This is a genomic window from Enterobacter sp. BNK-29, assembly GCF_048684785.1.
GTDB classification, from domain to species: domain Bacteria; phylum Pseudomonadota; class Gammaproteobacteria; order Enterobacterales; family Enterobacteriaceae; genus Enterobacter; species Enterobacter cloacae_M.
Genome location: NZ_JBLQTU010000001.1, coordinates 746918 through 804588 on the forward strand (window position 1 = coordinate 746918; position 57671 = coordinate 804588).

The following is a 57671-nucleotide window of genomic DNA, read 5'->3' on the forward strand; positions in this document are numbered from 1 at the left end:
GCGAAAGAGGTTGACGTCAGCGAGGGTGACGCGCGCTGCGGCGTGCGCTGCGCCACCCGCGATCATCTGCCGATGGCGGGAAATGTGCCGGACTATGATGCGACGCTTGAGGCCTATCAGGATCTTGCTGAACGCAAGGAAACGGCGGCGGCCTCGCCGGTGTATCCGGAGCTGTTTATGCTGGGCGGGCTGGGTTCTCGTGGGCTGTGTTCTGCGCCGCTGCTGGCAGAAGTTTTAGCTGCGCAAATGAGCGGCGAGCCGATTCCGCTGGACAGGGTTACGCTTGCGGGGCTGAATCCGAATCGATTATGGGTACGGAAACTGCTGAAGGGGAAGAAGGTTAAGTAGGGTGCGGTCTGGTGCCCTCATCCCGTCCCTCTCCCACAGGGAGAGGGAGGTGAAACACTTACTTCGCTTTCGCCTGCTGGAACAAAGTGTCCCACATGCCTAACACCAGAGACTGATCGCGCGGCGAGAGCTCTCCGGCCTGAATGGCTTTCTCCAGACTGCGGGCCACTTCGGCGTGAACGGCGTCGGCAGAGTGATCGTCCCCCGCTTCCAGCTCGGCTACCGCGAGCGTCAGGTGACCACGCAGATAACCGCTGGCGAACAGCTCATCATCACTGGCGTGTTCCACCATGTCATCAATTAACGCCAGAATGCGTGATTCAAATTCTGCGATCATCTTCTTTCCTCTGTTAAAGATCTTCCGGCCAAGGGAAGCATTCCGCCGTGATAACCGGCGTGTGGTAATAATTCTGTAAGGCCTCGATCAGGCGTGCCGGACGTTCGGGGATGCCTTTCTCAAGATATTCCATCACCTGCGCGTGAACGCGGCGCTGGAAGACGATACGGTCTGGCTCGAAGTCGCCTTCGAGGTTGTCACAGCTGACGTTGAACGGGAAACCCGCCGCAACGCAGAATAGCCATTCCAGCGCCTGCGGCTTCACTTCCACATCTTCAAACTGGCCCTGAGTGGCGGCATCACGTCCGTCCGGGCAGTACCAGTAACCGAAGTCCACCAGCTCGCGCCGCGCTTTACCCGCAATGCACCAGTGCGAAATCTCGTGCAAGCCGCTGGCATAAAAGCCGTGGGCAAAGACGATGCGGTTATACGGAACCTCTGCATCAGCAGGAAGATAGATCGGTTCGTCGTCGCCTTTAATCAGACGGGTATTAAAATCGTCAGCAAAACAGCCGTCGAAAATCTCAATCAGCTGTTCGTATTTATGCGTACTGTTCATTAGTGCATCCCCAACCAGGTGAGGATCTCCTGTCCATGGCTGTCATAAAGAAGTTTGGCGCTCATTACGGCCGAGACGATGACGATCATCGGGCGAATAAGTTTTTGTCCTTTGCTTAACACCAGACGCGAGCCCGCGCGCGCGCCCAGGAACTGCCCTGCCATCATCACAAATCCGGTTGCCCAGATAACCTTGCCGCCAATGATAAACAGCAGCAGGCCGCCGACGTTTGAGGTCGCGTTGAGCACTTTGGCATGGGCGGTGGATTTGGCGAGGTTAAACCCGGCCAGCGTCACGAACGCCAGCGCATAAAATGAACCCGCACCCGGCCCGAAGAAACCGTCGTAAAAACCCACGCTGCCCCCGGCAACCAGGGCAAACGGCAGGCCGTACAGGCGACGCTGGCGGTCTTCTTCACCGAGCTTTGGCATCAGCAGGAAGTAAAGCCCGATGCAGATGACCAGAATCGGCAGGATCTGGCGCAAAATATCGGACTGCACGTGCTGAACCAGCAGCGCGCCCGACGTGGAGCCGATAAAGGTCATCAGGATATTGAGCTTCTGATCGGCCAGGCTCACCACCTTACGGCGGATAAAATAGAGCGACGCCGAGAGCGAGCCACCGCAGGCCTGAAGCTTATTGGTGGCAAGCGCCTGCGCCGGGCTCATGCCCGCCGCCAGCAGCGCGGGCACGGTTAACAACCCGCCGCCGCCCGCGAGCGCGTCGATAAAACCGGCCAGCATGGCCACAAAGAACAGCACCACCAGCAGCAGCGGTGACACCATAAACAGATCGACGAAATTATCCATTAAAGTACATGCTCATCCAGTAGCGCCTGGCAGGAAGGCGGCAACGGAGGCGGTGTCTTCTTCTCAGGCTTAGAGGTTCCAGGTTTTGCCGGCTCAAACCAGCTTTGCAGTTCCGCACCGCAGCCATCGCCTGGCGGAGGTAGCGGCTGATCTTCACATTCCAGGCTATTCGCCGGGCAGCGCAGACGAACGTGCATGTGCGCACGATGCTGGAACCACGGGCGCACTTTGCGCAGCCAGTCGCGATCGGTTCCGGCATCCAGGCAAAGCTGCTGCTTGATGGCCGGGTTAACGAAAATCCGCGTGACGTCATTATCTTCTGCCGCCAGCTTGATCATGCTGGATACGTCCCGCGTCCAGAGTGATGGCACAACGCGCTTACCGTCGCTCGCCACCAGATCCAGCGCCTGCGGTTTCAGCAGTTGGGCGGAGGTCCAGCGGGCTTTCGGCAGCTGCAGAAAGATATCAACATCCAGTCCGGTCTGGTGGCTGGCGTGCCCACCGTTAAAACGCCCGCCGGCAGGCATTCCCATATCGCCAATCAGCATCGTGCCCAGCCCCAGGTTATGCACCTGATTGCCCAGACGCTGGATGAACAGCACCAGATCCGGGTGGCCGAAATAACGTCGCTGATCGGTGCGCATCACCTGATAGTTATCAGACTGGAGAGGAAGCTCCTGGGCACCGACGATACAGCCGTTGGAAAAGGCGCCAATGGACTGCGCGCTCCCCGCCACCGGGTGGGTGATTTTTTGCCATGGCGTCGCGGCCAGACTGGCTCCACTGGCAAGCAGCGCCAGCAGAGCAATTGCGGTTTTTTTCATGTTTACCAGCGTGGAATGGTGGTCGTCACATCCGCATTCTGCGCGCGCTGGCGCAGGAAGTGATCCATCAGCACGATCGCAAGCATCGCTTCTGCGATCGGCACCGCGCGGATCCCCACGCACGGATCGTGACGTCCTTTGGTGATCATCTCAACTTCTTCGCCATCGCGGTTAATCGTGTGGCCCGGCACGGTAATGCTGGAAGTTGGCTTCAGCGCGATGTTGGCAACAATCTGCTGCCCGCTGCTGATACCGCCCAGGATGCCGCCCGCATGGTTGCTCTGGAAGCCTGCCTTCGTGATTTCGTCGCGGTTCTGACTGCCGCGAAGCTGAACCACGTCAAAGCCGTCGCCAATCTCTACGCCCTTCACCGCGTTGATGCTCATCAGCGCGTGGGCAATGTCGGCGTCGAGACGGTCAAATACCGGCTCGCCCCAGCCAGCCGGGACGCCGTCTGCCACCACGGTCACTTTCGCGCCAATGGAGTCGCCCTCTTTTTTCAGGCCACGCATCAGTTCATCCAGCGCCTCAAGCTTGTCGGCATCGGCGCAGAAGAACGGGTTTTGTTCAACCTGATCCCAATCCTTGATCGCCAGCGGAATGTCGCCCATCTGGGTCAGACAGCCGCGGATAACGATGCCAAATTTCTGCTGCAGGTATTTCTTAGCAATCGCCCCTGCCGCCACGCGCATCGCGGTTTCACGCGCGGAAGAACGTCCGCCGCCGCGATAGTCGCGGAAGCCGTACTTTTGTTCGTAGGTGTAGTCGGCGTGGCCCGGACGGAAGACGTCTTTGATGGCGCCGTAGTCCTGGGAGCGCTGATCGGTGTTTTCGATCAGCAAACCGATGCTGGTCCCGGTGGTGCGGCCTTCAAAGACGCCGGAGAGAATTTTGACCTGGTCCGGCTCGCGACGCTGCGTGGTGTAGCGAGAGGTGCCCGGGCGACGACGGTCGAGGTCGTGCTGTAAATCGGCTTCGGTCAGTTCGATGCCTGGCGGTACGCCATCAACGATACAGCCCAGCGCCAGCCCGTGTGACTCGCCAAAGGTGGTCACGCGGAATAACTGTCCAATACTGTTTCCTGCCATCACGGCTCCGATGTTGTTGTTTGTGTTTGAGCGTTGTGAAACGGGCCGAAGCCCGCTGGATTAATCTTTATAGATGCTGAAGTGTTCGCGCGCGTCGAGCAGCTGCGCTTTGGTCAGCATAAAGACGCCGTCACCGCCGTTGTCGAACTCAAGCCAGGTGAACGGCACATCCGGGTACTGCTCTATCAGATGTACCATGCTGTTGCCCACTTCACAAATCAGAACGCCGTCGTCGGTCAGATAATCCGGCGCGCAGGCCAGAATGCGGCGGGTCAGCTTCAGGCCGTCAGAGCCTGACGCCAGACCCAGCTCCGGCTCGTGACGGTATTCGTTCGGCAGATCGGACATGTCTTCCGCATCAACGTACGGCGGGTTGGTGACGATCAGATCGTACTGCAGCGTCGGCAGATCGCGGAACAGGTCGGAGCGAATTGGCGTAACGTGATGGATGAGCCCATGCTCTTCGATGTTGTGCTCGGTCACGGCCAGCGCGTCGGTGGAGATATCGACGGCGTCCACTTCCGCTTCCGGGAAGGCGTAAGCGCAGGCAATCGCGATGCAGCCGCTGCCGGTACACATATCCAGAATGTGCTGCGGCTGATGGCCGATCAGACCTTCAAAGTGGTTGTTGATCAGCTCGCCAATCGGCGAGCGCGGCACCAGCACGCGTTCATCGACATAGAACTCGTGGCCGCAGAACCAGGCTTTGTTGGTCAGGTAGGCGACCGGAATGCGCTCGTTCACGCGGCGGATCACGCGCTCAACGATGCGGTGTTTTTCGCTGGAGGTCAGGCGCGCGGTGCGCATGTCTTCCGGAATATCCAGCGGCAGGTAGAGAGACGGCAGCACCAGCTGCACGGCTTCATCCCACGGGTTATCGGTACCGTGACCGTACCAGATATTGGCGGCGCTGAAGCGGCTAACCGACCAGCGCAACATGTCCTGTATGGTATGCAGCTCGTTTACTGCTTCATCGACAAATATTTTATCCACTCTTTCCTCCAGGGCATGCTCGCATAATTTTCGGCGGCTAGTTTGCCATGAAGACGGCGATAAATCAGCAATGACGCGTCGCGCTTGAGGTTAAAAAATGCGTTTAGTCGGGTACACTGTCGGAAATACGAGATGAGAATGACGAATGAAAAAGAAAACATCGCTCAGCGAGGAGGATCAGGCGCTCTTCCGTCAGCTGATGACCGGGACGCGTAAAATCACGCAGGACACCATCGTCCATCGCCCGCTGCGTAAAAAAATCAGCGAAGTACCGGTCAAACGCCTGCTGCAGGAGCAGGCGGATAACAGCCACTATTTTTCAGATGAATTTCAGCCGCTGCTCAACACGCAAGGGGCTGTGAAGTACGTACGCGAAGACGTCAGTCATTTTGAGCTGAAAAAATTACGCCGCGGAGATTATTCGCCGGAGCTGTTTCTCGATCTGCACGGTTTAACGCAGATGCAGGCGAAACAGGAGCTGGGGGCGTTGATCGCCGCCTGTCGCCGTGAACATGTTTTTTGCGCCTGCGTGATGCATGGCCACGGTAAACATATCCTCAAGCAACAGACGCCGCTGTGGCTGGCTCAGCACCCACACGTAATGGCTTTTCATCAGGCACCGAAAGAGTACGGCGGAGATGCCGCATTGCTGGTGTTGATTGAAGTGGAAGAGTGGCAGCCGCCAGAGTTGCCCTGACAGAATGGCGGGAAGCACATTGCACCCGCCATATCGCACGTCACGTCAGATCGCTTTTGCCATCTTCAGGTTGCACGGACTCATTTGCCAGTTGAAGACACCTTTGCCCGTTTCGTCGAGAGAAACATTGGCAATGGCGGATGTCGTGAACATCGGCGGGGTTTCGCCCGGGCACAGCTCAGATACCAGATAGCCAACCAGTGGCAGGTGGGAAATGACCAGCGCGGAGGCGACACCTTCATTGCACAGCGCCTGAAGATAAGCGCTGACAAGGCCTACATCGCCACACGGGGTGAGTTCAGGGAGAACATCCACACTGGTCGGCAGGTTCATACACTCCCCTACCACATCCAGCGTCTGTTCTGCACGCAGGAACGGACTCACCAGAACGCGTTCGATGTCCACTTTTTGACCGTTAAGCCAGTTCGCCATCAGACGAGATTCGTCGCAGCCACAGACGGTCAAAGGACGTACTGAGTCACTGGCGGCATCGAGTGCCGCGTCGCCGTGACGCATGATAAAAACTTGCATATTGCACCGCTTTTGTTAACCAGAATCACCGGCGTTAACTACCCGCGATAAATGCTAAGAGGTAGAAAACCCGATGGCCGGGCATTGTGCCTGATCCATTCGGTGAATGAAACGCTGTTTTTTACCTCAATGGCGTAAGTATAGTCAATCTCTGTTTACAAAATCGCCAGAACAGGTCCATTCACTTCAGGATTTACCCTTCTTTGACCTCAGCTTACGAGGACAGTTTCCCTTGCAGGCCAAAATGTCTGGCCGCGTTCCGCCATCTGCAATAATTCGTCACACGGTGTAAAACGCGGACCATATTGCGAAGCCAGACGTTGCAGGATAGCAACCACTTCACCCGCGCCGAGCGTATCCATGTAACGGAACGGGCCGCCAAGGAACGGCGGGAAACCAATGCCAAATACCGCGCCGATGTCGCCATCGCGAGCACTCTTGATCACCTGCTCATCAAAGCAGCGCGCCGCTTCATTAAGCATCATCATCACGCAGCGCTCAGCGCACTGAACGGCGGACAGTTTTCCCTGACCTGTGGTCGAAATGAGTCCATATACCGAAGGGTCGACCTGTTTCCTGCTTTTACGCCCTTTCGCGCCGTAAAGATAGAAACCGCGTTCATTTTTTCTGCCTTTGCGATCGTCCTTCAAAATCGCAGAAACAATGTTTGCAGGTGGGCTAAAACGATCGCCATATGCGGCTTCAAGCACTGGTATAATTTTAGTGCCGGTGTCTATTCCCACCTCATCCAAAAGTTGGATTGGGCCAACGGGGAAACCAAACTTTACCAGCGCCTCGTCGACGTGCTCAATCTTCTCCCCTTCCGTCAGCAACCGCATTGCTTCATTAATGTAGGGAGCCAGAATGCGGTTGACGTAGAAGCCAGCTTTGTCCGCTACCACAATCGGGGTTTTGCCCTGTTTTTTCGCCAGCTTCACCACGGTGGCAATAGTTTGCGGACTAGTAGTCGCGTGTGGAATAACTTCCACCAGCGGCATTTTTTCGACCGGGCTAAAGAAGTGCAGCCCAATCACCTGCTCAGGACGCGCGGCTTTCGCCGCGATATCGCCAATCGGCAATGACGACGTATTGGAGGCAAAAATGGTATGCGGGGCGCAATGTTGCTCAACGTCTGCCACCATCTGCTGCTTAAGCGCCAGATCTTCAAACACGGCTTCAATCACCAGATCGCGGTGAGCAAAACCGCTGTAATCCGTCGTACCGGAGATCATCGCCAGGGTTTTATCACGCTCGCTAGCCTTGATATGGCGACGCTTGACCTTTTGATCAAGGTTCTGCCAGCTGTACTGCAGCGCGTGGTTGATCCCCTTAGGATTAATGTCTTTGATTCGTACAGGCAATTTGCCTTTGCTGGCGGTAACAAAAGAGATTCCGCCGCCCATGAGCCCCCCACCCAGTACGCCAATGGCACGCAGCGGCGCAGGCTGCGCCTCGCTGCCCGGATCTTTTTTCACGTCCGTGCTGGCGAAGAAGATGCTGCGCAGCGCCTGTGACTGCGGCGTCATCGCCAGTTCGCCAAAGGCTTTGGCCTCCGCGGCATAGCCGCTGCTGCTGCCCTGCGATAGCCCGGTTTCGATCACTTCGAGGATCCGCTTTGCCGCCGGGTAATTGCCTTTGGTTTTTTGTTCGGTCTTTTTGCCCACCATGTTGAACAGGAGCGTTCTTCCCAGCGGGCCAGCCAGCACGCGCTCGCGTACCGGCAGAGGACGTTTTGCCTGACGCCCTTTCAGCGCAAGCTCAACGGCGGCCTCCAGCAAAATGGACTGCGGCACGACGTCATCGACCAGACCGGCTTTCAGCGCCTGACGGGCACGCAGCTGTTTACCGGTTAAGATCATCTCCAGTGCCGTGCTAACGCCCACCAGGCGCGGCAGCCGTTGCGTTCCGCCGGAGCCAGGCAGCAGGCCCAGCTGCACTTCCGGCAGACCCAGAATCGTTTTCGCATCGTCGGTGCAAATCCGGCTGTGACAGGCCAGCGCCAGCTCAAGCCCACCGCCCAGACAGGCGCCGTGGATCGCGGCAATAACCGGGATCGGCAGGCCGTTGATCTCCGCCATCACCTGCTGGCCCTGACGCGCCAGCTCTTCGGCTTCCAGAGCGCTTTGCGCCCGGGCGATCATGTTGATATCCGCGCCGGCGATAAAGTTATCCGGCTTGGCAGAGATAAACACCAGACCACGAATCGCTTTGTTGTCGCGGATCTGCTTTAGCATCGCGCGCACCTGAACACCAAATTCGGCCTTCAGGGTATTCATCTTTTCATCAGGCACATCAATAGTGATAACGGCCACGTTATCGAGGCGAACCCTCAGATTAAATGCAGATGGCATATCCATTATTCAGCCTCCAGAACCATTGCTGCGCCAAGGCCACCCGCCGCACAGGCGGTAACGAGGCCAAACCCGCCGCCGCGGCGACGGAGTTCATGTAATGTTTGCGTGATCATCCTCGCCCCTGTGGCGGCAAACGGATGACCGTAGGCGATAGAGCCGCCCAGCACGTTGAATTTACTCTGATCCACTTCGCCCGTGGCATGGGCGCGGCCCAGCACATCGCGCGCGAAACGCTCGCTTGCCAGCAGCTGTACGTTTGCCAGGGTTTGCGCGGCAAACGCTTCGTGCATATCAATCAGGGTTAAATCAGCCAGCGTCAGCCCCGCGCGCTCCAGCGCCAGCGGCGTGGACCACGCCGGACCTAACAGCATGTCCTGCCAGACATCAATGGCGGTGAAGGCATAGCTGCGTAGATAGCCCAGAGGAGTGATGCCCAGCTCCTTCGCGCGGGATTCGGTCATCAGGATCACGGCGGCGGCGCCATCCGTCAGCGGCGTGCTGTTCGCCGCCGTCACCGTGCCGTGTTTGCGGTCAAACGCCGGGCGCAGTTTGGCGTAATCCGCCAGCGTTGAGGTGCCGCGAATATTGTTATCTTCCACAAGCGGTGCACGGTAGGGGGGAATATAGGCGGTCATGACCTCGTCGGTCAGCTTGCCTTCCGACCAGGCTTTTGCCGCAAGCTGATGCGAGCGATGCGCCAGGGCATCCTGCTGTTCACGCGTAATGCCGTACGTTTTTGCCATCTGCTCGGCGGTATCGCCCATCCGCAGGCCGGTGGAGTATTCCGCTACGGCAGGTGGTACAGGCATAAGGTCGCGCAGGCGTAAACGCGAGAAGAGTTTGAGTTTCTGACCCGTCGTGCGGGCCTTATTGGCATCCACCAGGATGCGCGCCAGCTTTTTACTGACCCCGATTGGCAGCACCGAAGAGGAGTCCGCCCCACCCGCAATCCCGGCGCGAATCGTGCCCGCCATCAGGCTTTCAGCAACGTTAGCCACGGCCTGGAAGCTGGTTGCGCAGGCGCGGCTGACGCTGTAGGCATCGGTATGCACGTTCATCCCGGTACCGAGGACGATTTCACGCGCAATATTGGGGGCTTCAGGCATCTGCACGACCTGACCGAATACCAGCTGTTCGATGACCTCAGGCGGAATTTCGCTGCGAGCCAGCATCTCCCCCACTACCATTTTCCCCAGGTCGACGGCCGGTATGCCATGAAACGCCGTTGCCTGACGCGCAAATGGCGTGCGCAATCCACTGACTATGGCAATGCGATCGCCCTGACGGGTAATAAGCGGTAATGCCTGACTCATAACACTCCCCTGTAAAAAATTTTCGCAAACATAAAGTGGTCTGACCTGATAATAGTCTTAACCATTTTTTTACATTCAGCCAATCGGGGAAACGAAAAAGTGCGAGCTAAAACACAGAGAAGAAAAAGAAAATGCCCCTGCATGGCAGAGGCATTTGTGCGGTTTGTTGCCGGGTGCGCAAGGTAAAAGCAAAACGGTAACCCGTAGGTTACCGTTTTTAATGTTTGCACCCTCTCCCGTGAGAGATGGTCGGGGTGAGGGCTTCAGGCCGCAGAAATTAACGCAGGCCCAGCTGGAAAATCAGCGTTTCTGCTTCACAGGCGAAGACAAAGTCGATGTCCAGCTTCACGCCGCCTTCCACTTCGGTAAAGGTAGACTTGATTTCACACGGATCGGATTCAACGTCACGCGCACGCTTGCTCAGCGCGGTCAGGGTCTCTTCCGCTTCGGCACGGTTGGTGAATACACGGCTGTAAGAGGCGGTGCAATCGGTGTTGTCCATGATGGTCCCAACATCCATACAGCAGCAAACCGGGGTTTCATCAGCACTGCATTTACTCATAGCTCAATTTCCTCTGTATTCGCGCTGCGCGCGAGATAAACACGATGCTGCTATTTTACGCCCCGGCGCGGGCGCTCTCCAGCCGTTAATGGCGCAAAAGCGGATAAGTGACCAATATCACACTAAAAAATGATCTAAAACAAAAACCACCCTTTTGGGTGAGTCGTGATGGTCACAATTTTGCCAACCAGATCTCGTTTCACGAAACATGTTTGAAAATATTAATAAACAACCTTGCAACATTCCGGCTGGTCAGACCTATACTCTGGCCACTGGTCTGATTTGTCTGTCATACCTCAGACCCTACACTTCGCGCTCCTGTTACGGTATGTAACAATTATTGAATAAAAATAACTCAATGAGGTTATGGTCATGAGCCAGAAAACCCTGTTCAACAAGACTGCGCTGGCAGTCGCAGTGGCACTCGTCTCCACTTCCGCCTGGTCAGCGGGCTTTCAGTTAAACGAATTTTCTTCCTCTGGCCTTGGCCGTGCGTATTCCGGGGAAGGCGCTATTGCTGATGATGCGGGTAACGCGAGTCGTAACCCCGCGTTGATCATGATGTTCGATCGTCCGACTTTCTCTGCCGGTGCAATTTTTGTCGATCCAGGTGTTGATATCTCGGGCCGTTCTCCGACAGGTGCCGATCTGAAATCGGATAACATTGCCCCAACGGCATGGGTTCCAAACATGCACTTCGTGGCGCCGATTAACGACCAGTTCGGCTGGGGCGCATCCGTGACCTCTAACTACGGTTTAGCAACCGAGTTCAATAACGACTATGCAGCTGGGGCGTTTGGCGGTAAAACCGACCTGGAAACCCTGAACCTGAACCTGAGCGGTGCTTACCGTCTGGATAATCACTGGAGTTTCGGCGTTGGCTTTGACGCTGTGTATGCTAAAGCGAAGATCGAACGTTACGCGGGCGACCTGGGCAAAGTCGTCGCTGGCTCAGGCGCACTTCCACCAGCCCTGGCACAGCGTGTGGCTGGTATCCCAGCAGATACTCAGATCGCTTATCTGAAGGGCGATGAGTGGGGCTTTGGCTGGAACGCCGGTATCCTTTATGAACTCGATAAAAACAACCGTTACGGCTTTACCTACCGTTCAGAAGTAAAAATCGATTTTGATGGAGATTATAAAAGCAGCCTCCCTTCTGCTTATAACCAGATCCTCGGCAACTTCGGTCTTCCAATGGGAACCAATGGCCAAACCACTGGCGGCTCTCTGAGCCTGCACTTACCAGAAATGTGGGAATTGTCAGGTTACAACAAAGTGGCGCCACAGTGGGCAGTTCACTATAGCCTGACCTACACCAGCTGGAGCCAGTTCCAGGAGCTGAAGGCGACCAATAGCAACGGCGACACGCTCTTCTATAAAGATGAGAGCTTCCGTGATGCTTACCGCATCGCGCTGGGGACAACCTACTATATGGATGACAACTGGACATTCCGTACCGGTATTGCCTTCGATGATAGTCCGGTACCAGCAGACAAACGCTCTATCTCGATTCCGGATCAGGACCGCTTCTGGCTGAGCGCTGGTGCGACCTACGCATTCAACAAGGATGCTTCTATTGATGCGGGCATATCTTATATGCACGGTCAAAAAGTTAACTTCAAGGAAGGTCCGTATGAGTTCTCTTCCGAAGGTAAAGCCTGGCTGTACGGCATGAACTTCAACTACGCGTTCTAATCGCGCTGGAATCAAAAAAGGTGAGCATTGCTCACCTTTTTTATTTACTCCGAATCGATATCTTTTAGTTCGTTTTCGATCGCCTTCGCGTTTGGATTCTCTTCCGGCTTCAGCTTGCCGCCGTTGGCAATAAAGTCATGATTCTGGAAGTACGCTTCACGCACCATAATGTATGGGTCAGAAGACTGGCGCAGCAGACCATCAGAGTCGAGCAGTTGCGCGCGGGTTTCAATCCCTTCCACCGTCCATTTACCCACCGACAGCGGCCAGGTCAGCCACGACAGGACCGGATACAGCGTATCCACCATATCGCCGCCATCATCACGGAGGGTGAAACTACCGTAGAACGGTAAATGCACGTACGGACCATACCCTACGCCATAGTGTCCCATCGTGCTGCCGAAACGGTGCGGCTGTTCACGCTGCAGTTTCTGGTTAGCCATACCTGCAACATCAATAAAGCCCCCCATCCCCAGAATGGAGTTCAGGAAGAAGCGGGTAAAGTGGACCATCCCCTGATACGGGTCACCCTGCAGGAAGTAGTTCACCATTACCGCAGGCTCTTCGAGGTTGCTGGTAAAGTTACTTAACCCGTTACGCGCAGGTTGTGGAACATAATCGCGCCATGCTACTGCCACCGGACGAACCACATACGGGTCCAGTACGTTGTAGTTGAAGCTATACATTGAGCGGTTAAATCCTTCGAGAGGATCGGAGCGTCCCGTTTGCTCACCGGAGCTGGCGCAGCCCACAAGCATCGTCGCGCCAAGCGCAAGCGCCGACAGCCGAAGTTTCATAAATATCTCCCTGTTCAGTATGGCTATCGTTGATTGCCATCCGTAACGGAGCCGTTAACGCTCCGTCTGTAAACGTGCAAGCGATTGTAACAGCACGTTTACCGATGTCTATGAGCACAATTACGGGCAGTAATCACCGTGACTCTGATCTCAGCATAGCCTGGCTTTAGGAATTCGTTTCGCTGGCAATTTTATAATGTCTTTGAAAGAGATGTATCACCTTTGTTGTCATTGCAGCCAAATTAAGAGCATCCCCACAGGCATCCCGACAAAAGCCGCTACGCTTAACAGAAAGATCAATCTCCGGGAGCAGATATGAAAGATGTAGGCGAAGAAAAAATTGGCGAGAGCACTGAGGAGCTTGAAATTGAAAGCGAGGAGAAGGCACGCGGCGAGAAGATAGAAATTGATGAAGATCGCCTCCCCTCCCGCGCAATGGCCATCCACGAGCATATACGCCAGGATGGTGAAAAAGAGATGGAGCGCGACGCGATGGCCCTCTTCTGGTCAGCCATCGCTGCCGGGCTATCAATGGGCGCATCTCTGCTTGCGAAAGGGATATTTCATGTGCAGCTGGAAGGCGTGCCCGGTGGATTTTTACTGGAAAACCTCGGCTATACCTTCGGCTTTATTATTGTCATCATGGCCCGCCAGCAGCTGTTTACCGAAAACACGGTGACCGCCGTTCTGCCGGTGATGCAAAACCCCACACTCGGTAATTTCGGCTTATTGATGCGACTCTGGAGCGTGGTCCTGCTGGGTAATATCATTGGCACGGGCATCGCGGCATGGGCGTTTGAGTATATGCCTATCTTTGATGAACCCACCCGGGATGCGTTTGTGAAAATCGGCATGGACGTGATGAAAAACACGCCGGTCGAGATGTTCTCAAACGCCATCATCTCTGGCTGGATTATCGCCACGATGGTCTGGATGTTTCCTTCAGCGGGAAGCGCCAAAATTGTGGTGATCATATTGATGACCTGGCTAATTGCGCTGGCGGACACCACGCATATTGTGGTCGGTACCGTTGAAATCCTCTATCTGGTCTTTAACGGTACGCTTCACTGGAGCGATTTCTTCTGGCCGTTTGCCCTTCCGACGCTGGCGGGAAACATTTGCGGCGGAACGTTTATCTTCGCGCTGTTAAGCCATGCCCAAATTCGTAACGACATGTCGAACAAACGCAAAGCTGAGCTTAAGGCACGGGAAAATGATGATAAATCGACAAAAAAATCGACCTGAATGGTGACTCTTTGAGCAGTCAGGCGGCGATGCGCTTAACGCAAAGTGTAAATAAGGCTATACTCGTGCCGCCTCGTCCCCTTAGTTAAATGGATATAACGAGCCCCTCCTAAGGGCTAGTTGCAGGTTCGATTCCTGCAGGGGACACTTTACTCTCCCGCTTTTTCCAGTACATTCGTTTGTCCACCGCCAGAATTCACTGAGCAGAAGAATCCTGTTTTATTTGAGCGTAACGCGTTGCCAGCTGTTTAAGACGCAACTCCAGTTGAGTCTTTTCTGCTTCAGGAAGCGCATCTCCTGCTGGATGCTGTGACAGGCGCCTGAGTTGTTCTTCAGCCGGTATCGTCTGGTTAAATGACTGTATAGTCGAAAAAACTACCGATTTAAGCTCGCTTACCGTGATGTATTTTCCTTTTTGCTCGTCCAGACTACTCAGCCGATGACTCAGCTGTTGAAGCGTCATCATTCCCTGATGCCAGCTGTTCATTGCGTCGACAGGTAACGCTGCCGCGTTAAATTTTTGCTGCCACTGCATTGTGAGCGGTTTCGCCTCCTCCGGCCATAATGTCTGGAGCTGCTTTAACAGCTGAAGGCTGTAGGAAATATTCCAGTCAGGAGGCAGTTTATCCAGGCGGGCAAGCTGCTGCTGCGTGTCTGTGATAAACGTGGACGGTAAAGTACCTCGCAGTGTTAACGCGTTTTGCTGCACAGGCGTGAGCACTTCGGGTAACGGAGCCAGAGAGGCAAAAGCCTGAGTCGCCAGGGGGTCGGGTCTGGAAAAAGAAACCCATCCCCACGCCACAGCGATACAAACCACCAGCGTGGAACACATCCCGGCAAAAAAGAGCTTCCACTGTCTGACAGGCACGGGGGCTGTCGTGCGATCCTCCCCATTCGGCTGATTTTCCTGATGCACAACATATACCCATTTCACTTCTTCGATCGGTTCGGCTTTCTCCAGAGGCGATTCGCTATCGGGCTTCATGTTCACATTCAAATCGGACGTCTCATTACTGCTTTCCAGCCGTTCAGCATTTGAACGTATCATCGTTCGTAACGTATCGAGCTGGCTAAGGTGTTTAAGCTCAAGGCGCTGGAGCACCACGCTCAGGCTGGTAAGTAACGCTTCAGCACGATAAAGCTCACTAAGATGGCTGCTGTTGAATGGAAGCATACGCATGCGCTGCTGCAGGCGCTGGCTCAGGCCGCTAAGGATTTCCATACGAGCGTGTTGTGTGTTCGGCCATAAGGTTTCCCACTGGCGGCTAATCAGGGCCTCCAGAATCGCCAGCCCTTCATTCAGGCCAGCTAATCCAGACAGGTGAGTACGGGTAAGGGTGTACCAGGCTGATGTCTGCAACTCCACACCGTTCTGTTCAAACATTGAGAGACAGAGTCTTTGGACATATTGCCAGTTCACATCAGGGCGAGCAGGATGTGTAAGCTTACCGAGTTCATCGCGGAGGGCGGCATAATCTGGCAGCGTACGCGGGTCGCCGCCTGTTTTTAACGTTATATGTTTGGTCATTCTGCAGGGCCTGCATATCCGTATCGGTTAATTTCGTCAGTTGGTGTGTAAGGCAGTTTTGCGTGTAAAAACGCAATGACTAATAAAGGAATGAATGTTATTGCTAGGGCAGCAGCGCTAAAATCAGACCGAAAAAAACATCTTCATCAAATAGTTGTCCTGACTGAGGTAATGTATCAGGGGGAGTAAAGATCCAGTCATATACACTCCCCACCCGCATAAACAGGCGTCCTTGAGAAATCGAGCTGTACCCGGAAAAAAAAGTCACCTCGACACAGCCTGCAACTCCCTGTCCATACAGAAATATCGGCATAAACTTAACCGCCCGGTTACCATAACGCAGGACGATACCGGAAATATCAAAAGCCCCCCCCTCCACCAGCAGGTCCGGAACATATACCGCCAGTGGCTCTGCATTCAGTCCGGTATCTGTCAGCCACGCGTCCATTTGATCCTGAAGCTGAGCCATTCGCATGCGAAACGCTGCAATATCAGCCTGACTCTTGCTAGCTGCGGGAACGGGTGCGGGCTGTCTGGCCTGCAGCTTCTTCAGGAACTGTGATTTTACTGACATGGTTTTAACTGACCTTATATACGAGGTGTTGTGTCGAGATACTGCTGTTGCCTGAGATGCCGCAACAGGACCCGTCCTTCGGGCATAAACTCAGTCCCGTAGCGCACCAGGCCAATCCCTTTAAGTTCAGCATCAATGGCATAGCGCAGCTCGCCGGGAATGTTCTGCTCCAGCAGAACAACGTCAATCTTTTTCAGGCGCGGTTCATATTTGAGCAGGACGGCAGACAATGTGCCCATGAGCTCATGAGCCGTTCCGGGCATCCCCTGCAGGATTTTTGTCATATCGGGCAGCCCGTAATCAGGCAGATGCGCCAACGTTCCGGCGCGACAGTTTAGAACGCGCTGCATGTTATCCAGAACCGAAAGGATGACCTGGTTTTCTTCACTGACCTGTTTAAGGTCGAGGCCACCGCTAAAATTTCCGGTTAGCATTTCATACAGCGAAGGCGTGTTATGTCCCTGGGGCATCAGTCGTCCTTAAGCGGTTGCAGCGTCAGATGGTTCTCGCCGGCTTCAAGAATGCGCGGTTTATCGGGATCCAGATCGCTGCGCTTGATAACCTGCTTCCATGTGTCGTTGGTCATGTCCGGATGGCGGAACAGCCCCACTACCGCGACAAACTGCGCCTCTTCTTCCATCGGCATATCAAGGCTCGCATCACCCCCCGGTTTTACCACGATATTACGACTGGCCAGCATGTCGTCTTTCAGAATGCTGGCATCCTCCTGAAGCAATTGCTGATAAACCGTCTTATCAAAGGTTTTGCGGTCTTTGAGCTGGTAAACCCTGACCACGACAGGCTCAGACAGCGAGTTATTTTCGCGAGAGTCTGTGTTCAGAGCTTCGCGCGCGGTGAAATCCAGATGCAGGATTTTAATTTTTTTATAGAACACAGAATTAAACGCCGATTTGGTACCGTCAGTAACGCTCTGCGTCACCCCGCAACCGGTCAGAATAAGCGCCGTGAGAGTCATCATCCAGCGCGCGGTTTTAGTTAAACTTGTACGTGACACGTCGGTTTCCTTGTTGTGGTTTCGCGGGCTCCAGCCCGCTGTAATAGCCCAGTTCTGTCGTAAAGGTTTCAGGAATGTCATCAGGATGGCTATCATCTTCTGCTCCCAGCACGCCGTTCATTCCCAGCCAGAAAGGGTTCTCACCCAGCGGGGGGACGGCCAGCATTCGAACAGACGTCGTCAGGGTTATTCTGGCCTTAAACCGCCAGCCCAGATACACCCGCAGCATCACCAGGAAATCCATGTATAACTGGCCATCCGGTTTCCAGCCTTGCGCCTCCTGTTCGTTGTCCGTCGCAAGAGCAATCAGCAGCTGGCTGCCGGCATCCATCGCTTCGTCACCCAGCGGCGTATTGCCATCAAGCAGAAAATCTTCGTCACCGTAAAAACCCAGCGGCCTGTCGATCTCTACAGGCCGTAGACAATACGGACTCACCTGCACCGTCGTATCGGGGGCCAGCAGGCACACCAGTGCCTGCATCCCTTCCTGAGTTTTGCCCGGTTGTTGCAGAACTCCCAACAGGGCCAGAAAGCGCGACACTGGCGTGGCAATGTGATTTGCCGTGCCCGGTATTCCAAGCCCCACCAGACCCAATAACGACTGCGAAATGCTGTCGGTTCCGCCGGGCTCAAACGTGGCCGGATAGGAGTATTTACGCCAGACGCGGTAAAACTGCGTCAGGATGCGATGACTGAAAATATCCAGAAAGCCCTGCAGCGCCTCATACCCTTCCCGGCGCTGGGTGATGTCATCGAGATACGCCGTTGGTAATGGGGAATCGACCCCGTACATCCCCATAAAGGTCGTACGGATAACCGGCGGCTTGCTGTCATCGTCTTCATCATATTCGACAGCCTTCAGTTCACTGACCGGAAACCCCATTCCAGGGTGCGGTGCAAAGCGTACCGGGTCATCTGCGGGGTGGCTGGTCGATCCCATCAGCGGCCTGCCAGGATTGTTTTTCTCCAGCAGCTGACATAATCGATAGAAGTTAATGCGGTGAAGGTCGGCTTCCAGCCGCGGTGTCAGCCGGGAATGCGGCGGTTGTGCTTCTCTTCCCATTCCAGGCGCTCTCCGGTTGGTTGCAGGATAATAATCAGGCGGTTAAACAGATAGATGTCGGTGTAGAGCGCGAAGAAGCGGCTTAGCATCTCGCCGAACAGACAGATGTCGCCACGCCCGGCAAAGCCGTGGCTGTCAAGCGTCACTTCAATCTGCACGCCGCGCACCAGGTAACCCTGCTCAAATCGCTCAGTTTCACTGTGCTTCACGTCGATGATGGCTTCCAGACGACGGCGGTTCATCTCGCTGTCGGTCCACTCGTACAGCGCGAGGGTACCGCGCAGCACATCGGCGTTATCCATCATCGACAGGAACCCGCTGCCGAGGTGACTCAGCACGCGCCAGTGGAAACGGTCTTGCGCAGGTGGATAACAGGGCAATGTCGGCGCACACAGGTTGCGCACGGCGATATTGGCCGACGTAGTTTTCATCACCGTATCGAGCACGGTACTTTGCAACGCCCGTCGCGGCAGTTGGCCGTTGGTACCGGTGAGCGTCAACGACAAGCTTTCATCTTCAGGAACGGTGTGATTATCAAATGCTTCGCCACCCAGAATAAGCCAGGTATTGTACAGCCCTGACGAACCTCGCCGCACGCGGGTGTGGTAGTAATATTCCGGGGCTTCATGGCGCATCATTCCGCCTTTGTGGCGAAAGCTTGAAAATGGTACGTAGGTATGCTGGCTCGATGACATCACCGAATCCACCGCATATATTTCGGTGTGCCCATCCTGCACGCGCATCGGGCGCAGCATGTATTCGGTCTGCAGAGAGTTAAGCGTCAGCGGGTCAGATTCGAGCGGGAACAGGTTAATCACCGGCACGCAGTTCAGGCGCAGGTGTTTTTCGGTAAAGTTAAAGTCATGCTCCCAGCGTTCTGCCAGCACCACGTCGATTTCAAACCAGGGAAGCTCAGCCGGGAAGTTGACGCTCTCCAGTCCACGCAGGCCAGTGAACATGAATTTTTCGCGAAAGGTGAAGTACTCCAGCAACAGCTGATATCCGCTAAAGCTGCTGTTGCCCTTCGGCCACAGGTCATCATCATCGCCAAATCCCAGCGCGGCGAAGTACCCGTCGAGCGGTCTTCTGTCCATGTCACCCGGCATCCGTAGACACAGGCGAGCAACATTCATGGTGAAGGCTTCGTGCATGGCGCAGGCGAGAGGTGCGTCAGCATTGAAGTAGAACGGGATCTGGCTGAGATCGACACGGCTCCAGTCCGCCAGATGGCTGCAGTTAAAGCGCAGGTTGATGACCGAACGCCCGTCAGGGTCAGTAGACAGGCGAGCGTGTTCCAGCGACAGCGGCTGGAGAGTTATCTCTTTAGTTGTGGTGTACCGACAGCGCGTACCCTTTTCACCAATCGGCCGCGAGTTAATCTCGAAACCTTTGACAATACGCATCTGCTCTTTCATTTCTCGCCAGTCAGGGGTGAACTCCACAACCGACATCGACGGTATGGTGCGCAGGTAATGCGGCCACAATAGACTGACCAGCCCTTCGGTCAGTTCAGGAAGGTCATCATCAAGCTTCTCTCGAAGCCGCCCCATCAGGAAGGCAAAGCCTTCGAACAGGCGCTCGACGTAAGGATCGCGCGCGCCGGCTTTATCGAGATTGAGCATTGCTGCCTGCTCGGGGTGAGTACGGGCAAACTCTTCACCGGCTTCCAGCAGATAGCGCATTTCAGCGTCATAATAACGCAGGGTTAAATCGTCCATAAGAACCTGAGTGTTGTGTGACCATCCGGCTAAGCGTGCCGGTGAAGAGTGAAGGCTTTAAGCTTCGTAGGTGCGTTCCCGATGGGAGGGTATTAACGTCGCCGCGCACGGGCATCCACTTTTACTGTGTAACGTGCCCGCAAACTTCCGACCATTCACTAAGTTTTGTGGAATAGCGCCAATAATTTTATAAGTGCCGGCATGTTTCCCACACGTCACACTGTCCTGTTCGCGTGTAACTGGGATCCCCTCAATCGTGTTAGTTGGATCGCCCTCGAGGATCTTCCCTCCACAGGTGGTTTTATCCCCCTGCACCAGATAGTAACCTTTCGCCATTTGTCATCCTCCTTGCAAAATTCAGTTCACGCTAACCACACAGCACCGCAGCACTGGCAGGATCAAGTACGATAAGACCAGCCAGAAGCAAATCCATCACTGGCTGAAGCCGTGCTTTGTCGGTTTCACTGCGGGTGGCTTTTATACGCAACAGTCTGAGGCGACGCGATTTCACTTCAAACAGCAGTGCCGGTGTCCACTGCGTAAGGGTAATTGATTCCGCCGCACCATCAAGTTCACCCAGCAGATGCAGCGCCAGTTCATTCCTGCCCTTCTGCTCCGCCACGCGGGCCATCAGCAGACGCAGCAGCCATTTGTCTTTCGTGGAGTCCGTACCCGGGCGTGTCTGCAGCCAGTGGAGTGTGGCGTCCAGACCGTCAGTGTCCGCTTTCTCAAGCGCTTCCGTTTCGAGTGGCAGGATATCGTTATCCTCCACGCTCACGGTACTGACCTGCTCATCACGCCAGCCGGACATATCGTCCAGTACGCTCTGGTTTATCCAGTTCAGCGTGACCTCATCGGCAAACGGCGTACCGTCATTAAAGGCCAGCGTTTCAAGCCCGGTGAGGCGTCGCAGCAGCCCTTTCAGGTCGGCGATGATAATGTCGGCCAGCACATCCTGCCCCGACTTCACCAGAGCCTGATGGATATACCACTGCAAATCCAGCCAGAGGTGGTTGGCGCCACGCGAGAAGGTGCTGTCCGCATGTTCCAGTATCTCCAGCCAGCTCTGCTGCAGGTACAACCGTTTGAGCATGGCCCTTTGGTCAGCACGCGGCGGTTCAATGCGCGTTTTCCCCTCGGCATCAGGTGCGGGGATCGCTCTCAGCGTGTCATGACGCAGGCTTTTCATCAGCCGGTGTGCGGAAAGCCATCCATCGGGTTGTTCACGCAAATACCCCGCAAGGGTACGGGCCTGAGTCAACAAATCCTGACCGGACGTGATGCGGCTCAGGGCTGGAGCGTCATGCTCTGTCGTGTGTGCAGAGGTCTGTGACTGAGGGGTGTTACTGGCGTTCTGTGGAACCAAAGCATCCACGCCACCGGCCTTCATCAGGCGGGACTCCAGCGCGCTGTAAAGCGCATTCAGATCCGGACAGGACGCTTCTGGCTCAGCGTCCAGACTGCTGTGGATGAGCAGCAGCGCACCGGTAGTGCGCATAGCATCGTCGCGTACCACTTCAGGCCACAAGGACAGACTATCAAGCAGACGAGAGCCTGCAAGCCACTCCAGCGCCGGTTTACGGCTTCGCTCCCGCTGCGGATAAAGCTGCGCTCCGTAGCGTTGCAGTAATCCCGCCAGCAGTTCAAGCCCTTCGGCAAAGCCAGCTTCTCCGTCCTGATGCAGACGGGCCCAGCAGTAATAGGTCGCAATACGGATATCTTTGGCGGTGGTGGTCAGCAGTTTTTCGGCAAGCGTACAAATCAGCCCGGTATCGATGCCGGAGAGTTTATTGACCTCCTCTCTTATACGCTGGAAATCATCGTCATATCCCGGCTCGTCCCCAGCAGGACGGGTATCGCTGATAGGGGAAAGCCAGGGATGCCAGCGTTCCGTGCGCGCCTGTGCCTGCTGCCGCAGCTCAGTTTCGTCCGCCTGACAAGCGGCAACCAGATTCTGAAGAGTGCTCATTATTCGATTCCATCCATGTCACTGATTTCCGTATTGGCCATCAGAGCCTGTGCCGTGGCCGCGCTGTCAACGCTGAAAATCTGGTCCGGCAGCGTGAAGCCGCGCAGTGCCAGTAATGCCAGCGGCCCGCTGCCCAGCTGTGAACGCAACACCCACTTCAGCGTACTACCATCCGGGGCGGTAAAACTCACCATCCACTGACTGCGGTCAAGCTGCTGCCGTTTGCCCTGATCCAGCCAGCGAATAAAGCCCCAGTTCCCTCGGTAATCCCCGAACAGACGCGCGCCTGCATTGACGGAGGTCCATGTCAGCATCGTTCCTGGTTTGTAAGTGTCTCCCGGCCAGCGGAAGCTTTGCCAGTCGGTCATCTGGTTGAAGTAGTGCAGCTTTTGTCCATCAATTGTTAGCTGCGTCTCCACTACCCGCGGCACAGGACGCGCCTGCAGATCAAAGCTGATGCCCTGACTGCCATCGGTAAACAGAATGTCTGACAACTCGCTCAGCTGGTTAATGGCCCGCAGGAAGGCCGGGTTAAAGCTCAGCCCCTGGCTGTTGACCTTATCCGGTACCCACTGGCTGCCTTCTTTGTGAAGCACTCCATTGAGTTCTGTGGTCAGGAATCGATCTATGCGCCCACTGTCTTTACGGATGAACTCTGCCAGCATCGGCAAAGAGGCGTCACTCTTGCTCGCAGCGAACGGGAAGCGCCCGTCAAAGGCGGTGCGCCAGTTCGCCACCACGGAGCGGCTCCATTTGTCATTCAGGCTCGCCGCCGACGGCTGGAGTACGGTCTCCCAGGCCTGGGTCAGCGGCTGCACAAACATCGTGCTACCAAAACCACTCCACTCTTCACCAAGGCTTGCCGAAATCAGACTGCCATATTGCTGGGTGTCGGTCAGATCCACACTTTTTCCCTGAAATACGGTCTGCGCCAGGGTTTGCATCATCTCCTGCGGATCTGAGGCGCTGGCCACCTGCTGCAGGCGCAGGCGCACGCGGGTGATACGGGTCAGATAGGTCTGCAGGCTCAGTGAGTTGTCAGCCGACATGACGTTGCTGCCCGTGTTTTTGCCGAGAAGCTGAAGCAGCGGACCGAAAGTTTCATCCAGTGGTCCCTGTGGACCTGTCGCAGACTGGTCAATTGCGGGTTTGTCTTTTCCACCTACGAGATCTTTAGCCGATTTGATAATGGAGTCCGAAAGGCCTTCGCTTTGCTGGCCGGTCTGCCCCTGCCAGGCGAGAGTATTCATCAGGGCAATCAGTGGAGACTGGCGGATATCGCTCATTAGCGTCAACTGGTCGGTCACATCGGCAATATTGTTCACAGAATTCCAGCGCAGACTGTTAAGGAAGTTCAGCCAGCTGCCGGCAAAGTCAGTGAAGTAACGCTCTGTCAGGCGTGCTTTGAGCGCTTCCGGCGACATGTCCGCCGATACGGCTTTACGGGAATCGCTCAGCACCCAGTCGATTTCATCCCGTCGAGAATTTGCGGCCTTTTCGATGGCCTGCTGAATCCCCCCTTCCCATGCCTGACGGGTGAACATGCCCGGCACCACTTCATCGGTGGTGAGCAGTCGCCGCGCATCGGTACCGCTGGTCATGTCTTCGAGGGACACATCGGCAAAGTTACGGCGCACCGATTTGAGCATGTTCTCGTACAGCGTGCTTTCTGCATTGCGGCGACCAATCTGCTGCAACAGCACCTGGCGACTCTGGCTGACCAGCTGCGCATCCGGTGTGATTTTCCACTGTGGCTGCTTAGGCAGTTCGGTGATGTAGAAGGCCCACAAATCCGGCGACAGGCTTTGCCACAGACCGGTAGAAATACCCATTCGTGTCGGCTGCACGGTTTTCAGGGTCTGCGCATAAAACGCGCCGTCAACTTTATCCGGACGAGCCATCATCAGCCAGGCTTTAAGCTGGTCATAACCCGGCTTCGCCAGCTGTGCACGCTGGTCGCTGTTGGGTGCTGAGTTTGCCAGCGCGTTGAGCTTCTGCTTAAGCGCCTCATTTGCCGGGTCGCGTATCAGGCGGTTGTTTGCCACGCCGTACCAGGGCAGCATTGCGTTGAGCAACTGCTGATTATGATCAAGCCCAAAGCGCTGATACCACGGAGCACCGTCACGAACATGATGCTGCAGGCGACTCGCGTCATTGTGCAGGGCATGCAGAGCCGTCAGCTGGTAATCCGATACGGAAGGGTGCTCCACCAGGGCATGAGCCTGCTGCGCAACAGAAACTATCTGTGATCGGTTGACGGCAAACGACAGCAGCGTCCCCGCCCCCCAGACACAGATAATGGTCAACAGAGTCCATGCGATGGCCTGCTCCCACGCCATACCGACACGACGGCCACGTACGCGTGTACAATCATCAACGATTCCCTGCCAGGTCACCGGCAGGGTCAGAACATGGCGTTGTGATTCCGGGATATACTGCTCAGCGTCGGCTGTTCCCGCTGGCGTACCGGCAGATTTATTCTCCGGCAGGCTGAACATCAGCCCCCGCAACGGAACGCGCTGCTGAGAAACAGAGAGCCATGGCACCAGTTGCTGAGCCCAGCGGGTGATAGTGCCGTCCTTCAGGTGCTGGCTCAGGCGCAGCAGAAAGTCGTGGCTGTTCTTTTCCGCGACCTGGCTCATACCCCGCGCCCGCAGGGGCGACAGCATCCGCTCCAACTGGCGGATAATATCGTCTTCTTTTGCGCGTGGTGGAAAGCTTGCGCCTACCGCCTGCTCAGGACGCGTATCCTGCGACCATTTACTGCTGCACAGTTGCCACAGCCAGACCGGAGCGGAATAACGCAGCAGTTCGCTGATTTTTTCCAAGCCGCGTAAATCGCTGTCGCTGATTTGTGGGGTCAGATTAAGTGACTGCGGCAATACACGGACAATCCCGTCCAGCGGACGCCCACAGCGCAGTTTACGCAGCGCGATGTATTTTTCTCGGTCAGGCTCCGATGCCAGGCTGCCGCCGTAAATCAGCACGGTGCGGTTGCCTTCAAGCCACTGCTGCTGTTGCAGGCCGGGCACCAGTTGTTCGATTGCCGCCTCATCGCCAGTCATTAATAGCAGACGAGTTTTATGGTGCCAGAAGAAGGTATATCGATGGCGGAGGTGATCGCGAATCTGAAGACTTAAAGCAACAGAAGAGGTAACAGAAGATACAGTTACTTTGGCTAGTTCTTTGACATCGTCACCCTGAGAATTCTTACGCTTTTTATTAAAACTCTGCCTTCCTTCTGCTTTTGCGCCGAAATAAAGAAAGAGTGCAAATGCCAGTATCGCTAAGCTTCCCGCCGCAGAGCCGTAAAACCATTTATACCAGGTGGGAGTATCCTTAATAAGGTTCAATTTTTCGGGGTACCATTTAGTCAGGCAGAAAATCACCCCCCCCACCCCCAGAGCGACCAGCATTAAACACCAGAATCCCAATTCTGGTTTCTTAATCTTTGATAGAATATACCTCATTCTTCGCGCTCCTCATCGGGTACTGTAGGGGATACAACCATATTCCAGAACTTCCCATTCTGCTGTTCGCGACAAATTAATAAATGATGCACCCGCTGTTGCTGCATCGACTGTGTGGCAGCAACAATAGCTAACCAGACTCCGGTCTTTCCCGGATCGCCAAGATAATCGTTAAAATTGTGAGTGCCTGTCTTTTGAGATACGTTTTTGAGGTCAGAATCTGCAATCGCCTTTATAAGAGTGGCGTAATTATCCATCTCATCCTCCACGCCACTTAACCAGAGATGTTGTATTTCACTACTTTTTACTGGCCCCCAGTCCAGCGCCTGCGTAATGGCATAACGCAAGTCCTCATCGGTACCTTCACCAGATTCCGGACGATGAAGAATAGCAAGTGAGGGAAGCGTTTCTTGCGTAAGACGATTGCCAAACAATACTCCACATATCGCTTCTGCAGAATCTCGGGTATTAATGGGCGCATAATGCCAGGACAAAACCAACAAGAGGGCATCACTTCGAATATTGTGATCCAGCCATTCATCAACGGCCTGAGCACCAAAAGAATTAATACGGTTTAAGGTTTGTTGAATACCTGCATTCTGCCATGCCTGCTGCCATAAATTAATGGCTTTTTTCTCAGGTATTGATGACGTGAAATCCAGTAACACCATGACAGGTCTTTCCTTTGGATAAGCAGAAAACGATATTGCAAGCCTTTCGGCAAGGACTGCGAAAAGCATGCTAAGATGCTTTTCTTCTTTAATTTTTATTGGCCTTGGCAACTGGCTTAAGCGAACATTTTCTTCACCACGCCAGGAACGCTGGGGGAAGAGAACATTTTCATCATTCACAAGACTATTACTTCCTGATGCAAATGGAGTTTCACACAGAGAATGCGCGGTACAGCACTCAGCGAATAATATTTGTAACGCCCTCCGTCCCCGGCGCACCTCCTGGATAATGGTTTTCTCTCTTAGCATGTCATGTGAATTCGCCACTAACTGCTGGACCAGATAATTAATAAACCTGACAAAAATCACGCCACCAATAATCACTGTGGGCACAATAACAGAAAACCATACGTTGTTATTCCCGGTGAATAAGCGAGACAGGGTAATACTCAGACCAATCAGAACTACAAGAACCATTAGTGCTCGTACCAACTTTGGCGGTGCAGGTCTGACACTTGGCTCTGGGATATTTTTTAAATCAACAGGCATAGGTTTGATCTTACGGTGGGGGTGATTAATAGCAACCTAAAATGACATGAAAAAGTGACACCACTTTTCAACTAGTATTTCGCAGGCCAATATAAAGTTAAGCTATTGATGAGCGAACTAACCCTGGCTACGATTTATCAAAAATGTGTAGTACCATAATGCGGCTTCCTTGTCGGGTTAGCGGTCCAGTTGAGTATTGAGTTTCAGTCTATTGCCCCCGGTTGGTTTTATCCGCTACGGCTTGATTGTGTCCTGCGGGGCAGTCGTGGATTCTCGCTCCATATCTTCTGGCCATTTTTCTGCCTTACGTGGTCGCCAGAAATCCGGACGGCCTTTAAATCTCGGTTCCGGCAAATCGGATTCGCCTTTCATATAGATGCAAAGATAGCTCCAGATTTGGTTGAGCTGCTCCCGCTCTTCCCACTCTTTTGCCAGCAGAAAACGATCCACTACGTTGTAAGTCCCCGGTTCACAAATCGCTCCGTATAAGTGATATCCTCTGTCACCGCCTACTCCAGAGAACATAATTTCCCCATACACATCTGCCCAGTTGTACACTTTGATGGACACTGGCCAGTTCAGCCAAGGCAGTCGCGAACGGTTGTAATTAAACAGGTAGAGTTTTTGGCGCTTGCGGTTCAACCTAAGCGGTTGATCACGTGGAACAACATAAGACATTTTCAGCACAAATACGACCATTGGAATAAAAGCAGCCAAACCAATAACAACTAATATATAAAAACTCATTAGGAAAAACATTGTGATAAAAAACAAGCGCTATTCCCGATAGTAAAATAGCTATTGGTAGCATCATCCACCACGACACCTCCGTACTGTATCGCGGCACCTCCAGGTAAATATCATTCCGCGTTGTCATGCAACGCAACTGAGGCGGTACAAGCTGAGGCTCGTGGCTTTCAGGCATATCTTCCCGCCAGCAGCTGATCGGCGGATTCAGTCTGGGCTGTGATTCAATATTAAGTAGTGGCATTGTGTCGCGTCCTTAACGAATTAACTGTCCAGTTGAGTGATCAGTTACAGGCTATTATTCAGGCGGGTTTTATCAGTCCAGAATTGCAGAGTTTCAGCTGGAGCTGTGGTTGACTCGCGTTCCATTTCATCAGGCCACTTATCTGCCTTACGTGGTCGCCAGAAATCCGGACGGCCCTTAAATCTCGGCTCCGGTAAATCGGATTCGCCTTTCATATAGATGCACAGATAGCTCCAGATTTGGTTGAGCTGCTCCCGCTCTTCCCACTCTTTTGCCAGCAGAAAACGATCGACTACGTTGTAAGTCCCCGGTTCACAAATCGCTCCGTATAAGTGATATCCTCTGTCACCACCTACTCCGGAAAACATGATTTCGCCGTAAACATCTGCCCAGTTATAAGTCTTGATGGTTACTGGCCAGTTAAACCATGGAAGACGCGACCGGTTGTAATTAAATATATAAAGTTTTTGTCGTTTACGGTTTAGACGAAGAGGCTGATCGCGGGGAGCAACGAAAGACATCTTTAGAGCCAGAAGAACAAATGGTGATAGAGAAATTAAACCGACCAAAGAAAAAATATAAAATTTCATTAATAAACAAACAAAAACAAAAAAAACCGTCACCCCAAACATTAAAAATGCTATTGGTAACATCATCCACCACGACACCTCCGTACTGTATCGCGGCACCTCCAGGTAAATATCATTCCGCGTTGTCATGCAACGCAACTGAGGCGGTACAAGCTGAGGCTCGTGGCTTTCAGGCATATCTTCCCGCCAGCAGCTGATCGGCGGATTCAGTCTTGGCTGTGATTCAATATTAAGTAGTGGCATTGTGTCGCGTCCTTAACGAATTAACTGTCCAGTTGAGTGATCAGTTACAGGCTATTATTCAGGCGGGTTTTATCAGTCCAGGATTGCAGAGTTTCAGTTGGAGCTGTGGTTGACTCGCGTTCCATTTTATCAGGCCATTTATCTGCCTTACGCGGTCGCCAGAAATCCGGACGACCTTTAAATCTCGGCTCCGGCAAGTCGGATTCGCCTTTCATATAGATGCACAGATAGCTCCAGATTTGGTTGAGCTGCTCCCGCTCTTCCCATTCTCTTGCCAACAGAAAACGATCCACAACATTATAAGTACCTGGCTCGCAAATAGCACCATACAAACGATATCCCCTGTCTCCCGGCGTAGGGGAAAAACTGATTTCGCCATAAACATATGCCCAGTTGTACACCCTGATGGAGACTGGCCAGTTAAGCCATGGAAGGCGCGACCGGTTATAGTCGAAGATATATATTTTTTGCCGTTTACGGTTCAGACGAATAGGCTGGTTACGGGGAGCAATAAAATATATTTTAAACTCTAAAAATGCTAAGGAAGAAAATACAACAAGTGACACTAATCCCATAATTCCAAAAGCATAACTTCTGCTTTTGGCCTGTAAAACAAGGGAAAACACCAACGTACCAATATCTAAAACGCACATTAAAACTGCACTAAATAACACCCCCCTCCAGATAATTTCCGTGCCAAAGCGCGGCACTTCCAGATAAATATCATTTCGTATTGATAACCAACGCAGTTGGGGAGGCACTAACTGCGGTTCGTGGTTTTCAGGCATATCTTCCCGCCAGCAACTGATCGGCGGATTCAGTCTTGGCTGTGATTCAATATTAAGTAGTGGCATTGTGTCGCGTCCTTAACGAATTAACTGTCCAGTTGAGTGATCGGTTACAGGCTATTATTCGGGCGGATTTTATCAGTCCAGGATTGCAGAGTTTCAGTTGGAGCTGTGGTTGACTCGCGTTCCATTTCATCAGGCCACTTATCTGCCTTACGCGGTCGCCAGAAATCCGGACGCCCCTTAAATCTCGGCTCCGGCAAGTCGGATTCGCCTTTCATATAGATGCACAGATAGCTCCAGATTTGGTTGAGCTGCTCCCGCTCCTCCCATTCTCTTGCCAACAGAAAACGATCCACAACATTATAAGTACCTGGCTCACAAACCGCACCATACAAACGATATCCCCTGTCTCCTGGTGTAGGGGAAAAACTGATTTCCCCGTAAACATCTTCCCAGTTGTACACCCTGATGGAGACTGGCCAGTTCAGCCATGGAAGGCGCGACCGGTTATAGTCGAAGATATATATTTTTTGCCGTTTACGGTTCAGACGAATAGGCTGGTTACGTGAGGCGGAAAAATATACTTTCATGCCCCAACTCGCTATAACCGAAAGAATCAAGGCAGTTAATAGTCCAATAGCGATAAATACAACAATACCAGTTAAAAAACAGGAAATGACAATAAAAATAATTAACGCTGTAAGAAAAATTGACCAGAAAAGCATCCCTCGCCATATGACATCCGTACCGTAGCGTGGCACTTCCAGATAAATATCATTTCGTGTTGATAACCAACGCAGTTGGGGAGGCACTAACTGCGGTTCGTGGTTTTCAGGCATATCTTCCCGCCAGCAGCTGACTGGAGGATTTAATCTCGGTTGGGGTTCTTCGAAAGTGAGCAGTGGCATAAATTGACATCCTTATCGAATTAGCTGTCCAGTTCAGTGGTCATTTGTAATCGATCATCCTGGTTGGTTTTATCCGGCCAGTAGGTAACCGTCAGCTCCGCGCCAGTGAAACGGGACAGGTTCAACGGGAATTCACCATCCAATTGCAGCCCTTGCGGTTTTCCTTCAGCGACCAGCCAGCTGGTGTTCAGAGAGGTTGCAGATATTGCCTTTGTCAACACGGCGGGTACCATAGGCGTCAATTCTCCTCGACCAATCTGCTGGGCCGCTGTTTCATAGCTCTGCGGTTCTGGTGTTTTTAGTCCTGCTAGCTTTGCATCTGATCCACTGCGGGCCAGCACCTGATGTGACCCACCACCCGTAACGGTCAGTTCCACCAGCCAGTCGGATCCCGTAGGGCTACAGTCGGCAAGGATAACCCGAGCCGCCATCATCCGGTTGCCCAGCAATCGAGTGTTGTTCGTCATATCGGCGAACCAATCACCTACAAGTTGGGCAGACACGCCGCTGGCAATGACATGCAGCGCCTTCATGGCTTCGCGCATATCAGAGAGGCTTTCCTTATGCCACACCACCTCACTCTCATCACACTCGTCGCGGTTACCAAAGCAGGTATGTGTCAACCAGCGTTCCAGCGGTGAACGGATATAGGCGTTGCCAATCGTGATTAATGTTACAGCCATAATTCCCAGTGCGATACACCAACCCACCGGCCCCAGTAAAAGAGCTCCTTCACTCACTAAAGCAAAGTTACCTACATAACTAAACCCTCCGGCGAGCGCTCCTGAAATTACTGAAACAGCGCCTGCCCCAGCATAAAGCCCTGCTGCTGTCTTATCCCCAGATTTCCAGAGTTCATTAGCCTTGATCCCCAGCGCAATCCCATCCACTATCGCCGCCAATCCACCGATCACCCCGGCACTGCGGATCAAAAAATCACCTTTATTAAATAAGTTCAGCGCCGCCGAGCCCTGGCCCAGTATTTCAACCCCGCAGGCCAGCGCAATCAGCGAGCCCGAGGTCATGGACATTTGCGCCTGCGTATCGCCCGGCATCGCCGTTTTCAGGGCTTCAATATTATTGAAGGTGGTATTAATCAATATTCCGGCCAGGATCAACCCCAGCAGGCCACTCTGGAAATCGGTCGATATTGTGGCCTGGTAACGGCCTATGTCGCGCATCTCTGCCGGGCCCAGCGCGATTTCACCGCGAGTTAATGAGTTATCAATCACATCCGGTGTCAGCATGGTAATGCCGGATAATTTCCCCTGATTGCTCAGCGGAGCCGTCAGGCGAACCTGGATTCTTTGCTCCAGCACGACCGGGTCGGTCACCTGCAGCCAGTGCCCGACACGCGTTGAGCGCATTGCCCCGCCAGCCTCTTCGGTCTGCATAGTCAGGGGCGATTTCCCATGAACATCAAGCTGGGTGCGCAAAAGATTCTGATAATCCCGGATGGTCATTTCCCCGGTAAAAACGGTTACAACCGGGCTGCCTTCCGCCACATACGCCACCCCCTGCAACGTCCTTAACACACCGCCTTTAGCTGATTCAGACAGCAGGCTCCACAGACCGCTGTACGCCCCGCCAATCGCACTGACCAGGCTCGCAGCTAATTGCTGGTACGCTTTATTGTTAACAAAAGCGCTGGCCTCTTTGCTGTTCAGCACTGCTTTCAGGTTCGAATAGGTCAGCGATCCATTGAACACTTCTGCTGAAAAATCATGCTTATTGCGCAGCAAAGCCATCAAAGGTGGGCTCATTGGATCTGCCAGCCAGCCTGCCCACTGCGGTTTTTTGCCCCCTTGTTGGATCTTTTCAGTATCGCATCCGGCCAGGCTACCCTGAAGACAAGCAGTAATGGTTCGCAGCTGGAAGTGCCAGCTGACTACGCTGGTTTCCGGCGAGTAGTCGTTATTCAGAAGCACCAGCCACAGCGCAGAGGTATACAGATTGTCGAGATCCTGCCAGATAGCTGCCATCTGTTGCTTATAACCGTCCACGGTTGACTGCCAACTGCTGGCAAAAGCCGCACGCGCAGGCTCGTCGTAGTACTCCTCCATGCGGCCCAGGGCTTTTCGTAACTCAATAGCAACCGCACTTTCACGGCTGACGGAATACGATGTGCTGTAACCCGGCGTGGAGAATCCCTGAATCTTCGGATCCTTTTCAGTCTGCTTTGTTGTGGATGCCCGTAGCTGCACAATCGCATCTGAAATGGTTTTCTGGTGAATGTTGCTCTTTTCAGACATGAACGTGGCAAGCGCCTGAACCACATCCAGGCGACCGTGGTTAATTTCCTCCACCACGCCCATGACGTCATCCAGTACGATGGCTTTTACAGGAGCGCCATACTGCTGTTGCAGCTGAGCAATATGGTTCCCCAGGGCGGTTTGTTTGCTCTTTTCCATTCGCGGATGAAAGCCATGGGCCCCGTCAGGGTCGGCATCTTTGCCGACGACAGAAGGGAAAGATTCCGTCGCAAACTCCAGCGCGTTGCTTTTGAGCGCAGACAAAGAGGGATCGAGTGTCAGGCTCCGGCTTGCTCCTTCTATCGTCGCTTTTCCATCAGAGACGGTAACCTGCGTAAAACGTGTAGCAGGACGCTTTCCACTTTTATATTCATCCAGGACCGTTTTACACCATGGATCGCTGCTAAATCCGACCATCGCCTGCGAGTAGTTAGGATCAATATTGATGAAGCTTGCCAGCACATCATGGTTTTGCGTCAGGCATGCCGGGCTCAATGAATCCACTGTTTCGCTTTCCGGCATCTCGTAGGCATTGAACTGGCGTAAAAAGCCTTCGGCGGTGACCTGGTAGGCCTGCCAGACTGATTTGTCCAGCAGGACATAAACATAGCCCTGACGCAATGTGCGAAGGGCATATTTAAACTCCCCCCCTGTTAGCTCAATATCCTGGGGAGGAACCGCAGGTTGCCAACCGGTATTTACCAGAGGCAGTGGAATTGCGGCCACGCGCAGAGGATAAATGGCAACGCCCTCGCGTTTACAGGCTTTACAACCTGACGGAACCACTGCTGCCTGCTGACTTGCTTCGGCATTACTGCCTGCCTTATCTCGCGTACCCATCATTAAATTCCTTCCACTTTCGGCTCAGGCGAGCACTGTTCCTGCCAGACTGCGTCCGGGAGCGTTTTCATAAGTTGCGTGAGATGCAAATCAGGGTTGCTGGCCACTTTTTGCAGGAGCGCCTTCATTTCATCGTGTATGGTCACGCTGGCTGGTAACGTCAGCGAATTAAGTACGAGAAAAATCCGATCGCTCAGATGGTTAAGCCCAACCTTGCCCGATCCTGCCCAGGCTTTTGCTGCCTGTCGGGCAGCGTCTGTCGGTAGAGGTCCTGAGGTAAGACCCCACGCAGAAAGCAGACGCCAGATATCACGATAGTTATCCAGTGCCTGTTCAGTCCCCCACTTTAGTTGCCATTCCTTACTGTTTACTGCGCCTGACAAGACCGTCTGTTCTCCTGTAGCAGAAAGGAATATCCAGCGACCGACGGGTGCCAGCAACGTGGACAACTGAGCGGAATCTGCCATGCTCCGTAACAGCTCAAGGCGCAGGGGTTCAAACACTGGCACAATTGCGCCCGGTCTGATTTTTTTACACAACTCTGCAAGCCAGGTCGCCATTTCTTGAGGATCTAATGAAGCGCTCATCCAGCCGCAAACATAGCGTTTCTCATACAGGACTTCACCGAGAGCATATTCTTCACTCTCTTCAATTAACCTTTCATCGCAATTTTCGCCTGGCGAAGCCAGTAGCACTAACAATGGACAGTGCTCCGGTGACCATGCCAGGTCTGGACGCAGTACCCGCTGCAAGAAATTAGAACCTTTCCCCTCTTTCAGGCAATCAGGATGCAAGGGATTCCACGACATTACTGGCTTCAATGGGTCTATTAACAAATACCGGTAATCATCCTGTCTTGCATTCAGGCATTCCGCTATCGTCGCAATACTCTTCATCAGCGGGCGCTCTCCACACAGGTTGCTTCAGGTGGTAATTCAGGCTGCACCGGACTGAAGCTTTGAGGGGCCAGTTGGTTGATACTGGCGCATTTGGCATTCACATCACCCGGAGCCAAAATCGTGATCCCCGACGGCTCAATCACCACCGCCGTTTTGCCACAGCTCAGCGTCAGTTTTTTACTGGCCTGGATATAAACCTCATCACTCTTGCTAATAATTTTCATGGCCTTCAGGGAGGTCAGTGCCATTTCATCCCCCTGAGCCTGAATATCCACCTTGCCTTTATTAGCGTAGATTTTGATACCCAACGTTTTGGCAAACAGACTGATGATCTCGCCTGCCGCAACGGTGAATTTTTTGAAGACGCTAAAGTCACTGTTCTCGCCGGAGGTCTGAATAAAGTTCTGTCCGCTGCTGATTTGAATACTTTGCGGTGATACCTGAGCTATCCCGTCCGGGGCGCTCATCAGCAACGCGGACTGCTGCAGATCCTTGATAGAGGATTCCAGCAATGTTTTTTGTGCCTGGATCTGCGCGAGTTCAGCCTGTGCAGTGGCTACAGCATCGCTCAGTGACTTCGCTAACTGCTGCGCCTGATTGAGTGTCCCCAGCGCCGCATCCATCGCCAGAACCTGTCCCTGACCTTTGATTTGTGCATCGGCGGTGATGAAAATACCCTGCTGTGCACGAATAGCCCCCCAGCTGTCCGTCCTGAGCTCAAACCCCTCGCCACGCTGCTGTTTTTCGCTGTCGACCAGGTGACCGAGATTCAGCTGGCTCTTGCCGCCGTACTCGGTGCTGACCTTGATATGCTCTTTCCCGCGCTCGTCATCGAGGCGGATTTTGTTATTCGCCGGGGTGCGCAGGACGTTACGTTTGTAGTTGCGGATGGTGACGTGGTCGCCGTGGACCGAGTCATGCAGCACACCGGTGATGTACGGTCTGTCCGGGTTGCCGTCTTCAAAGCCAATCGCCACCTCGGTGCCCGCCAGCAGCGGCAGGTGCAGTCCGTAGGTGTCGCCGGTATACGGGCGGGACTGGCGCACCCACAGGCTCTCGAACCCGGTTTCCCAGCTTTCCCGGTCGAACAGCATGTTGACGCGGTAGCGGCCGTCTTTATCGATATGTCCGTAGGTATCGTTTTCAGTGGTGCTCGTGACGCGTGCCGGCAGCGTCCCGGCCATCACCGGACGTGAGCCGGGCTCAGGGCGGAAGCTGAAATCCGGGCTGTCCGGTATGCCGTCAAAACGAAGGTGAAAGTCTTCATCCCGCCGCGCGTGGGTCTGCATCGCCGTGATGACCACACCCTGAGCAAACACGTCAGTCACTTCATATCCGCCGGTGACCTTCAGCAGCATCCCCGGAGAGAGCGCCGGACTACTGGTGACGCCCCGGGTCTGCGTCTGGCCGTTCAGGTATCGCTCGTGCCGGATGCGGGCATAAAACACCCCGGACTCGGGTGCCGGATTGAGGTCATACGCGCTGCCCGGCGTCAGATAATTGTCGGCATAGTGGTACGCTTCCCCGTACGTGGTCGCGTCCCCCCGGGTCGCATCCACCAGGGTGTTCATGTCCTGCGTGGCCTGACGGTAGTTGTAATCCCGGGTGCTGACCTGCTTCTGTACCACATTGTGATGGCATTCCATTCCCCACACCGAGTCCACACCCTGTGAATGCTGGCCGGACGGCGGCACCGACGGCAGCGTCAGGCCTTTTTCATAACCCTGCTGGCTGTCGTAAAACTCCACCACATCAATATTCAGGCGCGTGTCGGTGGTGAAGCGAAACCAGATGCCCACTTCGCCCAGCAGGCGGGTGATGAAGTGCAGATCGTCCTCGCCGTACTGCATCACCTGCTCACGGCGCGGGTACGCTTTTGACAGCGAGAACAGAAAATCCTGACCGCGCATGCCGTGACGCTCGCGCAGGATTTTTTCCACAATTTGCGGGACCGACATGTCCTGGTAAATGGCGTTCTGGTGCGAACGGTCGAGCAGCGCCAGACGCGGCTGCAGCGTCAGGGCGTAGTGCGTTTCATCTTTTGAGGTGCCAAGGCGTTCAAAACCGGTCACCACCCCCTGAATCACCCGCAGCGGCTGCTGGATTTTGATGCCGTAGCCCTGGTCAACCGGGGCCTGCAGCGTCAGCGAGCCGGGCTTCATCAGCATCATCTCTTTGCTGATGCCATGGTCGCGGCTGGTGAACTCAACACGGTAGCTGAACGGTCGGCTCAGGGCTTCATCGCCAACAAAAGCCAGCACATCGGGTTCGGCTTCACAGCCCTTCACCACGAGCAGGTGGTGGTTGTGGCTGTATCTGATCGGAGGATTAGTGCTCATACGTTACCCCCTGATTCCATTCAAATTCCAGGACGATCCCTTCTTCATCATCCCAGCCAAGGCGTAACGACGCTGGTTTCTGTTTTGCGGCCATGTGAGTGAGCAATTGCTGACTCAGCACCGGCAGAATTTGTTGATTCAGCAGACTGTCAACGTTACGCGCCCCCGTATCCGGCAGCAAGCAGGCTGTGGTCAGCGCGTCATAGAGACTCTCGTCAATTTGCGTGGTCAGCCCGTAGTGGCGGTGCAAGCGCTTGCTGACCTGTGACAGTTTCATTTCCACAATGGTACGCATGGCTGCTTCAGCCAGCGGACGGTAAATCACCGTCTGGAATCGGGCGAGTAACGCGGGCTGGAAATGATCGCGCAGGATTGGGCGCAGCAGTTCGTGTAGGTCTGCTTCCGTGGCTTCCGGGTTTTCATCCAGCAACTGCATCAGGTGGTCGCTGCCGAGGTTGGAGGTCATCAGAATAACGGTGTTGCGGAAGTCGATTTCACGCCCTTCGCCATCACGCATAAAGCCGCGATCAAACACCTGATAAAAAAGGTTCATCACGTCGCGGTGGGCTTTTTCCACTTCATCCAGCAGCACCACGCTGTACGGACGCTTGCGCACAGCTTCGGTGAGGATACCGCCCTGGCCGTAACCCACGTAGCCCGGCGGAGAGCCTTTCAGCTGGGAAACCGTGTGCGGTTCCTGGTATTCAGAAAGGTTAATCGTAATGAGTGACTTCTCGCCGCCGTACATGACATCGGCCAGCGCAAGCGCTGTTTCGGTTTTCCCCACGCCGCTCGGTCCTACCAACAGGAATACGCCCAACGGACCGTTCTCGGACGTAAGGCCTGTTTTTGCCGCACGCAGACGTCGGGCGATAGCCTCAAGCCCAACATCCTGCCCAACCACACGTTTACCGATTTCATTTTCCAGAGTCAGCAGTTCGGTCTGCTCGTCCTTCATCAGTGATGACAACGGCACGCCTGTCCAATCGGCAATCACGTTGGCAACGGTGCGGACATCCACATCCAGGGAGAGCAGCGGGTTGCTGCGCTGCATCTCGTTAAGCTCCTGTTGCAGCCTGTGAGTCTCATGCTGGCGTGATATATCCTGACGGCTTTCGCGTAGCTGCTCGGTGAGTTTCATTTCCTGACCGTACTGGGTTTCCAGTTCGTCGAGTGTGACTATCTGGCGAACCTCTTCCTGCTCAATTTCGCTCAAACGTTCGACATGACACTGATTGCCAATGGCGATATCTTCCAGTAACGCCTGCTTCTCCATGTCGAGCGCAGCGATACTCGCTCGAAGGCGGGTTAGCTGTTCCGGTACCGTATCGAGACTCATACGCACGCGAGCGGCAGCGGTGTCCAGCAGATCGACCGCTTTATCAGGAAGCTGACGTCCGGTCAGATAACGACGCGAAAGAGTAACTGCCGCACGAACCGCATCGTCGGTAATATGCACATTGTGGTGTTCAGCATATCGGGATTTCAGGCCACGAAGCATAAGGCAGGCGGTGTCATCGTCAGGCTCATCCACTTTTACCATCTGGAAACGGCGCTCCAGCGCGGCGTCACGCTCGAAGTATTGTTTGTATTCAGACCAGGTGGTGGCCGCAATAGTGCGCAGTTCGCCTCGCGCCAGCGCCGGTTTCAGCAGGTTTGCCGCATCTGCACCACCCGCCTGATTACCTGCGCCAATGATGGTATGCGCTTCATCAATAAAAAGCAGAACAGGTACAGGCGATTGCTGCACCGCGTCGATGACGTTTTTCAGACGCTGTTCGAACTCACCTTTCACGCCCGCGCCAGCCTGCAGCAGACCCAGGTCAAGGGTGCGCAGGGTAACCGTTTTGAGTGATTCCGGCACATTACCCTCGGCTATACGCAACGCCAGACCTTCAACCAGTGCAGTTTTCCCCACGCCCGGCTCGCCGACCAGGATCGGATTGTTTTTACGGCGGCGGGACAGGATGTCCACCATCTGGCGGATTTCTGTGTCGCGGCCAAACACAGGATCGATCTTCCCTTCCTTCGCTTTGGCAGTGACATCAAGGGTGAATTTATCCAGCGCGTTCTGCAGCGCAGGGCTCAGTTCCCCCTCTTTCATTTCCACACCAGCCGGACGCCCGACAAATTCCATCTCACCACCGTGGTTCTGCGCCAGTTCAGCTTCGCGCTGCATTTCCAGACGTTCATCCGATTGCGCATCCAGCAAAGGCCGCAGGCGCTCCAGCTGGCTTTGAGCAAGCGTTAACAACGGCCAAAGGCCGTCACAACGTGCCAGTTTTGGTTTTTCCACCAGGGCCATCAGCAGATGGACGCTGCGAATGTGCTCTTCGCTATTAAGGGAGGCAATCATCCAGGCTTCCTGCATCAGCGTCTGAATGGCATCAGACAGCTGGGGTCGATGGCGTACGGAGCGAGGTTGTCTGTCGAGCCAGCCAAGCAAATCCTGCCAGATGCCATCCATATCCCATTCATAGCGACGCGCCAACACCGTCAGGTCACCTTCCCCCTGCTCCAGCAGTTTCAGCAGCCAGTGCTCCGGTAAAATTTCCGCATGGGCGCGGGTTTGGCAGAGCGACGCCGCGCCTTCCATCGCACGGGCACAGTAAGGGTTCAGACGACGTAACAGGATGGCTGGATTTTCCATGAGATTCTCTCTTTGTCGGTTCCTGGACACGCTACCGCCCATCGCTGTTTCCCGTGAAGGGGACCAAAGCGCATATGGTCAGGCTGGCAGTTTGTGATTTTCTTTGCTGAAAGCCCGTTACGTACAGGCACTCAGCAAAAAACTGCGGGCAGGAAAACCTGCCCGCATCAGGATTACGCCGTGGCTCGTTCGTTCCAGGAGTCGGAATGAATGATGTTGCCGTCTTTGTAGGTCCAGGTGATTTTTTCGTAACGCAGTTCAACGCGTTCAAGGTGGTTGTGCTTCTCTTTAGAAGGATCCTTGATGTCATACATTTCAGGATTCACTTTCACTACCTTCACGTTTTCCAGTTTGGTGTTGAAGTACTCCACTTCCTGGCCCGCGTCGTTGATTTTGTACCACTTGAACTCAGCGGATTTCAGGGTCTGACCCGTGGTCACCGCCTTGTACAGGTACGGGCTGGAGGAATCGATTTCCTTCGTGAACAGGAACGGCGTGTGGATGCGGGTGCCGGTCAGCTTGCCGGTATTGTTGTCGGTCGGGATGTACAGGTTATGCTCCTGTGCAACCACTTCAATGCTGCCTTCACGATCCTGAACGTCAACAGACCCTTTAATGTCCGCGCCGCCGTCGTCCTTCAGCCAAAGATAAACAGGAATTGCCATGTTAATTACTCCGTTTTATTTTCTAAGACGCCATCATCCTGCGATGACGCCTTGGGATTGCCCGGTATCTGGCAGGCACTAGCCTGCGGTACCAGACTGATTTCGACACGGCGGTTGAGCGCACGGCCCTCCGGGGTGTCGTTAGTTGCGATCGGGCGACTTGCACCATAGCCCTGCACCGCAAAACAGCTTTCCGGCACGTCACCGGTGTCACGCATCCAGTCTCGTACCGCTTCGGCTCGTTTCTGGGAGAGCGTCTGGTTCAGTTGCGGAGTACCGGTGTTATCGGTATGGCCGGACACGACAATCAGCCAGCCGGGCTTCGCTTTGATGCCAACAAGTGAATTCACCAGCATTCTGGTGGAACCCGCCTTCAGCTCGAACTTGCCGGAATCGAACAGTGACATGCTGTCGAGCCTCACAATTTTCGGCACCGGTTTTGGGGTTGGCTGCGGTTTAGGAGGCGGCGGCACATACGAGCGGATCGCTTCCAGAAGGGGAATCCGTAGACGTTCCCCCTGATAAAGCCCCAGACCCAGTCGGGCCGGTACGCCGTTACGTGCATAGTCATCCAGCAGCGCCGCATTCTCACGAAGGGCCGCTACGGCGCTAGCCTTCAGGCCGTAGTCATCCATGGAGAGGCTGTCATAACGGGCTATATCGAAGCTCACGCGATGCAGCAGCTGGCGATTGTTCCAGCCACTGCTGAGCAGCGCGGCGATGGCCGCCAGGGTGAAAAGACCAAGGACACAGCGCCAGGTGCGGGCCCGAGGAGTGAGTCCACTTCCCTCCGGTAGCAGCGGCAGGATGAAATCCGGTAAGGGTGAGATCACCGTACTGTCCGTCCCCCTGGGCTGCCAGCCGGTCACCTGCTGCATGGCGGTATGACGCGATAACCACGCCGTCCAGGCTGATGATGCAAGGCTTCCGGCAAGAATCGGCCCCATTCCCCACAGCTGCGCTGCAGGTGCAATGGCCGGAACATCAGGATTATCATCGATGAATACCGCCTGGACATGCTGATGGAACCAGCTCATCAGGCTGTTCATCAGCACCTGCTGCTGCATCACAGGCGCACCGCCAGTAGAGACCCACGCGGCAATTGAACAAGGCGCACTCGACTCACGCCAGACAGTCCACCCTTCACCCGGAATAGCGGCCTGCCAGAGCATGTCATCCGTCATCGCGCTGCCGATCTGACCATTCAAAATCAATGGCACATAATGTCCCGTTTCTTTACGCAACTGGCTGATTTGCCAGCGCAGAGCCAGCAGACGACTTGTCAGGGCTTCGCTGTCAACGTGTTTCTGCGGGCAGACACTGACCATCACCGACATCTGACGTCCCCAGTCCGGACGCTGCCACAGTACCTGACGGGCAACCTGCTCCAGATCCTGATGATCCTCAACACGGATCCAGCATCCATGCGTGACGATGAGTACTGATGACTGCTGCGGCCAGGTCAGCGGCAGATCGCCACAAACCAGCACCACGGGTTGACGGTAAGAGGATTCAGGAAGGTCATCCAAAAGCAGGATGACGTCATGCTCCGCACGAGGTTTGGTGATATACCAGAACACGAAGATAACCCCGAGCATCGCCAGCAGAACGAGCACTGAAGCCAGCCGGGATACCGGCAAAAAAGCCAGACAGACCACGGCACTCAGCAAGGCGGCCCACAGCGCAAGCCCGCGCTGTTGTGCAGGACTCATTTTATGGCTCCCGGCAGCAGGGTCAGCAGCATCTGATCGAGCCAACAATCCAGTCCCCACCAGAGCGCGGCAAGAATAATCACGCTTAGTCCAATACGTGCAGGCCATGATGCGAGCCAGCCGCCCATTCCCCACCCGGCACGGCTTTCTGCCAGAACAGGGTGGGTCTGCGGATAGCTGAACGGCGCGACATGTTCACTGAGCGCGCTGACCAGCTTCTGGCGTTCAGGATCGTTCAGTGAGCGGAAACTTCCCATAAATCCGAGCATCATTACCCGCTGGAAGCAGGTCAGTACGGCATTGTCTGGTGCAGGTTCACGCAGGACATTGCGCATCCTGTCGCACAGGGTGTCGCCGGCGTCCATCGTGCCGAGGAAGTGTCCCTGCAGGGGAATGTCATACCACTGCACACAGGCGTCATCCTCTACACCGCGCCCTTTGACCGCTTCGTCAAGTAATGCACATTGTGCAGTGAGGATATGCTCACAGCTGGCTTCGTCGAGTTCACTCGCTTTCAGTTCGCGCTGAACGCGCTCCACGTCAGCGATACAGCGCTCCCACAAAATCCGACCTTCACCTTCCTGAAACTGCGGTCCATGACGAAGGCTAATGACCTGCAGCCAGGTATCCTGCAGCAGTGCGTCAATATCAACAGATACGGCAGCGCCGTGTTTATGCTCACTCATGTTCTCAGCACCGCAAAGAGTTCAAGCTCAGGCTCGCCCAGCATGCCCGGGACGTAAAACATACACGTCCCACTCTGGAGCATCTCAGTCGCCAGAGGATGGGAGAGATCGAGACTGAAATACTGATTTTCCAGGCGCAGCGGAATGGCGGCTGGTACATGGCGCAATGGCATCAACGGCACGCCCACGCGGGAAGAGTTGACGATCCCCCGCACATGGTCAGGACTGCCCACCTTACACTGACGCGGGAACTGTTCCTGCAGTTGCGCTACTGGGATCGGCGAGCGCACAGAAAGATAGTAATCAGCCCCTTCGCGCAGGCGCGGGTCATGCAGTCGAGCCTGCCAGAAGTGCAGTCGTGGGTCATAGTCGAGTGACAGGGCCACCACGCGGGACGGCAAGCTGGCTTCAAGCAAATCGCCAAGCAAATCAAACAGCGGTGGAAACACCGTATTGAGTTGCTCGTGGTGCCAGATCGGTATAGCGCTCACCTGATGTTCCAGAGAGAAGGTCAGCAGGCTCCCTGCCAGGCGAGAGAGTTCCGGATACAGACGCTCCGGCGGGCTTTGCAGGTTACGCTGGAACTGGCCAAGCACGGGCTCAGCGCTGTTCAGCGCGTTGAGCAGCCAGAACAGTGATACATCGGCCACGGCGAAGTCTGCCATACGCTCATTGCTTTCACGCCGCATCGCCATCAGACGGCACAGACGAGCCCGCAGTTGGGTCAGGAGTTGTTCAAGCTGGGTAACCAGCCAACGGCTGCCCTGGAGAGTCAACAGTGGAGGAAGAAACGTCTCGTCTAATTGCCATGTACCCTGCGAGTCTTGCTGCAGTCGGGCGACCGGACAAATCAGGTAATCGCTGTTGTTCTGATGCGCAAAACGCAGGGTCAGTTCGGGCTGCATTACGGCAATCTGACGGGTGTCATCTCCATAAGCATTGCGCACATCCCGCCAGCGCTGACGATATCGCACCGGACGCTCGGCCACTTCTTCGGGTTTCAGGCAGTTGCCGCCGTTCGACCGCAGCAGCGGGAGTGCCAGTACCGCCGTCACCTCCTGCGATTCGCGTTCAAGCGACAGGACCGGTGGCAGGGTATCAGCATTATCTGTATCAATCAGCGTGCCGTCCTGAAAACGGACATGCAGATGATGGGCCTGCAAACGTCCAAGCCTGAGAGCTTCCGGTTCGAAGGTGGCGTTGATAACCCCCCATGGACAGGAGAGGCCCAGTCGGGCAATGCATTCGGCAGACCAGGCCGCATACGCGACCTGTTGCTGAAAATGCTGGGGAGAGACCATAATGCCCCTGCCCCATAACGGTTGTTCCGTTTTCATCAGCTTCCTGCCTGTTTTTACGATTTGGCTTTCGGCATTTGGGAAACCAGCGACAGATTGACGTCCATGCCTTCCACCTGGAAATGCGGCACTGCGTAAAGCTTCACGCGGAAGAAGCCCGGATTGTCTTCGATGTCTTCCACTACCACTTTCGCGTCGCGCAGCGGGTGAGAAGCCTGCAACTCGTCGCCCGGATCGGTCATTTCGGTAACCAGACTGCGGACCCACGTGTTCAGCTCCAGTTCAAGCAGTCGGCGGTCCTTCGTGGTACCGATGTTCTCGCGCTGAATCAGCTTCAGGTAGTGGGCGATACGCGACAGCAGGAAGATGTACGGAAGACGGGCGTTGATGCGGCTGTTCGCCGTCGCATCAGCGGTGTCATACAGCGCCGGTTTCTGAGTGGAGTTGGCTGAGAAGAAGCACGCGTAGTCGCGGTTTTTATAGTAGGACAAAGGAATGAAGCCCAGATTCGCGAATTCGAATTCACGGGTTTCAGGAATCATCACTTCACTCGGGATTTTTACCTGATTGCCGGTACCGAGATCGTACAGATGAATAGGCAGGTCCTGAACCGCACCACCAGCCTGCGGGCCGCGGATTTGTACACACCAGCCATTATTGATGAAACTACGCACCATGTTTGACGCGAAGGCAAACGATGCATTGGTCCACAGGTATTTGTCGTGATCCGGACCTTTGACTTCTTCGACATAGTTGAAGCTGCGAACCGGAACGGTGTCCGGGCCATACGGTAAACGTCCTAATACGCGCGGCATGACCAGGCCGATGTAGCGGGCGTCGTCAGTATCGCGGAACGATTTCCACTTGATGTACTCTGCGCGGTCAAAATAGTTGCCAATATCTTTAATCGCCGCGACGTCTTCCATTGACTCCTTCAGGAAGAATTTCGGGCCTGCAGAGCCGATAAACGGCATATGTGCAGCAGCGGATACTTTGGAGATGTTGCGAAGCAGAGCGACATCCTGCGCTGAAGCATCAAACTCGTAAGCGGAAATCAGTGCCGCAATCGGCTCGCCGCCTGGGGTATCATATTCATCAATGTAGGTGTGTTTATACAGACCACTCTGGATGATTTCCGGGCTGTCTTCAAAGTCCTGGCGCAGATCTTCTTTGGACATACTCAGAAGCTCAATTTTCACGTTCTGGCGAAAATCTGTTTTATCAACCAGCGATTTCACCCCACGCCACAGGCTTTCGACCGCCTGAAACTCGTCGTGGTGCATAACCGCGTCCAGCTGACGGCTGATCTGGTAATCGAGCTCCGCGATGTGATGATCGATCAGGCTTTTATCCAGTTTTTCGACCTTCGCGCCTGCTTTAGTCAGACATTCCAGAAAGACCTGCATACCTGCTGTCAGACGCTCATCAGCGGTCGCATCTGACATCGCCTGCGCATCTTGCCAGAGGTCTAACGCGCTCAACTCGGAGACAGGACTCAGATTGATTTTCTCAAACAGGGAGGCGTAAACCCCACCCGCAGCAGGACGTTCCAGCACCACGCTTTCACTCCCGGCAATATTATTTTGTACAGACATGAGCATTCCTTGATAAATCCGTTAAAACAGCGTGATGGTTACGATTTTCTTGATGCCAGCGCGGATAGTTCATTTCGCAACTCAGCGCTAAGCGACTGGTCCAGAACGATTTTTTCCAGCTCCTTTCGGAAATTCTGGTTATCCAACAAGTTAGCCTTCAGATCGCGCAGCAAGTTGCGCATCGCCAGCATTGCTTTCAGTTGCGGTATCTGAGCAGCCACCTGCTCTGGCGTGAAATCTTTAATGCTCTGAAAAGTCAGCTGTATAGAGTCCTCACCACCATCCTCGGACAGCGTATTTTTAACGGTTAGATTAAGTTTTGGGGAATATTCGGAAAGAACGCTGTCGAAATTATTTTTCGTGATGTTAACTTTCTCACGCTCAGATATTTGAGCAGACTCCTGACCATTACTAAAATCACCCGCAACCAGTAATTTCAACGGTAATTCCATTTTCTTGCTTGCCCCGCCCGTATGCAGGTCAAGCTTCAGGTTTATACGTGCCTTAGGCACCTCATTTTGAAAACTGTCAGCCATTTCATCATCCCTCTGTGTTTTTGCTACGCCAACTTCACGGTATCGTTCTTGATGTGCAATATTAGAATAATGATCGACGTAAAATCAAATATACAGATCATTTACCCGCAATGAGAAATTTCTTAAGAATTTTCCACTAAGAGATTATTGCGAATTATCCATTTGCCTTAGTAAAAGACACTGCCTTCTTCATGCAAAGCGAATATTTGTATCGTAAAAAGGATCGCAAACAGAGAGATGCTAATAAAACCATTTTGTTTTGATTTACATCACGGCATGATATCAAAAAAAGATGAATGTACAGCGACAGGTTATTGCGAGCAGATAAAAGACAGAGGTTAATGAATAAATACAAGCGACGAATTGATTTATGGCATGAATAATAGATAAGAATTTTCACAAAGAAAATTCTTATCTATTATTCGAAGGAAAAATAAAACGTATATGAAGGTCCGAAAATAAACACAGCTGCTCTTTTGTCGGCTCACTCCTGCTTACGCAAAGGCTTCAGTTCTCCCCTCAGGCATGAAGGCTGCTCTTACTTCTCGAATTTATACAGTGTAAAATCAAACACCTCCCGAATCGCCGCTTTTTTAATCAAAAACGAGTAATAGCACATATCGTATAACGGTGCTACATTACGCCGCCCGCCCAAATCAGCAGTGGCCAGGCAACGCCGTAAAGTTCGGTAAAGTCTGCAACCATCACCTTGAAGAACGGTCTTATCGGCACGTCGTATCGCAAACTCTGCGCTACCTTTACAGGCTTCACATAGGTTCTACTATTTTGTCTCAATCCAAATTTCAACGTGCGTTTTTACACCCGCGTTACTGGTTTACATGGTTTGGTCTTGGCGTACTCTGGCTGCTGGTTCAACTTCCGTACCCTGTCCTGCGCTTGCTGGGGTCGAAACTGGGCAGCGCTTCCCGCGTTTTCCTGAAACGTCGTGAATCCATCGCGCGTAAAAATATTGAGCTTTGTTTCCCGCAGTACAATGCCGAAGAGCGTGAGAAGCTCATCGCTGAAAACTTCAAGTCTATCGGCATGGCGCTGCTTGAAACCGGCATGGCCTGGTTCTGGCCGGATGAGCGTGTCCGCAAATGGTTTGACGTTGAAGGGCTGGATAACCTTAAACGTGCGCAGATGCAAAAACGCGGCGTGATGGTTGTCGGCGTTCACTTTATGTCGCTGGAGCTGGGCGGCCGCGTGATGGGGCTTTGCCAGCCAATGATGGCAACCTACAGACCGCACAACAGTGCGCTTATGGAATGGGTGCAGACGCGAGGCCGCATGCGCTCCAATAAGGCGATGATCAGCCGTAATAACCTGCGCGGTATGGTCGGTGCTCTCAAGAAAGGAGAGGCCGTCTGGTTTGCCCCCGATCAGGATTATGGACGTAAAGGCAGCAGCTTTGCGCCTTTCTTTGCGGTGAAAGACGTTGCGACGACTAACGGCACCTTTGTCATTTCGCGTCTGTCTGGTGCCTCCATGCTGACCGTGACGATGGTGCGAAAAGCAGATAAGTCAGGTTATCGTCTGCACATCTCCCCTGAAATGGCTAACTATCCGGAAAACGAGTGCGAAGCCGCTGCGTTTATCAATAAAGTCATTGAAACTGAAATCATGCGCGCGCCAGAGCAGTATCTGTGGATGCACCGTCGTTTCAAAACCCGCCCTCTTGGCGAAACCTCGCTCTATATTTAGCCCTTCATGAAGGTTAGTTTCGCTAAGAAACTAACCTTTTCAATCACCTGTCCTTCCGCTGAGTAAGCGTCTTTTCAATGCTTCGCCCAAAGTGAATTTATTGCGAAGCGAAATCAAACTGTCGCCGTTCCACGACACCCGTAAGTAACGGAAATTATTTAAAAAAATCCCTCTTGTCACCCCTCATTTTTAAGCGTACATTAGCGCCGTCTGGCAACAGGAAAGCACAGAATTCTGAGCTGGAGTTGACGGCGTAACGGGAAAATTCTCATTTCCGTTTTGACCGGATTTCAGTTCTCTATAATCAGGTGGACTCTGTTTTTAAATGCGTACCACAAGATACGCGGAGCGATGAAACGTGAAATATTTCTTTATGGGCATTTCGGTGATTGTTTTAGTCTGGGCCGGAACCTTTGCCCTGATGATCTAGTGAAGAACATGCTGTCAAAAAAACAGGAGCCATCGGCTCCTGTTTTTTATGTCATGACGACGCGGGGTGTTCAGCGACGCTCTTTGAGGTGAGAAGACCGTCGGCCCGGAACATGCTCTTGATGCCCCTCACCGCCTGACGAATACGGTCGCTGTTTTCAATCAGGGCAAAACGCACATGGGTGTCGCCATAATCACCAAAGCCAATGCCCGGTGATACACACACCTTCGCATCCTGCAGCAGTTTTTTGGCAAACTCCAGCGATCCCATCGCCGCATACGGCTCCGGAATTTTCGCCCAGACGTACATGGACGCTTTCGGCATTTCAACCATCCAGCCCGCTTCATGCAACCCCTTTACCAGCACGTCGCGGCGGCGCTTATACTGGGCGGCAATCTCGTGAACGCACTGCTGGTCGCCTTCCAGGGCAGCGATAGCCGCGACCTGCAGCGGCGTGAAGGTACCGTAGTCGTGATAACTCTTAATGCGCGCCAGGGCACTCACCAGCGTTTTGTTACCCACCATAAAGCCAATACGCCAGCCCGCCATGTTGTAGCTTTTCGACAGGGTGAAGAACTCTACCGCCACATCACGCGCGCCCGGGACCTGCATAATCGACGGGGCTTTCCAGCCGTCATAGACGATGTCCGCATAGGCTAAATCGTGAACCACCAGCACGTCATAACGCTTGGCCAGGGCTACCACTTTCTCGAAGAAATCGAGTTCCACGCACTGCGCCGTTGGGTTCGACGGGAAACCGAGGATCATCATCTTGGGTTTCGGATAGCTTTCGCGAATCGCACGTTCCAGTTCGTTAAAGAAATCGACACCTTCCACCAGGGGCACAGAACGGACCTGCGCACCGGCAATCACCGCGCCGTAGATATGGATCGGGTAGCTTGGATTAGGCACCAGCACCGTATCGCCATGATCCAGCGTAGCCAGCATCAGGTGTGCCAGCCCCTCTTTCGAGCCGATGGTGACAATAGCTTCACTTTCAGGATCGATATCAACCTGATAGCGATCCTGATACCAGCGCGAGATCGCGCGACGTAACCTGGGAATACCACGAGAGGTTGAGTAGCCGTGCGTATCCGGGCGCTGGGCTACCGTGCAGAGCTTTTCAACGATATGCGGTGGCGTTGGGCCGTCAGGGTTACCCATGCTGAAATCGATAATATCTTCGCCGCGCCGACGCGCAGCCATTTTCAGTTCAGCAGTGATATTGAAAACATAAGGGGGGAGACGATCGATACGCGTAAAACGGCGTTCAGGACTGAATTCAGCCATAGATTCCTCAGATTAACGTTAGCGCCCGGACCGTCCGAGCGACGCTGCCACCGATGTGGCATGTTTAGAAAATAACCTGAAAAAAATCATGCTGTCGAGAGGGAAATGAAAAAAAAGCGATCGTCTGAAAACCGGAACCCGGCTGCGCCTAAAAGCGGAAGCCCCTGTTTCGGGATCGGCTTTCTGATAGCTGTTATTTAACAGGATGATATCAAACCAGTTACCTGACGATGCGCCGTTCAGAAAAAAACAGGACGCCTCGGTCATCACCAGATAATCCCCTTTCAAAATTATGGTTTTTCCTCATTTGATAAACCTGACGGATAGCTGGTCAATACGCGCCAGGTTTTTTATCATGGTTCTTTCCCGTTTTCCCAGGTCTACTCGTGCACGAAATATTCACTATGCTGCTGGCGGTTTTTGACCGCGCGGCATTAATGCTGATTTGCCTGTTCTTCCTCATTCGCATTCGCCTGTTTCGCGAGCTGTTGCACAAATCAGCCCACTCGCCAAAAGAGCTGCTGGCCGTTACCGCCATCTTTTCGCTGTTCGCCCTGTTCAGCACCTGGTCCGGCGTGCCGGTAGAAGGTTCGCTGGTTAACGTGCGCATTATCGCCGTCATGTCCGGCGGGATTTTGTTTGGTCCGTGGGTGGGCGTTATCACCGGCCTGATTGCCGGGACGCACCGCTATCTTATTGATATCGGTGGCGTAACGGCGGTGCCGTGCTTTATCACCAGCATTATCGCCGGGGTGCTTTCCGGCTGGATCAGCCGCAAAATACCGAAAAAACAGCGCTGGCGCGCCGGGATCGTCGCAGGCATGGTGTGCGAAACGCTGACCATGATCCTTGTCGTCGTCTGGGCCCCCACCACCGCGCTGGGGCTGGATATCGTTTCGAAAATCGGTATTCCGATGATCCTGGGCAGCGTGTGCATCGGCTTTATCGTGCTGCTGGTGCAAAGCGTTGAAGGGGAAAAAGAGGCCAGTGCCGCCCGTCAGGCCAAGCTGGCGCTGGATATCGCCAACAAAACGCTGCCGCTCTTCCGCCACGTTAACGCGGAATCGTTGCGTCAGGTCTGCGAAATTATCCGCCATGACATCCACGCTGACGCCGTCGCCATCACCAATATTGACCACGTGCTGGCCTACGTTGGCGTCGGGGAGCACAACTATCGCGACAACGATGACACCATAAGCCCGACCACCAGACAGGCAATTAACTACGGTAAAATCATTATTAAAAACAATGACGAAGCCCACCGAACGCCGGAAATTCACTCGATGCTGGTCATCCCGCTGTGGGAGAAAGGCGTCGTGACGGGCACGCTGAAAATTTATTATTGCCACGCGCATCAGATCACCTCCACGCTGCAGGAGATGGCCATCGGCCTGTCGCAGATTATCTCCACCCAGCTTGAGGTTTCGCGGGCGGAACAGCTGCGCGAGATGGCAAATAAGGCAGAACTGCGCGCGCTGCAGAGTAAAATCAATCCCCATTTCCTGTTTAACGCGCTGAACGCTATCTCCTCGTCCATTCGCCTTAATCCGGACACCGCGCGCCAGCTGATTTTTAACCTGTCGCGCTATCTGCGCTACAACATCGAACTTAAAGATGACGAGCAGATCGACATCAAAAAAGAGCTTTATCAGATCAAGGACTACATCGCAATTGAGCAGGCGCGCTTTGGCGATAAGCTCACGGTCATTTACGATATTGATGAAGAGGTCAACTGCGAGATCCCGAGCCTGCTTATCCAGCCGCTGGTTGAAAACGCGATTGTTCACGGTATTCAGCCCTGCAAAGGCAAAGGCGTCGTCACCATCAGCGTCACCGAAAGCGGCAACCGGGTGCGGATTGCCGTGCGCGATACCGGCCACGGGATTGATCCAAAAGTCATTGAGCGCGTGGAGTCTAACGAGATGCCGGGGAATAAAATCGGTCTGCTGAACGTGCACCACAGGGTCAAGCTGCTTTACGGCGACGGGCTGCATATTCAACGTCTTGAACCAGGTACCGAAATTGCTTTTTACGTCCCGAATGAGCGCTCGCGCGCGCATACGACGGCATCACTGTTGCCCCAGGTGGAGTAACCCATGAAAGTTATCATCGTAGAAGATGAATTCCTGGCTCAGCAGGAGCTCACCTGGCTTATCAAAACCCACAGCCAGATGGAGATTGTGGGTACGTTTGATGATGGTCTGGACGTGCTGAAATTTTTGCAGCATAACCGGGTCGACGCCATTTTCCTGGATATTAATATTCCGTCGCTGGATGGCGTATTACTGGCGCAAAACATCAATCAGTTTGCCCATAAGCCGTTTATTGTGTTCGTTACCGCCTGGAAAGAGCACGCCGTAGAGGCCTTCGAGCTGGAGGCGTTTGACTATATTCTTAAGCCTTATCAGGAGTCGCGGATTGTCAGCATGCTGCAAAAGCTGGAGGCCGCCTGGCAGCAGCAAACCGCCCCCGCCAGCCCGACGGTACGCGAAAACGACACCATAAATCTGGTTAAAGACGAGCGCATCATCGTGACCCCGGTCAACGATATCTACTACGCCGAAGCGCACGAAAAGATGACGTTTGTCTATACCCGGCGGGAATCGTACGTGATGGCGATGAACATTACCGAATTCTGCAGCAAGCTCCCGGCTGCCCACTTTTTCCGCTGCCACCGGTCTTTTTGCGTGAATTTAAATAAGATCCGCGAGATCGAACCGTGGTTTAACAACACCTACATTTTGCGTCTGAAGGATCTGGATTTTCAGGTGCCGGTAAGCCGCAGCAAGGTGAAAGAGTTTCGTCAGCTGATGCACCTGTAAAGAAAAGGCCCTCTCCCGCGGGAGAGGGCTCTGCGTCAGAGGATTTGACCGAGAACCTGACGCAGATGGGCCCCGGAACCCAGCAGTCCTGGATTGTCATGCACGATCAGATAAACCGGAATGTCCTGCACGTAACTTCTGAAGCGCCCTTTATCTTCAAACCCGCCGCGGAAGCCCGAGGCTTTAAAGAAGTCGAGGAAGCGCGGTACGATCCCGCCCGCGATATAGACCCCACCGAAGGTGCCCAGCGTCAGCGCCAGGTTGCCGCCGAAACGTCCCATGATCACGCAGAACAGCGACAGGGCACGACGACAGTCAATGCAGCTGTCTGCCAGCGCGCGTTCAGTGACGTCTTTTGGCTGCAGATTTTCCGGCAGACGACCGTCTGATTTCACAATCGCGCGGTACAGATTCACCAGCCCCGGACCTGAAAGAACGCGCTCGGCGGAGACGTGGCCGATCTCAGCGCGTAATTCTTCGAGGATAATGCCCTCTTCTTCGCTGTTAGGCGCAAAGTCTACGTGGCCGCCTTCACCCGGCAGGCTTACCCAGCGCTGAGCAACATGCACAAGATGCGACACGCCGAGGCCGGTACCGGCACCGTAAACCGCAATCGGCTTGCCTTCGACCGGTTCAGCGCCGCCAAACTGGATCAGATGCTCTGGCTTCAGCATCGGGATCGCCATAGACACCGCGGTGAAGTCATTGATGATTTCAAGATGTGAAAAACCGAGGTTTTTTTTCATCTCGGCGATGGAGAATGCCCAGGTATGGTTGGTCATTGCGACCCAGTCGCCGGTTATCGGGCAGGCTATCGCGATGCAGCCGTCTTCAACGCTCACCTGATGCTCTTCCAGATAGACGCGGACAACGGCTTCAAGGCTTGGATAATCCAGCCCGGAATAGGTTTTCGCCAGGGAAATCTCACCGCTACTAACATCGCACAATGCGAGGCGCGCGTTCGTGCCGCCCACATCACCTACCAAAGCATACTTTGTCATTCTTCTACTGCTCCGCTAAAGTCAGAATAAATCTTTGGGACACTGTAAATTCAAGGCGTGATAACAACAACGGCCATAAGGTGAATGCCCATGGATTATCGATCTTCGTCACAGAATAACTTTACCGTTTCAGCACCTTTTGCACTATTGCCATAAAGCTTAATGTGCAAAGTAACGTAATGCCGTTTTGTACAAGGAAATCATCATGCTCCACCCGCGAGCCAGAACCATGCTGTTGCTGGCAATTCCGGCGCTAATTATTGGCGTGGCCTCAAGTCTGGTGCTCATTGTCGTGATGAAAGTCGCGTCGGTGCTGCAAGCCATGTTATGGACGGCGCTTCCGACAAAACTGGGGGTCAGCGCTGATTCTCCTGCCTGGATCATTATGATGCTGACGTTGACCGGTATTGCGGTAGGCCTGGTGATCCGTTTCAGTCCTGGCCATGCAGGCCCCGATCCGGCGCAGGAACCGCTGATTGGCGCCCCGGTTCCCCCTTCGGCACTGCCCGGGCTGCTCATTGCGTTGATTATCGGTCTGGCCGGCGGCGTCAGCCTGGGGCCGGAGCATCCGATTATGGCGGTGAATATTGGCCTGGCGGTTTTCCTCGGTTCACGCATTTTGCCCCGCGTCGGCGCGCTGGACTGGACCATCCTCGCCTCCGCAGGCACCATCGGGGCGCTTTTCGGCACGCCCGTCGCAGCCGCACTGATCTTTTCTCAGACGCTCAGCAGCAATAACGACGTCCCGCTGTGGGATAAGCTGTTTGCCCCGCTAATGGCTGCAGCCGCTGGCGCGCTGACGACCAGCCTGTTTTTCCATCCCCACTTCTCACTCTCCCCCACTACGGCCAAATGCAGATAGCCGATATTTTCAGCGGCGCCATCGTCGTCGCGATCGCCATCGCGCTGGGAATGGTGGCGGTATGGTGTCTTCCTCGCCTGCACCGGCTGATGCATAAACTCAAACACCCGGTGTTAGTTCTCGGGGCCGGTGGTTTGATCCTCGGTATTTTAGGGGCAATCGGCGGGACGGTGACGTTGTTCAAAGGTCTGGACGAGATGCAGCAGCTGGCCTTCAGCCAGGTCTTTAGCGTCTCCGACTATCTGCTGTTTGCCGTGATTAAGCTGGCCGCGCTGGTGGTGGCTGCAGCCTGCGGTTTCCGCGGAGGACGCATTTTCCCGGTGGTCTTTGTCGGCGTAGCGCTGGGGCTGATGCTGCACGAACACGTCGATGCGGTGCCTGCGGCCATTACCGTCTCCTGCTCTATTCTGGGGCTGGTTCTGGTGGTCACGCGCGACGCCTGGCTCAGCCTGTTTATGGCGGCGGTAGTGGTACCCGATTCGACGCTTTTCCCCCTGCTCTGTATCGTGATGTTGCCCGCCTGGCTCCTGCTGGCGGGCAAACCGATGATGATGGCCTGGCGAAACGACAAGTAATCAGGCGCTATTGCGCGCTTCCAGCGCTTTAGTAATCGCCCCCAGTAGCGGCGGGATATCGGCCCTCGGCAGCATCACCTCAATCAGCGAGAGCCGCTCGTGGTGCGCCACTTTCTCAAGGACATCCGCCAGCTGCTCCGCTTCGCTGACCCGCCAGCACTGGGCCTGAGGATCAAGGCTCAGAGCCTGCGGGATTTGCGTCCAGTTCCATAGCGCAATGTCGTTATAACGCTGTTCCGGCCCGTGGATCGCTCTTTCCACCGTGTACCCTTCGTTGTTAAGGACCAGAATGATGGGGTGTTGTTTATCCCGCAGCATCGAGCCAAGCTCCTGTATGGTGAGCTGCGCCGCGCCATCCCCCGTCAGCACAATCACGCGCCGGTTTGGGCAGGCGGTTTGCGCGCCAAACGCTGCGGCCAGGGTGTAGCCGATCGATCCCCACAGCGGCTGGACGATAAAATTCACATCAGCCGGAAGACGAAGGTCGATCGCGCCGAAGGCCGAGGTGCCCTGATCCGCAAGGATGATGTCTCCCGGGCGGATAAACGTCTGCAACGTTTTCCAGAAATTGTCCTGCGTCAGCGAGCCATCAGGCTGCGGATAGGCCATCGCGCTTTGAGACGACGGTGCCGGCGCATCGTGCACGTGCTGTTTACACAGCTCCACCAGCGTTTCGATCGCCTGAAGCATGGGGATGCCGGTAAACCAGACGTCACCGACGCGTGAGGCATGAGGCTGAACTTCAATTGTTTGTGACGGGGTTAGCTGATGGGTGAAGCCGGCGGTCAGGGTATCGGTAAATCGCGTCCCGATGCACAGCACCGTGTCTGCCCCTTCAATCGCCTCTTTAACGGCACCGGCGCTTGCCGAACCGCTATACGTGCCGTAAAAACCGACGTTACGCTCGTCAAATATGCCTTTACCCATCAGCATAGTGGCGTGTGCCATCGGCACGTCCTTGACCCATTTCTGTAGGGCATGCTTCAGGCCATGGCGCAGGACAAGGAAATCGGCCAGCAGCGCAGTACGCTTGCTCATGGCCAGCCTGTTCTCAGCGGCATCCCGGAACGCTTTCAGGCAGGCGCTATCGGCATGCGCGTGCCTGAGAGTGAGAGCGTTTACAGGCGGCGTGGCGGCTTTTTTTGCCACATCCGCAGGCAGCATCAGATAGCCGGGACGACGCTCCCGGAGCATGGTAGTTAACACCCGGTCAATCTCATAGCAGGCGTTTTGTTCGGTCAGGATCGCCTGTGCAACGGTGATCGGTTCGCTCATATGGTAAAAATGACGAAACTCACCGTCGCCCAGCGTATGGTGCAGCAGCTCTCCTCTTTGCTGTAACGCTGTACCCGGCGCGCCCACAATATGCAGCACCGGAACGTGCTCGGCGTAGCTGCCCGCAATGCCGTTCATGGCGCTTAACTCTCCTACACCAAATGTCGTCAGCAGCGCGGCAAAGCCCTTACATCGGGCGTATCCGTCCGCGGCATAGGAGGCGTTTAACTCGTTGGCACAGCCCACCCAACAGATATCCGGGCTGTCTATCACATGGTCGAGAAACTGCAGGTTATAGTCGCCCGGCACGCCAAACAGATGATCGGCTCCACAATCTGTAAGACGGTCCAGCAGGTAATCGGCGACGCAGTATGGGGTACGCATGAACAGGTATCCTTCTAATGTTGACCTCACCTTGAGTATTAAATAAGCGTGATGACTGTCCAGAATTGGCGATAAGAAGAGCATGGAAAGAATGCTTTACAAAAAAGGCTGCGCTATGCTGCTTTTTTTCGCGTTAATGTAAACGCATACACTGATTTTTTCTTCAGCGCCAGAGGTCATGAGAATGGGTTATCAGCCGGACAAAAATCGTTATCGGACAATGGAGTATCGTCGCTGCGGGCAAAGCGGACTCAGGTTGCCCGCCATCTCGCTTGGGCTGTGGCATAACTTTGGCGACACCACGCTTATCGAAAACAGCCGTCAACTTTTACAGCGCGCGTTCGATCTGGGCATTACGCATTTCGACCTTGCCAACAACTATGGCCCGCCGCCGGGAGCGGCCGAACGAAATTTCGGCCGTATTTTGCAGGAGGATTTCCTCCCCTGGCGAGACGAGCTGATCGTCTCTACTAAAGCAGGTTATACCATGTGGGAAGGCCCTTACGGCGACTGGGGGTCACGCAAATATCTGCTGGCAAGCCTGGATCAGAGCCTGAAGCGCATGGGGCTGGAGTATGTGGATATCTTCTATCATCACCGTCCTGACCCACACACGCCGCTGCTGGAAACCATGAAAGCGCTTGACCATGCGGTGCGCCAGGGAAAAGCCCTGTATGTCGGGTTATCCAACTACCCTGCAGAACTGGCCCGCAAGGCGATTGATATCCTTGACGATCTCGGTACGCCCTGCCTGATCCACCAGCCGAAATACTCTCTTTTTGAACGTGCGCCGGAAGAGGGGCTGCTGAACGTGCTGCAGGAAAAAGGAGTCGGCTGCATTCCCTTCTCGCCGCTGGCCGGTGGACAACTGACCAACCGCTATCTGAATGGCATTCCGGCAGACTCACGCGCGGCAAGCGGCAGTCAGTTCCTGAACCCTGACCAGATCACCGAAGAGAAGCTGGAGAAGGTAAGAAAGCTGAACGCCATGGCGGAAGAGCGCGGTCAGAAGTTGTCCCAGATGGCGCTGGCCTGGGTATTACGCCATGAGAACGTGACGTCAGTGCTGATTGGAGCAAGTAAAACGGCTCAGATTGATGACGCCGTGGGGATGCTGGAAAACCGCCATTTCTCTGCTGAAGAACTGGTCCGTATCGATACAATCCTGAACAGCTCAAAATAAAATCACTTTTAGCAAAAAGTGCTCTCATTCAGCAATTCGGAGTTGAGGCGATGAAACGAGGCTTTACCAACTCGTAATATTGCGTTAACAGGCCCCACAAGGGCCCCGATCGTGAAGGAGAAAGAGTATGTTCAGGTCACTGATTCTTGCAGCGGTATTACTGGCTTCAGCCCCGCTGGTCGCCAATGCGGGCGAAATCACCCTGTTGCCATCAGTAAAATTACAAATTGGCGATCGTGACGACTACGGCAGATACTGGGACGGTGGCTACTGGCGCGACCGTGACTACTGGAACCGTCACTATGAGTGGCGCGGAGACCGCTGGTGGAAACATGATAACGGCAGACACCGCGGCTGGTATAAAGACAACGCGTATGAGCGCGGCTACCGCGAAGGCTGGAACGATCGTGACGACCGTCGCGGCGGCTGGGATCGCGGCGG

General features: G+C 54.2%; 49 protein-coding genes, 1 tRNA gene and 2 pseudogenes (2 of these 52 running past the window's edge). 12 read left to right on the top strand and 40 right to left on the bottom strand.

Going from position 1 to position 57671, the window contains the following annotated elements; genetic code table 11:
- On the top strand, positions 1–348 hold the end of the coding sequence (mnmC, locus tag ACMGGX_RS03460) for a bifunctional tRNA (5-methylaminomethyl-2-thiouridine)(34)-methyltransferase MnmD/FAD-dependent 5-carboxymethylaminomethyl-2-thiouridine(34) oxidoreductase MnmC (RefSeq protein ID WP_420298042.1). The gene continues 1650 nt to the left of window position 1, outside the view; only the last 348 of its 1998 coding nucleotides appear in the window; its start codon lies off the left edge, out of view; it ends in the stop codon at positions 346–348.
- A gap of 58 nt (positions 349–406) precedes the next feature.
- Here the strand turns inward: mnmC and ACMGGX_RS03465 are convergent, their stop codons facing one another.
- The 6 genes from ACMGGX_RS03465 to prmB are packed head-to-tail and all read right to left on the bottom strand — an operon-like array spanning position 407 to position 4958.
- A complete protein-coding gene (locus ACMGGX_RS03465; protein WP_023312573.1) occupies positions 407–685 on the bottom strand; it encodes a YfcL family protein in 279 nt (92 codons plus the stop codon).
- A 13-nt stretch (positions 686–698) separates the two neighbouring features.
- Positions 699–1244, bottom strand: a complete 546-nt coding sequence (locus ACMGGX_RS03470) for an elongation factor P hydroxylase (protein WP_033146101.1) — start codon at positions 1242–1244, stop codon at positions 699–701.
- On the bottom strand, positions 1244–2053 hold the full coding sequence (locus tag ACMGGX_RS03475; protein WP_045354340.1) for a sulfite exporter TauE/SafE family protein: 810 nt from the start codon (positions 2051–2053) through the stop codon (positions 1244–1246). The genes ACMGGX_RS03470 and ACMGGX_RS03475 overlap by 1 nt, the downstream gene beginning before the upstream one ends.
- Positions 2053–2877 (bottom strand): penicillin-insensitive murein endopeptidase, encoded by an 825-nt coding sequence (gene mepA, locus ACMGGX_RS03480; RefSeq protein ID WP_181593573.1) that lies wholly within the window; start codon positions 2875–2877, stop codon positions 2053–2055. The genes ACMGGX_RS03475 and mepA overlap by 1 nt, the downstream gene beginning before the upstream one ends.
- A 2-nt stretch (positions 2878–2879) precedes the next feature.
- Positions 2880–3965 carry a chorismate synthase gene (gene aroC / locus ACMGGX_RS03485; protein ID WP_029742149.1) on the bottom strand — a complete coding sequence of 362 codons (1086 nt, stop codon included), beginning with the start codon at positions 3963–3965 and terminating at the stop codon, positions 2880–2882.
- Positions 3966–4025: 60 nt separating this feature from the next.
- The gene (gene prmB / locus ACMGGX_RS03490) at positions 4026–4958 is read right to left on the bottom strand and encodes a 50S ribosomal protein L3 N(5)-glutamine methyltransferase (protein WP_008502612.1); all 933 of its coding nucleotides are present in this window, start codon (positions 4956–4958) and stop codon (positions 4026–4028) included.
- A 145-nt stretch (positions 4959–5103) separates the two neighbouring features.
- On the opposite strand from prmB, the gene smrB reads away from it, so the two are divergent.
- A complete protein-coding gene (gene smrB / locus ACMGGX_RS03495; RefSeq protein WP_033146105.1) occupies positions 5104–5655 on the top strand; it encodes an endonuclease SmrB in 552 nt (183 codons plus the stop codon).
- 45 nt (positions 5656–5700) lie between these two features.
- Here smrB and sixA read toward each other — a convergent pair whose 3' ends face one another.
- From sixA to ACMGGX_RS03515, 4 genes are all read right to left on the bottom strand, one after another.
- Positions 5701–6186 (bottom strand): phosphohistidine phosphatase SixA, encoded by a 486-nt coding sequence (sixA, locus tag ACMGGX_RS03500; protein ID WP_033146106.1) that lies wholly within the window; start codon positions 6184–6186, stop codon positions 5701–5703.
- Positions 6187–6395: 209 nt separating this feature from the next.
- Entirely contained in the window at positions 6396–8543 is a 2148-nt protein-coding gene (gene fadJ / locus ACMGGX_RS03505) for a fatty acid oxidation complex subunit alpha FadJ (RefSeq protein WP_420298043.1), read from the bottom strand.
- Entirely contained in the window at positions 8543–9853 is a 1311-nt protein-coding gene (gene fadI, locus ACMGGX_RS03510) for an acetyl-CoA C-acyltransferase FadI (protein ID WP_420298044.1), read from the bottom strand. The genes fadJ and fadI overlap by 1 nt, the downstream gene beginning before the upstream one ends.
- Before the next feature lie 277 nt (positions 9854–10130).
- Entirely contained in the window at positions 10131–10415 is a 285-nt protein-coding gene (locus ACMGGX_RS03515; RefSeq protein WP_024907659.1) for a YfcZ/YiiS family protein, read from the bottom strand.
- A gap of 372 nt (positions 10416–10787) precedes the next feature.
- On the opposite strand from ACMGGX_RS03515, the gene fadL reads away from it, so the two are divergent.
- The gene (gene fadL, locus ACMGGX_RS03520; protein ID WP_032659239.1) at positions 10788–12110 is read left to right on the top strand and encodes a long-chain fatty acid transporter FadL; all 1323 of its coding nucleotides are present in this window, start codon (positions 10788–10790) and stop codon (positions 12108–12110) included.
- A gap of 44 nt (positions 12111–12154) precedes the next feature.
- On the opposite strand, the gene mlaA is transcribed toward fadL, so the two are convergent.
- A complete protein-coding gene (gene mlaA, locus ACMGGX_RS03525) occupies positions 12155–12907 on the bottom strand; it encodes a phospholipid-binding lipoprotein MlaA (RefSeq protein WP_023312585.1) in 753 nt (250 codons plus the stop codon).
- Positions 12908–13222: 315 nt separating this feature from the next.
- Between mlaA and ACMGGX_RS03530 the strand changes: the two genes are divergently transcribed.
- Positions 13223–14152, top strand: a complete 930-nt coding sequence (locus ACMGGX_RS03530) for a formate/nitrite transporter family protein (protein ID WP_029740160.1) — start codon at positions 13223–13225, stop codon at positions 14150–14152.
- 75 nt (positions 14153–14227) lie between these two features.
- Positions 14228–14299: transfer RNA gene (locus ACMGGX_RS03535), tRNA-Arg, on the top strand.
- 49 nt (positions 14300–14348) lie between these two features.
- On the opposite strand, the gene ACMGGX_RS03540 is transcribed toward ACMGGX_RS03535, so the two are convergent.
- The 25 genes and pseudogenes from ACMGGX_RS03540 to ACMGGX_RS03660 form a co-directional block, all read right to left on the bottom strand.
- The gene (locus ACMGGX_RS03540) at positions 14349–15680 is read right to left on the bottom strand and encodes a VasL domain-containing protein (RefSeq protein WP_420298045.1); all 1332 of its coding nucleotides are present in this window, start codon (positions 15678–15680) and stop codon (positions 14349–14351) included.
- 103 nt (positions 15681–15783) lie between these two features.
- Positions 15784–16254, bottom strand: a complete 471-nt coding sequence (locus ACMGGX_RS03545; RefSeq protein WP_420298046.1) for a hypothetical protein — start codon at positions 16252–16254, stop codon at positions 15784–15786.
- Positions 16255–16268: 14 nt separating this feature from the next.
- The gene (tssE, locus tag ACMGGX_RS03550) at positions 16269–16724 is read right to left on the bottom strand and encodes a type VI secretion system baseplate subunit TssE (protein WP_047647170.1); all 456 of its coding nucleotides are present in this window, start codon (positions 16722–16724) and stop codon (positions 16269–16271) included.
- Positions 16724–17269 (bottom strand): type VI secretion system lipoprotein TssJ, encoded by a 546-nt coding sequence (gene tssJ / locus ACMGGX_RS03555; RefSeq protein WP_181593588.1) that lies wholly within the window; start codon positions 17267–17269, stop codon positions 16724–16726. Before tssJ ends, tssE begins: the two co-directional genes overlap by 1 nt.
- Complete coding sequence (tssG, locus tag ACMGGX_RS03560) at positions 17247–18332, bottom strand: type VI secretion system baseplate subunit TssG (RefSeq protein WP_348561562.1); 1086 nt, start codon at positions 18330–18332, stop codon at positions 17247–17249. The genes tssJ and tssG overlap by 23 nt, the downstream gene beginning before the upstream one ends.
- Entirely contained in the window at positions 18296–20050 is a 1755-nt protein-coding gene (tssF, locus tag ACMGGX_RS03565; RefSeq protein ID WP_420298047.1) for a type VI secretion system baseplate subunit TssF, read from the bottom strand. The genes tssG and tssF overlap by 37 nt, the downstream gene beginning before the upstream one ends.
- Before the next feature lie 63 nt (positions 20051–20113).
- Positions 20114–20386, bottom strand: a pseudogene (locus tag ACMGGX_RS03570) (PAAR domain-containing protein); the annotation flags it as partial.
- Positions 20387–20417: 31 nt separating this feature from the next.
- The gene (gene tssA, locus ACMGGX_RS03575) at positions 20418–22019 is read right to left on the bottom strand and encodes a type VI secretion system protein TssA (RefSeq protein ID WP_420298048.1); all 1602 of its coding nucleotides are present in this window, start codon (positions 22017–22019) and stop codon (positions 20418–20420) included.
- Complete coding sequence (locus ACMGGX_RS03580) at positions 22019–25489, bottom strand: ImcF-related family protein (RefSeq protein ID WP_420298049.1); 3471 nt, start codon at positions 25487–25489, stop codon at positions 22019–22021. Before ACMGGX_RS03580 ends, tssA begins: the two co-directional genes overlap by 1 nt.
- On the bottom strand, positions 25486–26709 hold the full coding sequence (locus tag ACMGGX_RS03585) for a hypothetical protein (protein WP_420298050.1): 1224 nt from the start codon (positions 26707–26709) through the stop codon (positions 25486–25488). Before ACMGGX_RS03585 ends, ACMGGX_RS03580 begins: the two co-directional genes overlap by 4 nt.
- A 234-nt stretch (positions 26710–26943) precedes the next feature.
- A complete protein-coding gene (locus ACMGGX_RS03590) occupies positions 26944–27483 on the bottom strand; it encodes a DUF6708 domain-containing protein (protein ID WP_420298051.1) in 540 nt (179 codons plus the stop codon).
- A 261-nt stretch (positions 27484–27744) separates the two neighbouring features.
- The gene (locus ACMGGX_RS03595; protein ID WP_420298052.1) at positions 27745–28533 is read right to left on the bottom strand and encodes a DUF6708 domain-containing protein; all 789 of its coding nucleotides are present in this window, start codon (positions 28531–28533) and stop codon (positions 27745–27747) included.
- Positions 28534–28577: 44 nt separating this feature from the next.
- Entirely contained in the window at positions 28578–29387 is an 810-nt protein-coding gene (locus ACMGGX_RS03600) for a DUF6708 domain-containing protein (protein WP_420298053.1), read from the bottom strand.
- A 44-nt stretch (positions 29388–29431) separates the two neighbouring features.
- Entirely contained in the window at positions 29432–30232 is an 801-nt protein-coding gene (locus ACMGGX_RS03605) for a DUF6708 domain-containing protein (protein WP_348561574.1), read from the bottom strand.
- A 20-nt stretch (positions 30233–30252) separates the two neighbouring features.
- On the bottom strand, positions 30253–33327 hold the full coding sequence (locus ACMGGX_RS03610; RefSeq protein ID WP_420298054.1) for a T6SS effector BTH_I2691 family protein: 3075 nt from the start codon (positions 33325–33327) through the stop codon (positions 30253–30255).
- Positions 33327–34220 (bottom strand): hypothetical protein, encoded by an 894-nt coding sequence (locus tag ACMGGX_RS03615; RefSeq protein ID WP_348561576.1) that lies wholly within the window; start codon positions 34218–34220, stop codon positions 33327–33329. Before ACMGGX_RS03615 ends, ACMGGX_RS03610 begins: the two co-directional genes overlap by 1 nt.
- Positions 34220–36562 (bottom strand): type VI secretion system tip protein VgrG, encoded by a 2343-nt coding sequence (locus ACMGGX_RS03620; RefSeq protein WP_348561577.1) that lies wholly within the window; start codon positions 36560–36562, stop codon positions 34220–34222. Before ACMGGX_RS03620 ends, ACMGGX_RS03615 begins: the two co-directional genes overlap by 1 nt.
- Entirely contained in the window at positions 36552–39212 is a 2661-nt protein-coding gene (gene tssH / locus ACMGGX_RS03625; RefSeq protein WP_420298055.1) for a type VI secretion system ATPase TssH, read from the bottom strand. The genes ACMGGX_RS03620 and tssH overlap by 11 nt, the downstream gene beginning before the upstream one ends.
- A gap of 173 nt (positions 39213–39385) precedes the next feature.
- Positions 39386–39877 (bottom strand): type VI secretion system effector Hcp, encoded by a 492-nt coding sequence (gene hcp / locus ACMGGX_RS03630; RefSeq protein ID WP_023325816.1) that lies wholly within the window; start codon positions 39875–39877, stop codon positions 39386–39388.
- Positions 39878–39882: 5 nt separating this feature from the next.
- Positions 39883–41589, bottom strand: a complete 1707-nt coding sequence (locus tag ACMGGX_RS03635; RefSeq protein WP_420298056.1) for an OmpA family protein — start codon at positions 41587–41589, stop codon at positions 39883–39885.
- Positions 41586–42275, bottom strand: a complete 690-nt coding sequence (gene tssL, locus ACMGGX_RS03640) for a type VI secretion system protein TssL, short form (RefSeq protein WP_420298057.1) — start codon at positions 42273–42275, stop codon at positions 41586–41588. The genes ACMGGX_RS03635 and tssL overlap by 4 nt, the downstream gene beginning before the upstream one ends.
- Positions 42272–43615 (bottom strand): type VI secretion system baseplate subunit TssK, encoded by a 1344-nt coding sequence (gene tssK, locus ACMGGX_RS03645; RefSeq protein ID WP_420298743.1) that lies wholly within the window; start codon positions 43613–43615, stop codon positions 42272–42274. Before tssK ends, tssL begins: the two co-directional genes overlap by 4 nt.
- A gap of 14 nt (positions 43616–43629) precedes the next feature.
- Complete coding sequence (tssC, locus tag ACMGGX_RS03650) at positions 43630–45174, bottom strand: type VI secretion system contractile sheath large subunit (protein WP_063440544.1); 1545 nt, start codon at positions 45172–45174, stop codon at positions 43630–43632.
- A 32-nt stretch (positions 45175–45206) separates the two neighbouring features.
- Positions 45207–45704, bottom strand: coding sequence for a type VI secretion system contractile sheath small subunit (gene tssB, locus ACMGGX_RS03655; protein WP_420298058.1), 498 nt, complete (start codon positions 45702–45704; stop codon positions 45207–45209).
- A 633-nt stretch (positions 45705–46337) separates the two neighbouring features.
- The gene (locus ACMGGX_RS03660) at positions 46338–46475 is read right to left on the bottom strand and encodes a hypothetical protein (RefSeq protein ID WP_162791110.1); all 138 of its coding nucleotides are present in this window, start codon (positions 46473–46475) and stop codon (positions 46338–46340) included.
- 12 nt (positions 46476–46487) lie between these two features.
- Between ACMGGX_RS03660 and lpxP the strand changes: the two genes are divergently transcribed.
- Positions 46488–47408 (top strand): kdo(2)-lipid IV(A) palmitoleoyltransferase, encoded by a 921-nt coding sequence (lpxP, locus tag ACMGGX_RS03665; RefSeq protein ID WP_029741363.1) that lies wholly within the window; start codon positions 46488–46490, stop codon positions 47406–47408.
- A 358-nt stretch (positions 47409–47766) separates the two neighbouring features.
- Entirely contained in the window at positions 47767–47838 is a 72-nt protein-coding gene (gene ypdK / locus ACMGGX_RS03670; protein ID WP_099458937.1) for a membrane protein YpdK, read from the top strand.
- A 51-nt stretch (positions 47839–47889) separates the two neighbouring features.
- Here ypdK and alaC read toward each other — a convergent pair whose 3' ends face one another.
- Positions 47890–49128, bottom strand: a complete 1239-nt coding sequence (gene alaC / locus ACMGGX_RS03675) for an alanine transaminase (protein ID WP_023308710.1) — start codon at positions 49126–49128, stop codon at positions 47890–47892.
- An 18-nt stretch (positions 49129–49146) separates the two neighbouring features.
- Positions 49147–49398, bottom strand: a complete 252-nt coding sequence (locus tag ACMGGX_RS03680; RefSeq protein WP_181593593.1) for a hypothetical protein — start codon at positions 49396–49398, stop codon at positions 49147–49149.
- A 116-nt stretch (positions 49399–49514) separates the two neighbouring features.
- Between ACMGGX_RS03680 and ACMGGX_RS03685 the strand changes: the two genes are divergently transcribed.
- Positions 49515–51221 (top strand): LytS/YhcK type 5TM receptor domain-containing protein, encoded by a 1707-nt coding sequence (locus ACMGGX_RS03685; RefSeq protein ID WP_420298059.1) that lies wholly within the window; start codon positions 49515–49517, stop codon positions 51219–51221.
- Between the two features lie 3 nt (positions 51222–51224).
- A complete protein-coding gene (locus ACMGGX_RS03690; protein WP_023308712.1) occupies positions 51225–51950 on the top strand; it encodes a LytR/AlgR family response regulator transcription factor in 726 nt (241 codons plus the stop codon).
- A 35-nt stretch (positions 51951–51985) separates the two neighbouring features.
- Here the strand turns inward: ACMGGX_RS03690 and glk are convergent, their stop codons facing one another.
- The gene (gene glk, locus ACMGGX_RS03695; RefSeq protein WP_420298060.1) at positions 51986–52951 is read right to left on the bottom strand and encodes a glucokinase; all 966 of its coding nucleotides are present in this window, start codon (positions 52949–52951) and stop codon (positions 51986–51988) included.
- Between the two features lie 229 nt (positions 52952–53180).
- Between glk and ACMGGX_RS03700 the strand changes: the two are divergent.
- Positions 53181–54388, top strand: a pseudogene (locus ACMGGX_RS03700) (ion channel protein).
- On the opposite strand, the gene ipdC reads toward ACMGGX_RS03700, so the two are convergent.
- Positions 54389–56047 (bottom strand): indolepyruvate decarboxylase, encoded by a 1659-nt coding sequence (ipdC, locus tag ACMGGX_RS03705; protein WP_420298061.1) that lies wholly within the window; start codon positions 56045–56047, stop codon positions 54389–54391. It lies immediately after the preceding pseudogene.
- A 184-nt stretch (positions 56048–56231) separates the two neighbouring features.
- Here ipdC and mgrA point away from each other — a divergent pair, with 184 nt between their 5' ends.
- Positions 56232–57230 (top strand): L-glyceraldehyde 3-phosphate reductase, encoded by a 999-nt coding sequence (gene mgrA, locus ACMGGX_RS03710; RefSeq protein WP_420298062.1) that lies wholly within the window; start codon positions 56232–56234, stop codon positions 57228–57230.
- A gap of 127 nt (positions 57231–57357) precedes the next feature.
- Positions 57358–57671, top strand: partial view of a DUF2502 domain-containing protein gene (locus tag ACMGGX_RS03715; RefSeq protein ID WP_420298063.1) — the 5' portion only. Its footprint extends 40 nt past the window's final position; the window shows 314 of its 354 coding nt (coding positions 1–314); the start codon lies at positions 57358–57360; its stop codon lies off the right edge, out of view.

Bases quoted from the DNA above. Each gene is read 5' to 3' on its own strand.
- ACMGGX_RS03465 (WP_023312573.1), bottom strand. From the start codon at position 685: ATGATCGCAGAATTTGAATCACGCATTCTGGCGTTAATTGATGACATG.
- ACMGGX_RS03470 (WP_033146101.1), bottom strand. From the start codon at position 1,244: ATGAACAGTACGCATAAATACGAACAGCTGATTGAGATTTTCGACGGC.
- ACMGGX_RS03475 (WP_045354340.1), bottom strand. From the start codon at position 2,053: ATGGATAATTTCGTCGATCTGTTTATGGTGTCACCGCTGCTGCTGGTG.
- mepA (WP_181593573.1), bottom strand. From the start codon at position 2,877: ATGAAAAAAACCGCAATTGCTCTGCTGGCGCTGCTTGCCAGTGGAGCC.
- aroC (WP_029742149.1), bottom strand. From the start codon at position 3,965: ATGGCAGGAAACAGTATTGGACAGTTATTCCGCGTGACCACCTTTGGC.
- smrB (WP_033146105.1), top strand. From the start codon at position 5,104: ATGAAAAAGAAAACATCGCTCAGCGAGGAGGATCAGGCGCTCTTCCGT.
- sixA (WP_033146106.1), bottom strand. From the start codon at position 6,186: ATGCAAGTTTTTATCATGCGTCACGGCGACGCGGCACTCGATGCCGCC.
- fadJ (WP_420298043.1), bottom strand. From the start codon at position 8,543: ATGGATATGCCATCTGCATTTAATCTGAGGGTTCGCCTCGATAACGTG.
- fadI (WP_420298044.1), bottom strand. From the start codon at position 9,853: ATGAGTCAGGCATTACCGCTTATTACCCGTCAGGGCGATCGCATTGCC.
- ACMGGX_RS03515 (WP_024907659.1), bottom strand. From the start codon at position 10,415: ATGAGTAAATGCAGTGCTGATGAAACCCCGGTTTGCTGCTGTATGGAT.
- fadL (WP_032659239.1), top strand. From the start codon at position 10,788: ATGAGCCAGAAAACCCTGTTCAACAAGACTGCGCTGGCAGTCGCAGTG.
- mlaA (WP_023312585.1), bottom strand. From the start codon at position 12,907: ATGAAACTTCGGCTGTCGGCGCTTGCGCTTGGCGCGACGATGCTTGTG.
- ACMGGX_RS03530 (WP_029740160.1), top strand. From the start codon at position 13,223: ATGAAAGATGTAGGCGAAGAAAAAATTGGCGAGAGCACTGAGGAGCTT.
- ACMGGX_RS03540 (WP_420298045.1), bottom strand. From the start codon at position 15,680: ATGACCAAACATATAACGTTAAAAACAGGCGGCGACCCGCGTACGCTG.
- ACMGGX_RS03545 (WP_420298046.1), bottom strand. From the start codon at position 16,254: ATGTCAGTAAAATCACAGTTCCTGAAGAAGCTGCAGGCCAGACAGCCC.
- tssE (WP_047647170.1), bottom strand. From the start codon at position 16,724: ATGCCCCAGGGACATAACACGCCTTCGCTGTATGAAATGCTAACCGGA.
- tssG (WP_348561562.1), bottom strand. From the start codon at position 18,332: ATGGGAAGAGAAGCACAACCGCCGCATTCCCGGCTGACACCGCGGCTG.
- tssF (WP_420298047.1), bottom strand. From the start codon at position 20,050: ATGGACGATTTAACCCTGCGTTATTATGACGCTGAAATGCGCTATCTG.
- tssA (WP_420298048.1), bottom strand. From the start codon at position 22,019: ATGAGCACTCTTCAGAATCTGGTTGCCGCTTGTCAGGCGGACGAAACT.
- ACMGGX_RS03580 (WP_420298049.1), bottom strand. From the start codon at position 25,489: ATGAGGTATATTCTATCAAAGATTAAGAAACCAGAATTGGGATTCTGG.
- ACMGGX_RS03585 (WP_420298050.1), bottom strand. From the start codon at position 26,709: ATGCCTGTTGATTTAAAAAATATCCCAGAGCCAAGTGTCAGACCTGCA.
- ACMGGX_RS03595 (WP_420298052.1), bottom strand. From the start codon at position 28,533: ATGCCACTACTTAATATTGAATCACAGCCAAGACTGAATCCGCCGATC.
- ACMGGX_RS03600 (WP_420298053.1), bottom strand. From the start codon at position 29,387: ATGCCACTACTTAATATTGAATCACAGCCAAGACTGAATCCGCCGATC.
- ACMGGX_RS03605 (WP_348561574.1), bottom strand. From the start codon at position 30,232: ATGCCACTGCTCACTTTCGAAGAACCCCAACCGAGATTAAATCCTCCA.
- ACMGGX_RS03610 (WP_420298054.1), bottom strand. From the start codon at position 33,327: ATGATGGGTACGCGAGATAAGGCAGGCAGTAATGCCGAAGCAAGTCAG.
- ACMGGX_RS03615 (WP_348561576.1), bottom strand. From the start codon at position 34,220: ATGAAGAGTATTGCGACGATAGCGGAATGCCTGAATGCAAGACAGGAT.
- ACMGGX_RS03620 (WP_348561577.1), bottom strand. From the start codon at position 36,562: ATGAGCACTAATCCTCCGATCAGATACAGCCACAACCACCACCTGCTC.
- tssH (WP_420298055.1), bottom strand. From the start codon at position 39,212: ATGGAAAATCCAGCCATCCTGTTACGTCGTCTGAACCCTTACTGTGCC.
- hcp (WP_023325816.1), bottom strand. From the start codon at position 39,877: ATGGCAATTCCTGTTTATCTTTGGCTGAAGGACGACGGCGGCGCGGAC.
- ACMGGX_RS03635 (WP_420298056.1), bottom strand. From the start codon at position 41,589: ATGAGTCCTGCACAACAGCGCGGGCTTGCGCTGTGGGCCGCCTTGCTG.
- tssL (WP_420298057.1), bottom strand. From the start codon at position 42,275: ATGAGTGAGCATAAACACGGCGCTGCCGTATCTGTTGATATTGACGCA.
- tssC (WP_063440544.1), bottom strand. From the start codon at position 45,174: ATGCTCATGTCTGTACAAAATAATATTGCCGGGAGTGAAAGCGTGGTG.
- tssB (WP_420298058.1), bottom strand. From the start codon at position 45,704: ATGGCTGACAGTTTTCAAAATGAGGTGCCTAAGGCACGTATAAACCTG.
- alaC (WP_023308710.1), bottom strand. From the start codon at position 49,128: ATGGCTGAATTCAGTCCTGAACGCCGTTTTACGCGTATCGATCGTCTC.
- ACMGGX_RS03690 (WP_023308712.1), top strand. From the start codon at position 51,225: ATGAAAGTTATCATCGTAGAAGATGAATTCCTGGCTCAGCAGGAGCTC.
- glk (WP_420298060.1), bottom strand. From the start codon at position 52,951: ATGACAAAGTATGCTTTGGTAGGTGATGTGGGCGGCACGAACGCGCGC.
- ipdC (WP_420298061.1), bottom strand. From the start codon at position 56,047: ATGCGTACCCCATACTGCGTCGCCGATTACCTGCTGGACCGTCTTACA.
- mgrA (WP_420298062.1), top strand. From the start codon at position 56,232: ATGGGTTATCAGCCGGACAAAAATCGTTATCGGACAATGGAGTATCGT.